Origin of the sequence: Aquimarina brevivitae, from assembly GCF_004216895.1 — a bacterium.
GTDB classification, from domain to species: Bacteria; Bacteroidota; Bacteroidia; order Flavobacteriales; family Flavobacteriaceae; genus Aquimarina; species Aquimarina brevivitae.
The window spans coordinates 1,271,222-1,328,892 of record NZ_SGXE01000001.1; the positions used below are offsets into that span (position 1 = coordinate 1,271,222).

Genomic DNA, 57,671 nt, shown 5'->3' on the forward strand with positions numbered 1-57,671 from the left:
CAGAAGATAATACAGGACCTCAAATTCAACTGTTTATGAATGATGAAAGCTTTATTTCTGGAGGCGTTACTAGTAATGCACCTGTATTAATTGCTAAACTACAAGATGCTAATGGAATTAACACTGCTAGTGGTATAGGACATGATATAATAGCAATATTAGATGATGACCAAGCCAATCCAATTGTATTAAATGATTTTTACGAGACCGAATTGGACGATTATACGCGTGGAACCGTTAACTATAATTTCAAAGACTTAGATCCAGGCCTACACACGATCAGTTTTAAAAGCTGGGATGTGTATAATAACTCTTCTACCCAAGAGATTCAGTTTATGGTTGCCGAGGATGGAGGCTTTAGCTTGAGTAATGTGTTGAATTATCCAAATCCATTTGTAAGTCATACTGAATTTTGGTTTGAGCATAGTAGCTCTCCTTCTGACATACTGGAGGTGCAGGTTCAGGTATTTACCGTATCCGGAAAAGTAATATGGACGCGTAATCAAACCTTGACTGGTAGAACCAGCTATCGCGAAGATATCCAATGGAATGGACGCGATGATTTTGGAGATAAATTAGGAAAAGGCGTATATGTGTATAAGATTTCTGTAAAATCTACGTTAACTAATGAGCGAGTAGAAAAATTTGAGAAGCTTGTTATCCTTTAATTACTAAATAACTATATATTTGTCAAAATTCAATTTTCACATTATGAAAAAAACGATTATCCTTGGGATAGTTTTATCGGTTTTTTTTAATCTTAAAACTTTCGCCCAAGAAAATAGACCTATTACTACTGCTACGCCCTTTCTATTAATTGCTGCAGATGCAAGAGCAGCAGGTTTAGCAGATCAAGGGGTTGCCACATCAGCAGATGCATTTAACCAACAGTGGAACCCAGCAAAATCAGTTTTTCTTAGACAATCTCAAAATGTAGGAGTAAACTATACACCTTATTTGAGCAGTTTAGTAAATGATATATTCTTAGGTAATATAAACTATTCTTATCGTATAAATGAGCGAAGTGCAATGTCTGCCAGTTTCAGATATTTTAGCTTAGGTGATATTGAATTTAGACAAAATGCGGATGACCCTGGTTTGTCTCAAAAGCCTAATGAATTCACTTTTGATCTTTCTTATTCTTTGAAATTAAGCGAAACATTTTCTATGGCTGTAGCGGGTAGGTATTTAAGATCAGACTTAAGGCTTCAAACGGAAGATGCAGCTGACGCAACAGCAGCAGGTAGTTTTGGAGTTGATATTGCTGGTTTTTATCAAAGTGATGAAATTGCGTATGATTCTTTTAACGGTAGATGGAGAGCAGGTTTTAATATTTCCAATATCGGACCTAAAATCAAGTATGATGATGCCGGTCAGGAAAACTTCATCCCAACTAACTTTAAGGTAGGTGCGGCTTTTGATTTTATCTTTGATGAATACAACAAAATAACGCCTTCCATAGAATTTAATAAACTATTGGTTCCAACACCTCAAGATTTTGATGGAGATGGAGATATTGACGCTGAAGATGCACAAGAATATCAGGATATAAGTTCGTTCGGAGCCATTTTTTCTTCTTGGGGTGATGCGCCTGATGGATTTAGTGAAGAGTTAAAAGAGATTACCTGGTCTCTAGGCGCAGAATATATGTATAGAGACGTTTTTGCCTTTAGAGCAGGATATTTTAATGAAAGTGAGGAAAAAGGAGCACGTAAATTTGTATCTATGGGTGCAGGTTTTAAGTACTCTTCTATCGGTATTGATATATCTTATTTGTTTTCCACATCCTCAGTAAGAAGTCCATTAGAAAACACTTTGCGTTTTGGTCTTACCTTTAACTTTGGAGACGAGTATTACGACTAAATAGTATAGTTCCTAAAAGATATAAAAAGTATCAAGTCTATTAGATTTGATACTTTTTTTGTTTCTTGTACAATAGTAAGGATAACATATTGGATGAAAAAAATTAGAATTGAGGCCATCTTAGAAGTGTTCGAGTCATTGCAGGAGGTAGAATTGGAAGTGCAACAATTGATGAAACAAGCTATGGAAGCCAGAGACAAAGCCTATGCCCCCTATTCAGAATTTTTAGTGGGTGCTGCAATTTTATTAGCTAATGGAGAGGTAGTCACCGGGAATAATCAAGAAAATGCTTCTTATCCGTCGGGTCTTTGCGCTGAGCGAACTGCAATATATTATGCAGGGGCAAACTTTCCGAAGGTGCCTATTCAAAAAATGGCGCTCACCGCACGATCTTTAAAATATCAATTAGTAAAACCCGTTCCTCCTTGTGGAGCTTGCAGACAGGCAATAGCAGAATATGAACAACATCAACAAGAAGCTATTGAAATTTATTTTATGGGAGAAGCTGGTAAAGTAGTTAAAGCCAGTTCGCTGGCAGACCTTTTACCCTTGTCATTTGATAGCTCTTACCTCTAACGTTTTCGTGGATTTTTATACGTAAACTACTTTTGCCTTAATTTCTAATATGTTATTTTTGTGTTTCGATTATTCCTTTATTACGGGCATATTCGTTAAATTACTAATAATGTTGACAAAATGTCAACTAAGTAAATGATATAATAGAACATTTTCTATGAAAGAAATAACCAAAGAAGTATACCTGAACTGGTATGAAGAAATGCTATTTTGGCGTAAATTTGAAGACAAACTAGCTCAAGTATATATTCAACAAAAGGTAAGAGGTTTTCTTCATTTGTACAATGGGCAAGAGGCTATCCTGGCAGGAGCTTTACACGCTATGGACCTTACTAAAGACCGAATGATCACAGCGTATAGAAATCATGTGCAGCCTATAGGCATGGGAGAGGATCCTAAAAGAGTAATGGCTGAATTATATGGAAAAGGAACTGGTACTTCTCAGGGGCTTGGGGGTTCTATGCACATTTTTTCTAAAGAACATCGCTTTTATGGCGGACACGGTATTGTTGGAGGTCAAATTCCACTGGGAGCTGGTTTAGCTTTCGCAGACAAATACCATAAGAGAGATTCCGTAACCTTGACTTTTATGGGAGATGGGGCAACACGACAAGGCTCTCTACACGAAACATTTAACCTAGCGATGCTTTGGAACTTGCCAGTTGTTTTTTGTGTTGAAAATAATGGGTATGCTATGGGTACTTCTGTGGCAAGAACATCCAATCATACTGACATCTGGAAACTAGGTTTAGGTTATGAAATGCCGTGTAGTCCGGTAGATGCGATGAATCCTGTTAAAGTAGCTGAAGCCTTAGATGAAGCTATCGAAAGAGCACGATCCGGTGGAGGACCAACCTTTTTGGAATTAAAAACTTATCGTTATCGTGGTCATTCTATGAGTGATGCCCAGAAGTATCGTACTAAAGATGAAGTTGCAGAATACCAAAAAATAGATCCAATAACTCAGGTGTTGGAAGTGATTAAAGAAAAAGAATATGCAACTGAGGAGGAGATCAAAACTATTGATGAAAGAGTAAAAGATAGAGTAAAAGAATGCGAAAAATTTGCTGAAGAATCACCATTCCCAGATAAGAATGTGATGTATGATGTAGTTTATGAGCAGGAAGATTATCCATTTTTACCACACAAATTATAGATATTTATGGCTGAAGTAATAAAAATGCCCAGACTAAGTGATACCATGGAAGAAGGAACTGTGGCCAAGTGGTTAGTTCAAAAGGGTGACAAGATAAGTGAAGGAGATATCTTAGCGGAAATAGAAACCGATAAAGCAACTATGGAATTTGAGTCCTTTTATGAAGGAACTTTATTACATATCGGCGTCGAAGAGGGTGATACCGCTCCTGTAGACCAATTATTGGCCATTATAGGAGAAGAAGGAGAGGATATTTCTGCATTGATTGATGGAAGTAGTGATTCCAAAGAGAGCAATGACGACGATTCAAAAGAGGAAACAGATGCCAAGGCAGAAGAATCTTCGGTTACTAGTGAAGGTAATGATGATATTCCTGAAGGAGTAGAGGTGATTACTATGCCACGCCTAAGTGATACGATGGAAGAAGGTACCGTAGCAAGTTGGCTTAAATCCGTAGGTGATAAAGTTGAAGAAGGAGATATTTTAGCTGAAATAGAAACCGATAAGGCTACCATGGAGTTTGAGTCTTTTTATAGCGGTACGTTGTTGCACATAGGTATTGAAGAAGGACAAACAGCTCCGGTAGATGCCTTATTAGCTATTATAGGACCTGAAGGTACTGATGTATCTGGAATTAAAGATGGAAAAAGTTCAGGAGACAAAACTAAAGCCAAAGATAGCTCGGATTCAAAAGAGGAGAAGAGCACTTCAAAAGAAAAAACTACAAATAAGGAACAAACTTCTACTAATAAAGAAGGAGGAAGGATATTTGCCTCTCCTTTAGCTAAAAAAATAGCAGAAGATCGAGGGATAGACCTGGCTGATGTTAAAGGAACTGGAGAAAATGGTCGTATCGTTAAAAAAGATATTGAATCATATACCCCTACAAAAGAAAAAACACAATCGGCTTCAGCCTCGACAGAAAAAACTTCTGCTGCTCCTGCTCAGCCCTTTACACCTGCTGGAGAGGTAAGCTTTGAAGAAGTGAAAAATTCACAGATGCGTAAGGTGATTGCCAAACGATTGTCTGAGTCTAAATTTAGTGCTCCTCATTATTATTTGACCATTGAAGTAGATATGGAAAATGCAATATCTTCTCGTAAAATAATAAATGAGTTACCAGATACTAAAGTATCTTTTAATGATATGGTTGTAAAAGCCTGTGCAATGGCACTAAAACGTCATCCACAAGTTAATACCACTTGGAAAGATGATGTTACCGTTTACAACAAACATATTAGTATAGGAGTGGCGGTAGCTGTACCTGAAGGATTGGTAGTACCTGTTCTACCTTTTACAGATAAGATGAATATCAATGATATTGATATTAAGGTTAGAGACTTAGCAACAAGAGCTAGAGATAAAAAATTAGCGCCGAATGAGATGGAGGGTAGTACGTTTACCGTTTCTAATCTAGGTATGTTTGGGATACAAGAATTCACTTCTATAATTAATCAGCCCAATTCAGCTATTTTATCCGTAGGAGCTATAGTAGAAAAACCGGTGGTAAAGAATGGTCAAATCGTTGTAGGAAACACGATGAAGGTTACCTTGGCTTGCGACCATAGAACTGTAGATGGCGCAACTGGTGCACAGTTCTTACAAACTTTAAAACAATATTTGGAGAATCCGGTAACGATGTTAGCATAATTCGATTCTCAAGTTTATAATACAAATCCCGTATTCCTTACGGGATTTTTTATCTTTATAAAAAATATGTTATGACAGCAATCAAACAATTACAATACGCATTAGTAGTAACATTCGCTTTTGTTACAATAGTGCCGGCAAAGGCGCAACAAGCCATGGAATCTACGGATAAGATTTATGTTTCAGAAACCATGACGTTTTTAACAGCTGATGAACTACAAGGGCGTAAATCAGGTACCGAAGGGTATCAAAAAGCAGTGGATTATACTGCCAATGAGCTGAAATCTATGGGGATAACTCCATTTTTTGATGCTTACACTGATGAGTTTGAAGCTCAAGGTAAAACAACTTATAATGTCGTGGGTTACCTCGAAGGTACAGATAAAGACTTAGCCAAAGAATTTGTAATCATTGGAGCACATTTAGATCACATAGGTAGTGCAAAGCCCAGTGGTGGTGATACAATAGCTAACGGGGCAAATGATAATGCTTCAGGTAGTACTGCAGTATTAACCCTTGCCAAACATTTTGCAGCTCAAAAAGCCAACAAGAGAAGTATTCTTTTTGTATTATTTGGAGCAGAGGAGATGGGACTTTTGGGATCTGCTCATTTAGCCAAAAAATTAAAAGAAAAAAATGTAGATGTCTATACGATGATTAATTTTGAAATGATCGGTGTTCCATTAAATGAAAAATCCTATATGGCTTACCTCACTGGATTTGAGTTGACGAATATGGCGGAGAAAATTAATGCATACGCAGAAGAAGAAATCATTGGCTATTTACCCAAAGCAAAAGAATATCAATTGTTTAAACGTAGTGATAACTATCCTTTTTATAAGGAATATAAAATTCCTGCTCAGACGATTTCTACTTTTGATTTTACCAATTATGACTATTATCATCACGCAGACGATGAAGCCGAGTATATGAATTATGAGTTTATGGCAAAATTGATTGATAAAATGAAGACTCCATTGCTCAGCATTATCAATACGGATAAGAAAGAAATTGTAATGAAAGAGAACCAATAGAGGGCGAATAAACATGAAGAATATTGTTATTACAGGGACAAGTCGCGGTATAGGTTTAGAGTTAGTTAAGCTTTTTGCTGCACAAGGGCATAGAGTGTTAGCGTTATCTCGAAATGAAGAACCAGTTCAAAATTTAGCCTTAACTAACGTGCGTGCCTTTTCTTTTGATGTAAGTAAGGAGGATGATTTGCAACAAATGGAAGCATATGTTAAGGCAAATTGGGATGGTAAAGTTGATGTGTTAATTAATAATGCTGGTAAATTGCTAAACAAACCTTTTGCAGAAACTTCCATCGAAGATTTTAAAGCGGTGTATGAGGTTAATGTGTTTGGTGTAGCTGCGATTACAAAAAAAGTATTACCCTTTATGAATGCTTCAGCTCATGTAGTAACAATTAGTAGTATGGGAGGAATACAGGGTAGTATGAAGTTTCCTGGACTTGCTGCTTACAGCTCTAGTAAAGGAGCGGTAATTACTTTAATGGAATTGTTAGCAGAAGAATATAAGGAAAAAGGAATAGCTTTTAATACCTTAGCACTAGGTGCTGTGCAAACGGAAATGCTACAAGAGGCTTTCCCAGGGTACAAAGCACCACTCTCGGCCTTGGAGATGGCTAACTATATCCAAGATTTTGCACTCACTGGTAACACTTTTTATAATGGTAAAGTCTTACAGGTGTCAAGCAGTACTCCTTAAATAAGGTAATCTAAACTATGGGTGGCGTTGGCTAAAGTGCTATTATGCACCATGGACACTTCTTATTTCTTATCTTCAATTTCTTGTTTTAAGCCTTCCCTGATTTTTCGAAGCTCCTGTAGCTGTTTTTCTCTTTCTTTTAGCTGAGCTTTTTGAGTAGAATCCCTCGTGTTTTCTTTTACTTTAGCAATACTATCTTCCTGCTTTTTGCGATAGTCTTCACGGGCTTGTACAAGCTCGCTATTCACTTTATTTTGGTTTATGATGGACTGTTTTCTATTATAACGTTTAAACAAAATTATACCAGTCAGCACAATGATCAATAGTACAGAGCCTATGATTTTCCCTGCCTTTTTCATAATTACAACATTTTAAGAATTTAAATATAATGATTTTTACCCAGTGGCACTGGTATCTAGTAGCAGCAGAATATTTCAATTTAAACTTGATAAGTCTCAAAGTTAAGGAGTATCTTAATCAAAAAGTAAGATAAAACCTACAAAATATTGATATATGAACTATTTAATATGTTAAAATACATAAATAACAAGATAAAATACATTTTTTATTTGGAGGTTTCGGTTTTTGTTGTATCTTTACAAAGTGAAAATGAGTTAGTGCTTTCATTATCCCCAAGATGAAAGTTTTTTTAAAAGTGAGTTTTAATTTTAGAGTAAGCCCCTAAAAAATTAAGATGATTTGTGTGAAGAAAAAGAGTGTTGGAAACAGTGCTCTTTTTTCATTTAACTACATTCCGATAAAGATCCATATGCTCATATTAAATAGATAAAGTTGCTAGATTAGGCGAGTAGGAGTTATTTCAGATTGTAAACACCTTAGTACAGTAATATGTAGTAAAATACCTACAAATAAATATAATTAAAAGCATATTATGTGTTAAAATACACGTATAATAAGATAAAATACATTTTTTATTTGGAAGTTTCGGTTTTTGTTGTATCTTTACAGTGTGAAAATGAGTTAGTGCTTTCATTATCCCCAATATGAAAGTTTTTTAAAAGTGAGTTTTAATTTTAGAGTAAGTCCTAAAAAATTAAGATGATTTGTGTGAAGGAAAAGAGCGTTGGAAACAATGCTCTTTTTTGTTATAACCTGTATTACTATAGTTTCCTATTAGGTGAATTGGCTGAAAGAAGTTTAAAGTAATCAACACCGCAAATAACAAAAGAATATCAATACGTACGAAAAAACCTACAATAATTAGTATATAAGCTTGCTTATTATGTTAAAATACACGTATAATAAGACAAAATACATTTTTTATTTGGAAGTTTCGGTTTTTGTTGTATCTTTACAGTGTGAAAATGAGTTAGTGCTTTCATTATCCCCAAGATGAAAGTTTTTTAAAAGTGAGTTTTAATTTTAGAGTAAGCCCTAAAAAATTAAGATGATTTGTGTGAAGGAAAAGAGCGTTGGAAACAACGCTCTTTTTTTGTTTTAGTTAATTGTATTATAGATAGTTACTTTATTCTTTGTCTATAAGAACAATACATATTATTGTCGATTGGGCCACGAATTGATATAATCATAAAATTGTTGGGGCGTCATATACTTTTTAAATTCTTCATTTTGAAAGTAAATGATATTGCTTAATTGAATGGACTTTTCTTGCTTAGAAACAGGTGATTGAATTACTTTATTAGCTTGTACAGAATACTTATATATAGCTTTTTCAATCATATGGCTTACATAATTGCTGAGGTTTAATTCATTTTGCAATTCAATAGCACGTTGGTTTGCCATTTTTTTAAGTAATTGTTTTTCCTCTTTTTCTGCCGCTATTTCTTGTTCTGCCGTAAGTTGTGTGGTATCTGCAACCGTACTTTTTTTTGTGGCGGTACTATCCTGAGAAGTGTTTTTTTTCGGAATATCATCCCCTAGAAGATCCAATTCTTTTTCAATAAGATTATCTTTATTTTCTTCTTTGGTCTGCGCTTCTATAGTGAAGGTACTAAGTACTACTATAATAAACAATACTATTCTCATGGGTTGTGTATCTAAGTTAAATAACGCTAAAACTAACTTTTACGTATATGTTTGAAAGCGTAACATCAATTTTTCCGGTTACAAAAATAATAATTATTGATTAACAACGAATTAAAACCTCAAATAGGCTTTAAAAAACAACAAAATAAAAATACTAGCTTTGTGTCCAAGAATAAATTCAAATTTTTATTTTGCCGAGGTGAAAGATATCTTACAGAAATATATACCAGAGCGCTCAGTAGATATGGCTTTTCAATTAATCGTAAATTGTGAGGTATATTTAAAAATTGTCAATGAAAGAAAAACAAGACACGGCGATTATCGAATAATGCCCGATGGACGACATCAAATTACGGTAAATGCTTCCTTGAATAAATATCGGTTTTTAATTACACTGGTACACGAAATTGCGCATTTGGTCGCTTTTCAAAAATATGGTAGGTATATCAAACCCCACGGAATTGAGTGGAAGAGAACTTTTCAACAATTAATGCTTCCTTTTATTAACCCAGAGGTGTTTCCGGTAAAAATATTACCCACAATTGCCAATCATTTTAAAAATCCTAGAGCCAGTAGTGATACTGATGAAAAATTATCTTTGGCGTTGAAACAATTTGATCCGGAGAATGATAAAAATTATATCTTTGAACTACCTTTAGGAAGTACCTTTAGATTGTATAATGGGAAGATTTTTAAAAAGGGAAATAAAAAAATTAAACGCTATGAATGTGTGGAGTTGAGTACAGGGCGAATATACCTGTTTAATCCCAATGCAGAAGTAGAGCTATTACATTAAATATGAATAAAAATAATTATGCCATAGTTATGGCCGGGGGTATTGGTTCGCGGTTTTGGCCGGTAAGTACGACGGACTTTCCTAAACAATTTCATGATATGCTAGGTACTGGGGATACCTTGTTACAAAGAACCTTTAAAAGACTGTCAAAAAGTGTTCCTGAAGAAAACATTTTTATTCTTACTAATGAGCGCTACAATGACCTAGTACTTGAACAGTTGCCAGGCATTACGCAGCGACAGGTGGTCACAGAGCCAGCAATGCGAAATACAGCGCCTTGCATATTGTATGCAGCGATGAAAATACAAAAAGAAAATCCACAGGCGGTTATGGTCGTTGCTCCTAGTGATCACTGGATTGAAGATGAAGCTGCTTTTACTGCAGATTTAAAAAAATGCTTTGCTGCATGTAGCAATGAGGACATGTTAATGACCTTAGGAATTAAGCCCACATTTGCGAACACTGGATATGGTTATATCAAATATGAACAAGAAGCTACGGATATTAAGAGGGTAGCAAAATTTACAGAGAAACCTGATTATGAGACGGCAAAAACATTTGTAGCCGCAGGTAATTATCTGTGGAATGCAGGTATATTTATTTGGAGTGTTAAAAGTATCCTTAAAGCTTTTGCACTGTATCAAGATGAGATGACTTCCTTATTCGAAAAAGGAGCTCCGGTTTATAATACTGCCAAAGAGCAAGAATTCATTACATTGAATTATCAGTCTGCAGAAAATGTATCTATCGACTATGCTATTTTAGAAAAAGCGGATAATGTATATGTATTACCAGCGTCCTTTGACTGGAATGATCTGGGAACCTGGGGTTCTTTATACGATAAGTTAGATAAAAATCAAGATGATAATGCAGTGGTGAATGCTCAGGTTCTTAGCCAGGATGCTAGGGGTAATATGATTCGCACTAGCGATAAAAAGGTAGTAGTAGTAGATGGACTTGAGGATTATATTATTATAGATAAAAGAGAAGTATTGATGATTTATCCAAAGGCTAAAGAGCAAGATATTAAGCAAGTGTTGGCCGCGGTGAAGAAAAATTTTGGAGAACAATACGGTTAATTAAATTATGGAAGAAAATCAAAATCAGCCGCCCAAATCTCCGGATGAAATGGCAGAGTCGGTAAAAAGAGATGCTCAGGGACTCTTTGCCAGTATTAGCGCGTTTTTAAGTGAGTTGTTAGATATACGATCACAAACAGATAGAGATCGTACAGTAGAGGATGTAAAATCAGATATTCCATTTAAAGGACATACTGCTTGGATTCTTGTATTTTCAATATTTGTAGCTTCAATAGGATTAAACGTAAGTAGTACAGCGGTAGTCATTGGAGCGATGCTTATTTCTCCATTAATGGGTCCGATTGTTGGAATCGGTTTGTCTATTGCTATTAATGATATTGATACCTTAAAACGGTCGTTAGTTAACTTAGGGGTTATGGTAGGTTTAAGTGTATTTGCAGCTACTTTTTACTTTTTAATTTCTCCGCTAACAGAATTAACACCAGAGCTTGAAGCTCGTACCGTGCCAACCGTTTTAGACGTTTTGGTTGCTATTTTTGGAGGGTTAGCATTAATAGTAGCTAAGTCCAAAAAGGGAACTATGCCAAATGCTATTGCTGGAGTAGCTATTGCTACTGCACTTATGCCTCCTTTATGTACGGTAGGTTATGGTATAGCAGTTTGGGAACCCAGTTTTTTTCTGGGCGCGTTGTATTTATTTAGTATCAATGCTATCTTCATAGCGCTATCTACATTTATCGTAGCCAAACTACTTCGATTTCCTATGATTCGATACGCAAATTCGGCAAAAAGAAGACGGATCGCCAGATTAGCAACTTTTTTAGCAGTTATAGTTGTTATTCCAGCTATTTATACCTTTTATATTACGCTAAATGAAAGTAATGCCAATAGAGATTGGAAAGCTTTTAAAATCAATGCTATTGACAATAATGAAAGTTTAGACCTTAGAAAACCATTTTATAACTACGACAATAAAACAATTAGGCTATACTTTAATGGCGAGGTGCCTGAGGCTGTGGTGACTTACCTAAAAAATGAAATGAAACGCTATGAGCACATTAAAGATTTTGAATTAAGTATAAGTGGAAATAAAGCCAATAGTGTTGAACAATTATCTAAAATCAACGATAGATATTTAGAGGAGTTGAATCGTATCGAAAATGAAAATGACCGCCTATTAGATGAAGTAGAAGACCTTAATATCCAAATAGCAGGTTTGCAAACTGAATTAAACGAGGTCAGAAAAGAAGGTACTGCGATAAATTATGCAAGCATCGCCAAAGATGCTAAAATTCGATTTCCGGATTTGGCTCAATTGGGATATGCAGAGATTCTTCAGTCTAATTTTCTTAAAGTAGATACAGTTAAAACTATTTTTCCGCAATGGAAATTCAAAGTAGCAGATAGCCTTAATCAAGTTAGAAATGATCGACTGAGAAAATGGATTACTAGAGAAATGAAAGTAGATACCCTAGCAGTTCAGTAAATAAAATAATAAAACTAAAATCAAAAGTGTATATACGAGAGGCGCTTTACAAACCTTTGAGTTGTGCCTCTCTTACTTTTTTAAATAAGTTTGAAGAGTATACAAATTCAGTAACAGCTTCGTTATCTGTTTTAAAAATTTGGGTTTTATCTCCTTCCCATTCCAGGTATCCGTTTTTAAGAAATACGATCTTTTCTCCGATCTCCATCACGGAATTCATATCGTGCGTGTTGATCACGGTAGTTATATTATAATCTTCTGTAATTTCTTTAATAAGATTATCAATAATCATTGCTGTTTTTGGGTCCAGACCTGAGTTGGGTTCATCACAAAACAAATATTTTGGACGCGTAACAATGGCGCGTGCTATGGCAACACGTTTTTGCATTCCTCCGCTAATTTCTGAAGGCAATTTTTTATTGGCATTCTCAAGATTTACTCTAGATATTGCTTCATTCGCTTTTTCAAGCATTTCTTCTTTACCTTGCCGAGTAAACATTCGTATCGGAAACATTACGTTTTCTTCTACCGTCATTGAATCAAAAAGTGCACTACCTTGAAAAACCATACCCATTTTTTCTCTAAGGCTACGCTGCTCCTCCTCTTCCATCTCAGAGTAAGCCTCACCGTCATAACAGATTCGTCCTTTTTCGGGCTTGAAAAGTCCAAGCATACATTTTAGGAATACTGTTTTACCACTACCACTGGTTCCTATAATAAGATTGGTTTTACCTCGTTCAAAATTAGTAGTAATCCCTTTTAGAATTTCTTCACCATTAAAACCTTTATGTAAATCAAAAACTTCTATCATTAGCTTAGCAGTAACTGGGTGATGATATAATTAGAAATAATAATAACTACGGTGGTCCATACAAAAGCTGTGGTACTTGCTTTTCCTACTTCGAGGGCTCCTCCTTTCATATAATACCCGTGGAATGAAGGTATTGTTGCCAATAGGAAAGCAAAGAAACAGGTTTTAATAAAAGCATATACTAAATGATAAGGAATAAATTCCTCACGCAATCCAGATAAAAACTCGGTACTCGATACAAATCCGCCATAAACACCAGCCACATAAGCACCTAATATACCCATAAACATTGCGATTGCAATCACAAATGGATAGGTTAGCATCGCAATGATTTTTGGAAAAACGAGGTAGTTTAACGAATTGATACCCATTACTTCTAAGGCGTCTATTTGCTCCGTAACCCGCATAGTACCTATACTTGAGGTGATAAATGAACCTACTTTACCTGCCATGATAACGGAAATAAATGTTGGAGCAAATTCTAAGATTACAGACTGTCTGGAAGCAAAAGCAATCAAATTTTTTGGTATAAGCGGACTGGTAAGATTCAAAGCAGTTTGAATCGCAACTACTGCCCCTATGAAAAAGGCCAAAAACACGGTAATCCCAAGAGAACCAATTATAAGATCATCAATTTCTTTAAAAATTAAATCTTTAAGAACCGATCGTTTAGTCATACGACTAAAAACGCCTCTAAGCATTAAAACATATTTTCCAATATCATCTAGATAGAACATAGAATACCGTTATTACGGCTAAAATAGAAAAAAAAATATCTTGAGCATTTAACCTTCTATTAAAGTTTTATTTTTGTAAAAGTTATATACTGGCTTTTATACTTAAATAATTACCATGAAATCTTTATTTTATTTTACTTTTTTACTTGCAACTTTGGTTTGCTTTGGGCAGCAAAAGAATAAAATCAATCAAAATCCAAAATTGGTAGTCGGCATAGTAGTAGATCAAATGCGATACGATTACCTCACTCGCTTTTATAATCATTATGGAGATGATGGTTTTAAACGATTAATCAATGAAGGTTTCAATTGTAAAAACAATCATTTTAATTATGTACCGACTTACACTGGTCCGGGTCACGCTTCCATATATACAGGAACCACACCATTGAATCACGGTATTATTTCTAATAATTGGTACGATAAGTTTAGTAAAAAAACGGTGTATTGCGCATACGACCCTAAAGGAAATCCTGTAGGGACAGACAATATGGGAGAAACCATGTCACCTCATCTTATGCTGACAACTACGGTAACCGACCAAAATAGATTACATACACAGTTTAGGGGAAAAACAATAGGAGTGTCTATTAAAGATAGAGGAGCTGTATTACCTGCCGGTCATACTGCGAATGCTGCGTATTGGTTTAGAGGCAAAAACGAAGGGAATTGGATTACCAGTGATTACTATGTTAACGAACTGCCACAGTGGGTGGTTGATTTTAATAAATCTCGAATTGTAGAAAATTATGTAACTGTCTGGAACACCTTGAAACCTGTTGAAACTTATATAGAAAGCGGTGCCGATGACACCAAATTTGAGGGTGGGTTTACTGGTAAAGAAACGCCTACATTTCCTTATGATTTAGAAGTGCTTAAGGAGGCTAATGGTGGATACGATATTATAAAGTCTTCTCCTTATGGAAATAGCTTAACTACAGATTTTGCTTTTGCTGCTATAGATGGTGAGTCTTTGGGAGCTGATGAGATAACTGATTTTTTGACGATCAGTTATTCAAGCACTGATTACATAGGTCATAATTTTGGAGTAAACTCCAAAGAGATTCAGGATACTTATATCCGTTTGGATAAGGAAATAGCTAGATTATTGGCTAAATTAGATAACACTGTAGGTAAGGGGGCGTATACAGTATTTTTAACGGCTGATCACGGAGCTGTTAATGTGCCAGCCTATTTAAAATCTGTAAAAATTCCAGCGGGGTATGTGTATAAAAACACCTTTCAAAAAAACATAAATGAGTTTTTACGGAATAAATTCAAATCAGATAGTATAATTGAAAATATTTCCAATAATCAGATATTTTTTAATTACAAGCAACTGGAAAAAAGGAAAATCAATGCTTCTGAATTACAAAAAGTACTAGCTGACTATTTGATAAATCAAGAACAAATTGACAAGGTATATACCCGTGATGATATGGAGTCAGTTAACTATACTCAGGGCATAGCCTCGCTAATACAAAAAGGATTTCATCAAAAACGAAGTGGGGATGTGTTTTTTGTGTTTGATCCAGCTAATATTTCGTATTCATTTACAGGTTCTACCCACGGTAGTGGAATGACCTATGATACCCATGCACCTCTTTTGTTTTTTGGTAATGGAATTAGACAAGGAAGTACGTTTAAAAAAACAAAAATTATAGATATAGCTCCTACGATCTCAGCTTTGCTTGGTATTGCTTTTCCTAATGGAGCTAGTGGAGAAGTATTGATGGACGTATTAGAATAGTTTTTGTTTGATCTTTTGCCAACGAAGTTTTCGAATAAATGCACCTTCTTCTTTGGTAACTAATACATCAATTCGATTACGTTTTGCTTTCATATAACCGATAAAGTAATCAAAAAAATAAGCTGGTTTCTTTTTTAAAAAGGCAAGCTTTAGGGATGCAATCAGTGCTAGCGTTGTACCGTATCTCAATCTATAAAAAGCTTCACCTTGCTTATACTTTGCCTGTTTGGCATAGGTTTTACCAGTTGGCTTTAGATGTTTTACGTGCAAAGTTTTATCCGTAATGATCTTCCAACCATGGTATTGAGCCAAAAGCTCATCTGCCGTATCCCAGCCCATAGCTGCTTTTAGCCCTCCAATGGCTTTAAAGCAATCCTTTCTATAGGCTTTTAATGCCCCCCGAATATGGTCTTTGTTGGTAAGATTTTCTAAAACCCAATTTTTTCCTTTTTGGATGTAACAAAATCCTCCAGCCATACCTGCTTTAGGGTCATTTTCAAAATGCTGATATAAAGTTGCCATATAATTTTCTGGGAAAATAAGATCAGCATCAAATTTGCAAATAATATCATATTGATCATCCAGTGCATTTAGGCCTGCATTAAACGCTTGGATAACCTTACTACCTGGAATATGCTCTTCGGATGAATTAATGGTGAGCATATCCAAAAAATCAAATTTGCTAGCACTAGCTTTTACTATTTTTTCTGTATCATCTGTAGAGTTGTCATTAACCACCAAGATTTTTTCGGGGGTTAACGATTGGTTACACAAGGAATCTAGGGTTTGCCCAATATATTTTTCTTCGTTATGCGCGGGTATGACAATGTATACTCTCATATTAACAATGCGTTACTTTTTCCTTTCGGCATACACAATATAGTAGCGTGGAGTAAAGAGTCTCAATAACGGTCTTAAACCAATTTTTTTTACTGGGTGTGTCCATTTATCTCTAGCCTTGATAGTCCATCCGGCTTTTTCTAATAACCAATCAAATTGCCAATCTTCAAACTCGTGAAAGTGTCGATCCCAAGGGTCTGTTTTGCTCCGATATGCCGGAGAAAACCATAGTCGCAACGGTATTGAGGCTACTAATTTATCCGCTTTGATGTCTTGTAAAACCGTAAAAGGTGATAATAGATGTTCAAAGATTTCAAAAGCAGTAACCACATCTGAATCTGTCGAAGTAATATTTTCAGTTTTTAGATCAAGATCTTCACCTTTGGTATTGGTTACTTGGTATCCAGATTTTTCCATATAGGGAACAAAAGGGTTCTGAACTCCAAGATCCAATATCGTAGCAGGAGGAGGTATATTTTTTAGTAAAAACTCGAGTGTTTTTTTATATCGCTTATGCGGAAATTTTCCTTCGTACATAGATGGTAATTGAGGAGGTAAAAATAACTTTTTTCGACTTTATGCCCTATTATGAAACGGATAATTTAATTTTCATAACCGTGGCAATGGACAGCGCCCTGGTTTTGATCATAGCTGCTTGCGTTCCTTGAAAGTTTTCATCAACAGTATTGTTAAAAATCATTAACCAATGATCGAAATCGGTAAGAGTGATATTTTTTAATGCATTAAGTTGTTGATGTACTTGTAGTACATTGGTTTTGTAATTTCCTGTATGAAATAGTTGTTGTTCCCAAAAATCAACAAGTATTGGCAGGTGGGTTGATAAATCGAGTGGGACAACTTCAGTAAAGAAAATACCTATCTTCTTATCTTGAAGCAATTTAGCATAAAACTTTTCCATCAAAAGCGCTAGGTCCATTCTTGACGTTATATCTCTCTTCATAGGTAAAAAAAAGAGGCAACAATCTGTTGCCTCTTTGTATATATAAATGAAACTATTAAGCTTCTGCTTCTTCCATATACTCCTCAATCGGAGCACAGGTACAGATTAGATTTCTGTCTCCATAAGCATCATCAACGCGTCTTACGGATGGCCAAAATTTATTGTCTGCTACATATGCAAGAGGATATGCTGCTTTTTGTCTACTATAAGGGAAATCCCATTGATCTGCAGTTAACATAGCTAAGGTATGCGGTGCATTTTTCATCACATTATTTGGGTCTTCTGCATTAACTTCATCTATTTCCTTTCTAATGGATAAAAGCGCGTCGCAGAATCGGTCTAATTCTGCTTTACTTTCACTCTCAGTAGGTTCAATCATAATAGTACCAGCTACTGGGAAAGATACTGTTGGGGCATGAAATCCATAATCCATCAGTCGCTTCGCAATATCAGTAACCTCAATACCATTAGCCTTAAAAGGTCTACAGTCGATAATCATTTCGTGTGCAGCTCTTCCACGTTCTCCAGTGTATAAAACATCATAACCACCTTTTAAACGTTCTTTAATATAATTAGCATTGAGAATTGCAAATTCAGTAGCTTCTCGCAAGCCTTTGGTGCCTAGCATTCTTACATATCCATAAGAAATTAAGCAAGCCAGTGAAGATCCCCAAGGAGCTGCAGAAATTGCTGTTATTGCTTGTTCTCCTCCTGTTTTTATGATTGGGTTACCCGGTAAGAAAGGAACAAGTTGCTTGGCAACGCAGATTGGACCTACTCCAGGGCCACCACCTCCGTGTGGTATAGCAAATGTTTTATGTAGATTTAAATGGCATACATCAGCTCCGATGGCTCCAGGATTTGTAATCCCTACTTGAGCATTCATATTAGCACCATCCATATATACCTGTCCACCATTATCGTGTACTATCGAAGTTACTTCTTTTATTGCTGATTCATACACACCATGAGTCGAAGGATAGGTAACCATTAGGGCAGCTAAATTATCTTTATGCTGCTCTGCTTTTTGACGTAAGTCTTCTACATCAATATTTCCTTCTTCTGTAGCTTTAGTTACTACTACTTTCATACCAGCCATAACTGCTGATGCTGGGTTTGTACCGTGGGCAGATGATGGTATTAAACAGATGTTTCTATGGTGATCACCCCGAGACTCGTGATAGGCTTTGATCACCATCAGTCCGGCATACTCTCCCTGAGCTCCAGAATTTGGTTGTAAAGAAGTACCAGAAAAACCAGTAATTTCAGTTAAATAATCTTCCAGGTTTTTTAATACTTTTTGATATCCTTGAGCTTGGTCTACTGGTACAAACGGATGGATATTACCCCACTGAGGATCGCTAAGCGGTAGCATTTCTGCTGCTGCGTTTAGTTTCATCGTACAAGAACCTAAGGCAATCATAGAGTGATTTAATGATAAATCCTTTCGTTCTAACTTTTTGATGTAACGCATCAATTCCGTTTCAGAATGATAGCTATTAAACACCTCATGTGTCATGTAATCAGAGCCTCTTTTTAGATTTTCTGGGATTGCAATAGCAGCGCTTAGGTTTTCAATTGTGTTTGCATTTGTCTTTTTAGCTTCCGCAAAAACAGAAACTATAGCGTTGAGATCAGCTAATGTTGCCGCTTCATTAAGCGAAATAGATACTGTATTCTCATCTGGATAGTAGAAGTTAATCTCTTTTTGTTCGGCTATTGTTTTAATCGTTGAAGCCTCCGCGGATATACGAATCGTATCAAAATAATGAGTATTTAGTTGAGTATACCCAAGTGCTGTAATTTTTTCTGCGATTGAAACTGTTGACTGGTGCACTTTCTTGGCAATGTATTTCAGTCCTTCAGGACCGTGGTACACTGCGTACATACCGGCCATAACCGCTAGTAGTACTTGTGCAGTACAGATATTTGAAGTTGCTTTATCTCGTTTAATGTGTTGTTCTCTGGTTTGTAAGGCCATACGTAAGGCTCTATTACCATCGATATCTTGGGTTACACCAATTATACGTCCAGGAATATTTCTTTTGTATTCTTCGCGTGTAGCAAAATAAGCCGCGTGTGGACCTCCATAACCTAGTGGAATCCCAAAGCGTTGTGTAGTACCCACTACAACATCCGCACCTAAACTCCCCGGTGATTTTAATAACACTAAACTAAGAATATCCGCAGCAACAGCCACTTTAATCTCTGCCTGATGCGCTTTGGTAATAAACTCACCGTAATCATAGATTTCGCCTGACTTACCAGGGTATTGTACAAGAGCTCCATAAAAGTCTTCACCAAAAGTAAATGTTCTATGGTCACCAATCACTAGCTCAATGTCTAGCGGCAAAGCTCTAGTTTCTAGTAAGGATAGTGTTTGTGGTAGCAATTCTTCAGAAACAAAGAACTTGTTAACGTTTGCCTTTTTCTGAGCTCTAGAGCGAACAGCAAACAACATTGTCATCGCCTCTGCAGCTGAGGTACTCTCATCGAGTAAAGAAGCATTAGCAAGTTCCATACCAGTAAGGTCGCTGATCATAGTTTGAAAATTCAGCAGTGCTTCTAAGCGTCCTTGTGCAATTTCTGCCTGGTAAGGCGTATAAGCAGTATACCATCCTGGATTTTCAAGAATATTTCGTTGTATCACTGCCGGCAAACAGGATTCATGATACCCCAATCCAATGTATGATTTAAACATCTTGTTGTCGGCTGAGAGTGCATGGATATGATTGGCATATTCTTGCTCACTCATCGCCGAAGGCAGATTTAATGGGTGTTTTAATAAAATATCGTCCGGAACCGTTTCAAAAATTAATTGTTCCATGGATTCGACATTTACGGTTTTTAGCATAAGTTCTAAATCCTTTTTTGAAGGACCTATATGTCTTAATTTAAAAGAATCTGTTTGCATAGCAATTACAAGTTGAAATTGAAAGCGCAAAAATACACATTATATCCCAAAATATCAGCAATTCTACCCAACAGTAAAAGGCAAGTTTTTAACTAATAGTATATCTTATCAACAATAAACTTATTTTTGCAGGGTGAAAGTTTTTGAAAGGTTTTTTAGGTTTTATATTAACAGTAGTATACACGTTGCTATAGCGATATGTGCACTGCTAATTTTGACTGCGCTTAAATATAATTTTCACCTGAATTATTACTATTTAGGGTTTCATTTTTTCGGTGCTATCGTAGGCTATAATTTTGTAAAGTATACTAAAGTTGCTCGTTTGTATCATCCTCAACTTACAAGGTCGATGAAGGTGATACGACTATTTACATTACTTGCTTTACTTGCTGCTCTTGGCTTGTTTTTTTTTCTAGATCCTATAATAGTGCTGTTCTTGGCGCCTTTTGCATTGCTAACCCTGCTCTATGTAGCTCCTGTTTTTCCAAAGACTACTAATCTTAGAAATTTAGCGGGTGTTAAAATTTTTATTATAGCTCTGGTATGGGCGGGAATCTCTGTGCTGGTTCCTGCTATGTATACCCTTTTAGATTTTACAGACGCCCTTTGGCTTGAATTTATTCAACGCTTTTTATTAGTGGTTGTTATTATGTTGCCTTTTGAGATTAGGGATTTGCCATACGACCCTAGGGAATTAAAAACGATTCCACAGCAGTTTGGGGTAAGAAAGACTAAAATAATAGGAAGTTTGCTTTTGTTGTTTTTTGTGGTATTAGATATCGTTAAAAACACTTCGGAATCTTTTGAAATTACATCTTCAATAGCAATTGCACTAGTAAGTGGTGCTTTTTTGTGGGGGGCTTCAACAACACAGCCTAGATATTATTGTGCTTTTTGGGTGGAAAGTATACCTGTCATGTGGTTGACGTTGTATACACTTTTTGATCTTATAAAAAACTAATCTTTTTCGGCAAGTTTTTCTTGCACTCGCTGTTGTAGTGCTTTTTTAGTACCTGGATCCATAGTATGCACTTCGGAGTTCGATATGAGTTTGGAAAGGCGGTTGTTTTTAGAAGAGTATTTTCTACATGCTTTACAATATAGGAGATGAATGTTTAACTTAACTTTCTCCCATAAAGAAGCTTCTCTGTATTGGTTCTTATCACAGAAATGGTTTGCTTCTCCACATTTAACGATTATGTTATTCTTTTGTTCACTCATCTTTAGTTAAACCAATTTTTTTCCAAACAATCAGCCATTGCTGTACGTGCTCTGTGGATTATAACCCAAAGGTTAGACGCAGTAATATCAAATTCATTACAAATAGCTTCTGTATCAAAACCTTCGATTGTTTTTCGCTTAAATATAAGGGCTTGTTTCTCCGGTAATTTTTCGATACAGTTAAGAATTGCTAAACCTAACTCTGTATTTTCAATTTTGGATTCTGCATTGAGATCATCTATGTCGGCTACTTGTTCTTCTAACCAATCTCCTTCTGATTCATCGGAGTTGTAATTCATTCTTACTTCAGCCTTGCCTTTTTTGCTATTGATTTTTCTATAGTAATCAATAATTTTTCGCTTTAAAATAGCAATTAACCAGGTTCTTTCGCTTGCCTCTCCTTTAAAGTTTTTAAGTGATTTGAGACCTGCAAAAAAAGTTTCTTGTACTAAATCTTCTGCTATTTCCTTATCGTTAACTCTTACGATGGTATAATTATACAGGTAATCACTGTATTTATCTACCCAAGTATTAGGATTTAATTTGTGGTTAGCCATTTAGCTCGAAGATTGAATAGGTTCAAAAATAGGAGAAAAAATCAATTAATTTGATACTTCAACTATAAAACTATAGTTTAGGTATCAGTCATAGCTCTTTCTTTTAGCAATGTGTTTCTATGCAGTAAGAATTGAGTAAGGTGTTTTTTTATCCATAAAAAATCTATCAGCGAACCAATTTTGCCATAGGGTACTTGATAAGAAAGTATATCAGTCATATAAGTATAGGTGTGATCGGTATCAAATAGATGTTGGTGTTTAAAGTAATTGAAGTGACCGCTAACCATTTCATCCGTAAAAGATTTGGGAAAGTCGTATTGGGTTATTAAACTTTGATGAGTTAAATATAAAACAAAGTGTTTTCCCTTCCAGGTAACTGTTTCTCCCAGTTCGATTAACCCAGTGGATCTGCCAGCGATTACTTTTTCGTTGGTTTTGCTTGCAGTTTTTATATGAAAATCAATACTTCTAGATAAATTAAACACCTTTTCAATGGGTGCTTTTATTGTGGTAGTAAGTTTTATTACTGTCATAGCTTATAAATTTTCTAATGCGGAAGCTACATCTGGATATTCAAATTTAAATCCGTGATTTAAAAGTATTTCTGGATAAACAAAACGGCTTTTAAGGATTAATTCTGTTTCAGTATTGATCAATCGTGCACCGAGTTCAAGTACGGTTTTTGGCAAAGCCATTCCAAAGGGTAAGTTTAAAGAATTCCTCAGTTGTCTCATAAAATCAGTGTTCTTTATAACTTGTGGAGCAACAATATTGATTGCTCCTTTGAGGCTATTATGGTTAATAATGTAGTCGATACTTCTGCAGAAATCCAACTCGTGGATCCAACTAATCATTTGTTTACCACTTCCTTGTTTTCCACCCAATCCAATTTGGGCAAGTTTTTTGATTGGTACGAAGGCTCCTCCTGTTTTGCCGAATACAATAGAAGTTCTTAATGCCACTTTTCGAGTCTGTGGAGTACCACAGTTAAAAAAACTGTTTTCCCATTGTTTGGCTACATTTTCAGAAAAGGTAGCCCCTAGAACACCCTTAGATTCAGTCATGGGCATTTGTTCGGAATGTTGATAAATGGTTGCTGTAGACGAATTCAACCAAATTTTTGGAGGTACTTTACAAGCTCTTACTGCTTCACCAAGTAGGGTTGTAGGCTGAATTCTTGATTGTAAAATGAGTTCCTTATTTTTGTCCGTATACCTACAATCCACAGATTTACCACATAAATTAATTAGTGCGTCACAATTTTCAAGCGTAGTAGTCCAATCCCCTAAGGTTGTAGCATCCCAAAGGCAATAGTTGATAGTATTACTTTTTAATGTTTTATTGCGGGTAAGTATGGTCACTTGGTAGTTTTGGTTTACAAAATAGTCGCTTAATACCTGACCTAAAAATCCTGAACCTCCTGCAATTACAATTTTTTTCATCGTTTAATAATTTATTTGGTAGCTGTAATAATGTAATATCCAAAATCTGTGAAGTGCAATCCTGAGAGCAATGCGAATAGTGATCCTTTCAGGTTGTTCCAGCTTTGTGATCTTATGGTTTCCCTTTTGACTATCTTTTTTAACAGAAAACCGATAATCGCGAAAGGAACATGTAAAACGGATGGAGCTACCTGCCAAGAAATGTTTTCTAGGGTAACTTTACGAAAACCTATGTTGTATAGCGATTGCTTTACCTCTTGTATAGAACGCAGCCCCTGAAGACTCCAGCCCATACACAATTGCTCGTAGCAGTAGTTGCTTATACTGCATAGCTCTTGAGGTTCTTTTCTTAAGAATGCATCGGCAATGACAACTGAAGCACCTGGTTTGAGTACTCTATAGACTTCAATGAAGGCTTCGTCTGAATGTCCTGCATGGCAAAAACTTTCAATGGCAAATGCTCCGTCAGCGGTATTGTTGGCTATGGGTAGGTTTCTAAAGTCAGCATTAATAATTAACCCGTTCTTGTTTGCTATTTTTTGGTTTCCTAATTCAACTTGTTTGTTGGAAATTGTAGTACCTAGTGCATTTATATAAGGATATTGCAGCAATAGCTGATGCATTGTACCTCCAATACCACATCCTAAATCCAAGACTAAGCTTTCTTTTTTAGGAAAGGATAACCTTTTAAGTACCTGATGATTCATTTCATTTAACATAGAATCTCTTTTCAAAAACGTATTTTTAAAAGGGATGTAATAGCCAAAGTGCATGTTATGATCTTTACTCCAATGCAAATAATCTTCCGTGGCTTCATCATAAAAATCAATGATTTTTTCTTTAGTAGCTGCTTGTTTAAGTTTTTGTATTAGGGTGGAGGTATCCATATTTTTAAATGTTAAGAGAATAAGTAATAAGAATTATGTAGGGCTAATAGGATGAAAACGATAGCAAAAAGTAAAAACAACGCATTCATACCATAGCTTCCTACAGTAAACAAAGTAACTTTTGGGATATCATACATAGGATAGTAGGCAATTTGCGTAGCGACTTTTCCTACCCAGTACACTGCAATAAGGCTTGTTATAGCGAAAGCTAAAGCACTAGGGGTTCTGAGCTCTTCTGTTAACGTTATTGCCATCAAACCAAAGAAAAAATTAAGTCCTTGAATGTACCATCCATAGGTTTTGGCAATTTCTTGATTAAGCGGTTTTAGCTTTTCAATATCCTTATACCAGTCAAAAATCCGATGGCGGATGTAAGGATAAATCAGTGCTGTAAAAATTTGGCCAACACCGCCAATTATAATTAGCCAATTAGGAATGCTTATATTCATTTTTATTTTGTTTTAAAGTTTCAGAAAATATTGAAATATATTAATAAATAAAAAACTGACTTATTTCATCAGTTTTAATAAGGTTTTCGTCATCCAGTTTTGTTCTCTGTTAACTATGGTGTTCATAAAGGTATCCAGATTACTAGCTAAATCGTGTAATGCCTTGGTTTGTGTAATGAGTTCCTTGGATTTCTTGCTGCCGTCTGTTTTGATGCTAGAGACTTCTTTCAACACTTTTATGGTAGGTTGAAGTTCTCTACGACTTCTTTCTTTTGCAATTTGTCTGGCTAACTCTTGTACGTCTTTCTCGCTGGTAAAGTATTCTTTTCGTTCTCCTATTTTGTTTTCTTTAAATACGATTCCCCAATCGATTAGCTGTCTTAAATTCATACTGGTGTTACCACGAGAAATATGAAGCTCTTCCATAATATCCTCCATAGATAGGGGGTCTGGTGAAATCAAGAGTAAAGCATGTATCTGTGCCATGGCCTTATTGATCCCCCATAAACTACCGAGAGAACCCCAGGTGGTGATAAACTTATGTTTCGCTTCTTCAAATTCCATAAAACAAAAGTAATTAATAAATTCTAAACTTTCAAAAAAAATTGAAATTTAATATTTAATATGCTCTTGTAACGATCTTTACAGTTGTTATATTGTGGTTTTTCCGTTTTTGTTATCCGCTGATTTTGTGTAAGTTACATATACTAACACAAACTCACTTAATTATGAAAAATTTTAAATTGCAAACAGCAATGGTTTTGCTGTTCTTTCTTTTTCATGGGCTTTACGCCCAGAAATCACCCACTCACTTTTATGGTACCATGCAAACTGAAGACGCCATAGATCTAAGAAGTAATCACCCTAAGGATATTCAAATTATTGAATCGATGAATGGATATAGTGCGGTGCTACTTAGTGAAAAAGCTGCGGAGGAGTTGCATCATAAGGTTTTGGTACATGGCCCCGGCTTTTTGTATGAAGACTCTAAAGAAAAAGCAATAGCTGCTATAAAAAAGATAAATACAGCTCAAACAAAAGCAGCTCGGATATCTTATGCGATAACCCAGCAGGATTTGGTAAGACAAAGTTTGGATTTGGTAAACAATCAAAATATAGCGAATCAAATACAGCAATTAGAGGCCTATGGTACACGATATCATACAACTAATAGCGCACGTCAATCGGTATTAGATCTCAAAACTATTTGGGAAGGTTTAGCAGGTAATCGAACAGATGTTAATGTACGACTTGTCAATCACTCCAGTACCAATATGCCTTCACTGGTAATGACGGTAACCGGTACGGAAAATCCGGATGAATTTGTAATTCTTGGTGGTCACATCGATTCTACTGCAGGGGGTTCAAATTCTGTTGCTCCTGGTGCAGATGATAATGCTTCTGGTATTGCTACCATAACAGAAGTTGCCCGGGTTCTTTTTGATATGAATTTTAAACCTAAACGCACAATTGAGTTTATGGCTTTTGCCGCAGAAGAAGTTGGTCTAAGAGGCTCCAAAGAAATTGCGGAGTCTTACCGAAATAACAATGTCAATGTGGTTAGCTATATGCAATTGGATATGACGAATTATAAGGGATCGGTCTATGATGCCTATATTTCTACCGATAGTTATAACGATGATGATTTGAATAACTTTATGATTGCGCTTTTAAATTTTTATAATGCATCAGGAACCCATCAGATAACTTACGGAACCTCGCGCTGTAACTATGGATGCTCTGATCATTATAGTTGGGCGCAGCAAGGCTATAATGTTACTTTTCCATTTGAGGCTAAGTTTGGGGAGCATAATCCTAATATACATACCACCAGAGATACCTTTGATCGCTCTCCAACTCCAAATGCTACCCACGCCGCCAAATTTGCCAAGCTAGGGTTAGAGTATATGATAGAAATTGCCAATGGAGTAGAGACAGATCCTGGTGGAGAGGAGTGCGCCACAACCATCAGTTCTTATCCATATCTTCAAAGTTTTGAAAATACCATTGGGCAATGGACCCAGGTCGCTAATGATGATCTCGATTGGTCGGTGGATGCTAATGGAACTCCCTCTAGCGGAACCGGACCCTCTTCTGCAGCGAATGGGAATTATTATATCTATGTAGAGGCTTCAGGAAACGGCACTGGTTATCCTAATAAAAAAGCCGAGCTGTTATCACCTTGTTTTGAACTTAGCAACTTGACCAATGCTGAATTGAGTTTTAGTTATCATATGCAAGGTAGTTCGGTTGGTACACTGAACATGGATCTTAGTGAAGATGAAGGAGCAACTTGGAGCTCTGTATTTACGATATCCGGATCTCAAGGGAGTAGTTGGCAAACAGCAACAATTGACCTTAGTGCATATACCGGAAGTGTTCAACTTCGCCTAGGTGCATTAACCGCCACCAGTTGGCAAGGTGACATCACGGTAGACCAAATTACAATAGCTGAGGCAAGTGGCGATCCAGACCCAGATCCAGATCTATGCGAGGCTTTAAATTTTAATGAGTTTAGTATGGTCTCGTTTTCTAACCAGGATTCCGATGGGACCTATACCATAGCTTCAGACGGATCAGCGCTAAGCTTAACCAACAATACCTGGAAATACATTGCGTATCCTTATACAGTTACTGCTTCAACCGTTGTTGAGGTAACATTATCCAGTACCTCTGAAGGTGAAATTCATGGATTTGGTTTTGAAAATGATAATAGTTTGACCTCTAGCAGATATTTCAAATTGCACGGTACACAGAACTACGGAATCACCAATTATGATAATTATTCTGGTGGATCTAAAACCTACGTCATCCCGGTTGGAGATTTTTATACGGGAGCTATGGATCGACTTGTTTTTATCAATGATCATGATTCAGGAAGTGGTAATACTTCAACCTTTTCTAATGTAAAGATATATGAAGGTTCTTGCGCTAGGACGAGTAGTATAGTACAGTTTGGAACTACTGTTCCTGTCTATGGTAATGAAGAAGAGGTGACAAAAGGTGTATTGATTTATCCAAATCCTGCACAAAACACTTTTGAAATCCTGGTGGCTAAAAACTCAGGTATTGATCAAGCAACAATTTATAGTCTATCCGGTCAGCGTATTGCAAGTTTTTCGCTTACATCAGGAAGAAATCAATTTGCTATAGCACAACTTAAGCTTTCCGCAGGCATGTATCTCGTAAAAACTACAGGGCCCGGTGGAGAGGAAATTGTCCACAAACTAAGTGTAGAATAAAGTTTCAATGAATTGGAATTAAAAAGCGAGGGAGTGTGACTCCCTCGCTTTATTTTGTTCTTTGTTAGTTATTGGATCAAACCAGCTCTTCGCAGTAATGCGTCAGGTTTGGGTTCTTGACCTCTAAACCTTTTATACAATTCCATAGGGTTTTCTGTACCTCCTTTAGAAAGTATATGTTCTTTAAAAGCGGTAGCGATTTTGGAGTTAAAGATTCCATTTTCTTTGAAAAATTCAAATGCGTCTGCGTCTAAAACTTCCGCCCACTTATAGGAATAATACCCGGCAGCATAACCCCCTTGGAATATATGAGAAAATGCTGTGCTCATGCAGGTTTCTTCAGTCTCTGGGTATAATGCGGTATTTTTGAAGGCTTCTTTTTCATTGGTTTTTACATCAGTAATGTGGCTTGGGTCGTCAGTGTGCCAAGACAAATCTAAAAACCCAAAACTCAACTGCCTCACCGTAGCTAGACCTTCCATAAATGTCGATGATTCTTTGATTTTATGAACCAGTTCCATTGGAATCACCTCTCCGGTTTCATAGTGCTTGGCAAATAGTTCCAGAGCCTCTTGTTCATAACACCAATTTTCTAAAACCTGACTTGGTAATTCTACAAAATCCCAGTATACACTTGTTCCTGAGAGTCCGGGATAGGTCGTGTTAGCCAGCATGCCATGTAGTGCGTGACCAAACTCGTGAAATAAGGTAGTAACTTCGTTAAAAGTTAATAAAGAGGGTTTGCTGGATGTTGGTTTGGTAAAATTACAAACGATAGAAATATGAGGTCTGATATTTTTTCCACCTTTTACCATTTGAGGTTTATAGGATGTCATCCATGCGCCATTTCGTTTACCAGGTCTGGGATGAAAATCAGCATATAAAACAGCAATGAAGTTGCCCTCTTGGTCTGTGACATTGTAGGTTTTTACATCCGGGTGGTAGGTATCTATGGTTTCAGTTTTGTCAAAAGTTAATCCAAACAGTCGATGGGAAATTTCAAAAACACCTTCGATAACATTATCTAATTTGAAATAGGGTTTTAGTTTTTCGTCATCAAGATCAAAAAGTTTTTGCTTCAACTTTTCGGTATAATAAGTGCCATCCCATTTTTGAAGCTGCTTAATTCCGTCTTTTTCTTTTGCAAAGTTTTCAAGTTGCTTAAATTCTCTTTCTGCTGCAGGCTTTGCTTTGACCAGCATATCATTTAAAAAATCGTACACATTTTCTGGAGTTTCAGCCATTCGCTCTTCTAACACAAAATGAGCGTGAGATTTAAAACCAAGAAGCTGTGCTCTTTGATGTCTTAATTTAGCTATTTGTAATACGATTTTTTGATTGTCCAACTCATCGTTATGGAAACCTTTAGACCCAAAAGCAAGGGAAAGTTTTTTGCGCAGTTCTCTGTTATCAGCATACGTCATAAAGGGAATATAACTAGGATAATCCAAGGTAATGAGCCAACCCTTCAAATCCTTTGCTTCTGCCAATGCTTTCGCAGCTTCTTTGGCTCCGTCAGGTAAACCAGAAAGATCAGATTCGTTGGTGATATGTAGTTCAAATTTATTGGTTTCGGCAAGTACATTCTCTCCAAAATTGAGACTCAACTTAGATAATTGCTTATCAATTTCGCGAAGCTTACTTTTCTTGTCCTCATTAAGATTAGCACCGTTTCTTGAAAAAGACTTGTATTTTTTGTCCAAAAGCATTTGTTGCTCCTTAGTAAGTGATAAGGATTCGCGCTGATCATAAATACGCTTTACACGTTCAAATAGCGACTTGTTTAATCTTATATCATTACTAAACTCAGATAGTAATGGAGAGATTTCTTGAGCAGTTTTTTGTATGTGTTCATTGGTCTCCGCACTATTAAGATTAAAAAACACGCTGGTTACTCTGTCCAGGAGTTCTCCGCTATAATCTAAAGCTGCAATCGTATTATCAAAGGTTGCTGGTTCGGGATTATTCGTTATTTGATCAATTTCTTCTTTAGCTTTTTCAATTCCATTTTTTATTGCAGGCAAAAAATGCGCTGGTTCAATTTTGGAAAATGGTGCCAGATCAAAAGTATGTAGTAATGGATTACTCATTTTTAATTATTTAAGGTTTACATCTAAACGTAAAATCTAATCAGATTTTAGTAGTAGCATCACAGAAGATCAAAGATATTGAATGAGATACACTTTTAATACCACTTTTGTTTTTGATTTTTCTTCAATTTTAGCTTAGAAAAGGTGATTTTCTTGTTTGAATGTGTGTTTTTTCAAACAAATGGATAATGTATTCAGTCAAAAAAGTCGGATTTAGCTATAAATTTGTGTATTTCGTCGAAAATATTGTTAAAATTTATGTTACTTGTATGGTGTAATGAAAGTAAGGTTTTACCTTTGTTATAGGTTTTAAGAGTAATGGTCTTACGATAAATTTTTTTGTGTAATATATTTAAGTTGGTTAATAAATATTGTTATATTCATTGTAAGACCTGATATTAAAAGAGTCACCATTGGTGACTCTTTTTTTAGTATCTATATTTGAAGCTTGCTTTAGCTTTTATTGATTTGCTTGGCTCCTTCGATTACCTTTTGTTTAAGTCCTTCTTTGTAAACTAAAATTTTATCCAAAATACATTTGTCAGATGCACCTAAGATTTGAGCAGCCAAGATACCTGCATTTTGTGCACCATCTAGCGCTACTGTAGCAACAGGAACTCCACCAGGCATTTGTAATATTGACAAAACCGAATCCCATCCGTCGATGGAGTTTCTTGATTTTACCGGTACGCCTATGACCGGAAGAGGAGATAAAGAGGCTACCATACCGGGTAAGTGCGCAGCTCCACCGGCACCTGCGATGATTACTTTTATACCTTTAGTGTGTGCGTTTTTGGCATAGTCGAATAATTTTTCGGGTGTGCGATGCGCTGATACGATATCAACGTCAACTTCGATATCAAAACCTTTAAGGATTTCGATAGCTTTTTCCATAACGGGCATATCACTAGTACTGCCCATAATTACACCTACTTTACTCATGCTATTAAATTTTAATACGTTTTTTTTCGCTTACAACCGCTATGGTGTTTTTAACTTCTTCGGCTATTTTTCGTGCTTCAGCGATATCTTTATTTACGATGGTTACGTGCCCCATTTTTCTAAACGGTCGGGTTTGCTTTTTGCCATAAATATGGGGAGTAACCCCATCCATACTCATAATTTGAGCGATGTTTTGGTAAATGACATCGCCTTCATATCCTTCTGCTCCTACTAAATTGACCATAATACCAGCTACCTTACTTTCTGTAGCACCTAATGGAAGGTCAAGAACGGCTCTAATATGTTGTTCAAATTGATTGGTATAACTAGCTTCAATGCTGTAATGTCCACTATTATGAGGTCTAGGAGCCACTTCGTTAACCAAAATTTCGTCATCTTGGGTTTGAAACATCTCGACCGCCAATAACCCAACATGTTGATAAGCTTCTGAAACCTGCAAAGCCACGGCAATTGCTTTTTTAGCTACTTGATCATCAATCCTTGCCGGACAGATGACGTATTCAACCTGATTTGCTTCAGGATGAAATTCCATTTCTACTACCGGATAAGTTTTTACCTCTCCCTTTGGGCTACGAGCAACAATTACGGCCAATTCATTTTTAAAATCAATCATCTCCTCAGCGATACATTCCGTATCCGCAAGTTGAGCTACATCTTTACCTGATTTTATAACCGAGACTCCTTTACCATCGTATCCTCCTTCTGTACTTTTCCAAACAAAAGGTAGTTTAACCCTATTATTGGTAATGCCTTCAGCTAGATGCGCTTTGTTAGCAAACTTTATAAATGGTGCCGTAGGGATCTTATTTTGTTGGTAAAATTCCTTTTGCTTTCCTTTGTTCCGAATTGTTTGTAGAGTACTTGCCGACGGGTATACAGTTATGCCCTCTTGTTCTAACTTATCAAGCGCATCCACATTTACATTTTCTATTTCAATGGTAAGTACATCTACCTTTTTGCCAAAATGGTATACCGTATCAAAGTCCAGTAAATCTCCGGTTTCAAAATGGTTGCACGCTAGGCGACAAGGAGCATCAAAACTAGGGTCCAAGACATAGGTGGTAATATCGTATTTACGGGTTTCATAAAGCATCATTTTGCCTAATTGCCCTCCACCTAAGATTCCTAATTTAAAATTCGAAGAAAAATAATTTGTCATTTTTTAGAATTAGATTGTCTTTGGGCAACAAAAATAGTCGTTTTCGATAGGAAATACCATTTAATTCTTAGGGAATTGCATTGGATAAACTTTTAATACCTAGTTTGGAATGATTATCTTTGCACTTTTAATTTTTGAAACAAGTTAAAAGCTTAGTTCACTGACGATGATAAAATTGCAGGATTTAGCATTTGAACCCTTTATTGACCAGCAACAAATTGAGCAATCGATAACTAAGCTGTCAGCTGATCTATCTATTCACTTTGCGGATAAGACACCTTTATTTTTAGCGGTATTAAATGGAGCTTTTATGTTTGCTTCAGAAGTAGCAAAGCGATTTGAAGGTGCGGCAGAGTTCAGTTTCATTAAAGTAGCCTCCTACTCAGGTACGGAATCGACAGAAGAGGTCAAAGAACTCATAGGATTACAGACAAAGGTTACCGATAGGAGTGTCGTAATACTAGAGGATATCGTAGACACCGGAAATACGGTTGAGTTTGTAAACCGTTACTTACGTCAGCTAGGATGCAAGAATATTAAGATTGCTACCTTATTTTTTAAACCTGAAGCTTACAAAAAAGAAATAACAATTGATTATATAGGAATAACTATTCCTAACAGATTTATAGTTGGGTATGGCCTTGATTATAACGGTCTCGGAAGAAACCTAACAGACGTTTATCAACTAAAAACAAACAACATGACAAATTTGGTGTTATTTGGACCTCCAGGTGCAGGTAAAGGAACACAGGCAGAAGTTTTAAAAGAAACCTATGATTTAGTACATATTTCGACCGGAGATGTATTTCGATTTAATATTAAAAACGAAACAGCATTAGGAATGCTGGCTAAGTCTTATATAGATAAAGGACAGCTAGTGCCAGATGAGGTAACGATCAAAATGTTGAATGCTGAGGTAGATAAAAATCCTGAAGCTAAAGGTTTTATATTTGATGGTTTTCCTAGAACAGAGGCTCAAGCAGATGCGTTAGCTGAACTATTGGCATCCAAAGGAACTGAAGTAAGTGCCATGGTTGCTTTAGAGGTAGATGATGAAATTTTGGTACAGCGACTTTTAGAAAGAGGAAAAACGTCAGGCAGGGCAGATGATGCAGATGAAAAAGTGATCAGAAACCGAATAAAGGTGTATTATGATGAGACTGCTATCTTAAAAGAGTATTATCAAAAGCAAGATAAGTATCATGGGGTTGACGGTGTGGGTAGTATTGAGGAGATAACTGCTCGATTAAGTGCTGTGATCAATAGGTTATAAGCGTATATATTGTAAATAAATAACGTTTGGAGTATTCTCCAAATAATTAGTAGAGTATGACAGAGGGAAATTTTGTGGATTACGTAAAATTGCACATTGCTTCTGGTAAGGGGGGTAGAGGTTCTGCTCACCTGCACAGAGAAAAGTATATTGCAAAAGGAGGACCAGATGGAGGAGATGGCGGACGTGGAGGACACGTAATTATCAAAGCTAACCCTAATATGTGGACTCTTTATCATTTAAAGTTTAAAAGACATTTTAGAGCGGGTCATGGAGAAAATGGAGGATCTAGCCGAAGTACCGGTGCCGATGGAGAGGATGTTTATATTCAAGTACCTCTTGGTACTGTGATTCGTGAAACCGAAACACAAAAAATAATCAAAGAGATTACCGAGCCTGGACAAGAATATGTTGTGGCAGAAGGAGGAATGGGCGGTAGAGGTAACTGGCATTTTAAAAGTTCCACTAATCAAACACCACGATATGCACAACCTGGTATTGAAGGGGAAGAGGCGGATATCACCTTGGAGCTTAAAATATTGGCTGATGTCGGACTCGTTGGTTTTCCTAATGCGGGAAAATCCACCTTATTGTCGGTGGTAACTGCTGCAAAACCCAAAATTGCAGACTACGAGTTTACTACTTTAAAACCAAATCTCGGTATTGTAGAATACAGAGATTTTCAAACCTTTGTAATGGCAGACATTCCAGGAATTATTGAGGGTGCTGCCGAAGGTAAGGGGATAGGTCACCGTTTTCTTAGACACATAGAACGCAACTCTACCTTGTTGTTCTTAATCCCAGCGGATGCCCCAGATATTACAAAACAATACGAAATTTTGTTAGATGAATTGAGGAGGTATAATCCAGAGCTATTGGATAAAGAGCGTATAATCGCTATTTCCAAGAGTGATATGCTGGATGACGAGCTGCGATCCGAAATGAAAAAAGAGTTGGATGCAAAACTACCGATACCATATCTCTTTATATCTTCGGTCGCTCAACAAGGATTACAAGAGCTAAAGGATAAATTGTGGCAGATGCTAACGGATTAAATGTTATAACCTTCTTTAAGAATATCTTTTCCCAACTCTGGATGTTTCTTTATGTATGCAGCTACAAAAGGGCATAGGGGCACCAGGCGGTAACCTTGTTCTTTTATGTAGGCTAAGCTTTTTTTGACCAATGCGCTGCCAACTCCATTTCCTTCTAAAGCATCGGGGACTTCAGTATGTGTTAAGTAAATTACATTGTCCTTAGTTAAGATATATTCAATGAATGCGGTTTGCTCTTCTATTTTTAATTCAAATCTCTTTTTTGGACGATCAACGTTATTTTCAAACGTTGCATTCGATAGATTAAGTTTTGCCATTTCTAGTTTTTTCTAAAAATAAAGGTTGTGAGCTTTATTAACTTTTAAAATTGGGTTAAACTTTTGGTTTCAATTCCAATATTTTGAAAACCATAAGCACTAAAAGACGAATAGTAGAAAATTTGCAACGAATACTCATTTACTAATTGCTGTGTACAACATTTAAAATATTTTTAACTAGATGTATATACGATTTGACCAATTGTAAAGTTCATCATATTAAACACACAAATCACACAATCTATGTCTATTAAAAAACCTTTTTTGGGGTTATTGTTCAGTATCCCATTACTCTTAATTTCCTGCAATTCTGAAAAAAAGCCTAAAGATGCTAAAGTACAAGATAATCGAATAGCACAACATTCAGAACCTACTAACACAAATCATAGTGTTGCAAAAGTGATTGCTGTTGATAAAGGTTTTAGTACCTTTTCTAAATGGTTAAGTGCTTCTGGCTATGATAAGAAACTGGCAGCAAAGGGTCCTTATACTGTTTTTGCACCTACCAATTATGCTTTTGAAAACTTGTATCCTGGTACTACTGAAAAATTGATGCTTCCGGAACATAGAGAGAAATTGACAGCAATTTTGGAGTATCATATTATACCCGGTTTAATTAATGAAAATGATATTTTTAAAGCTATTGATGATTATGGAGGTAGTGTAAAGCTAAAAACCTTAGGGGGTAAAAAATTAATAGCCTCACGTAAACATGGTAATGTATATTTAATCGATGAAAAAGGAAATGGAGGCAAGCTCATTACTACTAATATAGAAGCGGATAACGGTATTATGCATACGATAGATGACATTATGCAGCCTAAACAAAAATAAAGAGAATACTAGTAACCACCGTTAAATCATCAACCGGAAATCCATATGTCGATTTTCGGTTTTTTTATTGGTGTAAATACAATAACCCAAAATCGAAAGGTGTCCATAAAGAGGCCTTAATTTCACTTTCTTTAAAGCCGCGATTAACCCAAGAATTACAGGTGTTAAAACAGGTATAGCTGCCCTTGGCAGTATAAAAGTTATCTTGTTTCCAATAACCGGGTTGTGGTTTTAGCATAAGGCTGCTGGTGCTGTCTATGACAAAACTGTCTTGGATAAATTGATTTAATGATTGAAGTTGATCTTTCGATACCTTAATAGAAACCCAATGGGCTTTAAACTTTTGATACCTGCTAACGTGAATCAGGGTAGGTGTGTTTAAAAACAAGGCTTTTAACCCCACTGCTGGTGTAATATCTTTCCACGTAGGCGTGTTAGCATAAAAGTTTTTGTCGCCCCAGCCAAAAGATATATACCTTTCTTTTTCGCGGTGTTTTAAATTGTTTAGTAAAAAGGGGGATAAGTTTTTTTTAGGCATAACAATTTCTAAATGAATCCCATTTGTGCTTAAATAGATATCATAGTTGGCATTAGTTGCTGTCTCGGTATTTACAGGAATATAACTACAGATAATAGCTATGATCAAGTATAATAAAGGAAAGCAAAGGCAGTACGCAATAATTCTTAGAATTTTTCTAATCATTTTCATAAAAAAAACCTGTAATCCATAAAAGAGATCACAGGTTTTAAAAATATAAAAAATGTTTATTCTACAGAAATTCTTACCCCTTCAGAATGGCTACTAAATTCTGGAGCATACATGCTTTGTATGGTTGAGATTCCGTTAGAAAATTGTCCCTTGTTGTTAACTCTAAGGTCATATTCAAATACGAAGACTCCTTTAGGTAAATAGTCAAAAAAGAAATTGGTAGCCGCATCTCTGGTGCTTTCATAGTATCCCAGTCCATCTTGCCATTTGTATTGAGATATAACATTTATAGGTTCTAATCCAGATGATCTCATATCTTTCATATGTACAAATTCCATTGCTCTGTCTGTTCGTAGTTCAATACGGACAGTGATTAGATCGCCAACATTAAGAGTACTATTAGTTGTAATCTCAGTTAGTTGCTTACCAGTGGAAGAATTTTCTTTAAGAAAAAGTTTCTTTTTAAGTTGAAGCGGAGTTTTAGCTCCAGTAATTTTATCTAGATCTTCAAAATATTGCCAATACAACGCACCCCAGGCTATTCCTTTACCTTTTTTAGTCATAGTAACAGTAGCCATCTCTTGATTAATTTCTTTGCCACTCCAAGAAGTTTTAAAGTAGCCCGTGCCTGCCTCCACTTTTACATCTTCAAGCGTTGCTGGATTTATAGTTTGATTGCCAACGGTCACCTCTAACATATCCGTTACTGCCAACCAGTCACTACTCTGCAATAACAAAGCATAAACCGCCTTTGCTGTGGCTTTAGTGGTTTTCCAGCTATTGGTTTGCTTGTTTTTGAGCAACCAGACTTTTAGGTTGTCTATATTTTTTGTTCTTTGAGGTTCTGGTTGAATTTCAGAGAAGGCTTCGATCATTAACGCTTGGGTTTCTATCGGAGCTTGGTACCAATACCAACTTGCGGTATTGGATTTCCAATACATACCTAATTCTTCGTTAGTGATACTTCGTTCTTCTAAGGAGTTCATGATTTGCATGGCTACACCGGCTTTTTGGTTACGATGTAATAGGATTGCTAGCATTCCTTCAGCGTATAATCCCTTACCTAACCAATATTTTTTAGCTTGATTCATATAGTAAGTATATGCCTCTTCAGTGTTTTTAGGTCTTTGTATTTCCTCAAAAAAACTACGCATATAGAGATAATGAATCTGGGTATAGCTGAGATGATCTTTGGTGAGATCCAATTTATTGCGTTCAGCATTTCGTTTTAAGTCTTCATATTCTATGACAAACTCTTTATCCAAATAGCTAATAGCCCTTTTTAGCATTTGCTTAGTATCGCTATCCAAATCAGTAACCCCAAGTCTTTGTAAATGACCGAATCCGGTAACAATATACTGTGTGATATATCGATTTTCGTATCCTCCTTTAAACCAAGGAAATCCCCCGGATCCGTATTGTAACTGTTTTAATTTCTGTATTGCAGCCTCCAATTCATTATTCATTTTGTTAAGATCGAAAAGCAAAGCAATTCTTTTCTTTTGCTCGGTTTCACTCTGCGCATCTCTTAACCACGGAGTTTCTTGAATGATCAAGGATTTTAATTCTTCATTTTTTTCTAGATTACTTACTAATGCATCTGTGTTCTTCCATTGGTTAAACACCTGTTCAATTCTTGGGTTAGTATTTGCTATATGACTTGCCAAACTGTTGGCGTAATATCTTGAAAAGGTTTGCTCAGCACACTCGTATGGATATTCCATAAGATAGGGTAATGCCTGGACCGCGTACCAAGCTGGATTGGAGGTGACTTCCAGGCTAAGTTGGTGATGCTTTAGGGTTTTAGATTTGTTAGTCTTTAGTTTACCTAACGTAAATGCTTTGGTCTGCGCAGAACTCACCCACATTGGTAAGGTTTCGGTAACTAGCATTCTATTGGTTAAAACCGGCAATACATTTTGCTCTCCGTCGCTGTAGTTTTCAGCCCTGGCAATAACGGTATATTGAACGGCAGAAATATTATCTGGAATAATCAGCTGCCAGGTAGCATCGGTATTACCATTTGGTTCAATAGTAAATGATTGTTTTGCGGCAGTGTTACCAAGTTTAGTATCAATCCTTGTATTGTTTAATGGATTTATGAGCTGTAATTCAACCGTTCCTGATAATTTTTTATTTGCAAGACTTGCAATTTTAGTACTCAAAGCTATGGTGTCTCCCTGTCGTAAAAAACGTGGTGGGTTAGGCAGTACCATTAGCTCCTTTTGGGTTACAGTTTCTAAAGTGGTCGTTGCAGCATTTAATGTTTTGGTGTGCGCAAGTAGCTGTAATTTCCATTTAGTCAATGCCTCGGGGGTAGTAAATGAAAAGTTGATATTACCCTGGTTATCTGTGGTAAGCTTCGGTAAAAAGAAGGCAGTTTCTTGGAGGTTAGTTCGTACTTGTACTTGCTCCGCTTTTTTGGTTTCCTTAGAAGGAGTTTTAGCGGGTACGCTATCATTAGGAGTATTAGTGTCGACGCTGTCATTTTCAGCAGCTTGAGCAGCGGCTATTTTGCTTTCATAAGCAACATCAGTTCGTCGTTCTGCACTTTCACGTTCTGCTTTAGCCATTTCCATACGTCTTGCTTCCTCAGGAGGTGCACTCATCATGGCTACCCCACTGGCTTTTGCTCTTAATCGTCTATAGGTATTGCCAAATTCTAATCCAAACAAGTTGAGTTCATCATAACCCTGATAGGGGTATCCGTATTGATAATTGGGTTGATTATAGGCTCTTAGCTTATTATTTTCGAAACTATACGTAGCACTGCGTCTACCACTAACATAATAAATTGGTTTATAGATGGGGTTAAAGCGCCAGTTGTGTTCTTTAAACTGATCTAAAGACATATCATACATACTAGCCAGTAATTCTGCAGCTACTTGTTCTCCTTTGGGGCCTTTGATGGTAAAACTCCAGGTTTCTTCGCCTCCAGGTTTTAATTTGTCTCTAAAGGTGTTAGTTTCGATATTTAACTCAGTACTGTCATATGGTACCGAAATAAGTAATGAACTGCTATTATGACTATTATAAATGACATAACTATAGGTGATTGCAAATCCGCCAATATCTTCTTTAGTTACGGGTATTTTAATTTCTTTGCATTCGTTGGAAAGGTTAATGATTTTGGTGTCTATTAACTGATGATTTTTTTCGATATCCAAGGTTACAGTCATATTTTTCGCGGCTGTACCTAGCGTCAATATTACTTCATCACCAGTAGCATAAGTAGTTTTATCGGTATAAATCTCAAATAATTGATTGTCGCTGATTTGATTATCTCTGGAATTATATATTTCGAAATATTGGGCAGTTTTCACGTTTTGTCCAAACTTGTCTTGGGTTGTAAATTCAACAATATATTTACCCAATTCCCACTTTTTAATGGAAGCAAATTCCACCTCTTTAATTGCGGTTGGAGCATCAGATTCACCGTGTGTATTTATTTCGGTATTAAGTACACTTTTACCTTTGTCCCAGCTGCGATAATCATCTTCATTACCATATGCATCGTGCGGAAAGAGTTCCTTAAATTTTTCTTTGGGTATTTGTTGGTAGAAAGGTGCTTTCCAGGGTCTGCTTCTCAAAGGTTCAGAAGGCGCTTTTAATTTTGAAATCTTAATAGTTCCAGTTACTTCAACAGCTTCCCCGTTGAGGTTCGTTGTGTTGATAATTAGTTTGTTGTCTTTTTTGCTTTTATCGATCTTACCATTGATTTCAATAGTAGCGGTTATGGTATGATAACCTACATTTACTATAGTGGTAGCTGTTCTTGTTTCACCATTTATGTCGGTTATATCTGCAGTTATGTTATACCTAAAGATCGGTTGGTTATCTTTGGCTACAGAATTATCAGGTATTGCTTTAAAGTTAATATTAAACGCTCCTTGATCATCTGTAGTGGTTTCTCCATGAACTATCTCTTGTGGTGAATCTCCATAGCTAGGAAACCACCAACACCAAATAGGGTATTGAACTTCTCTATATACTCTATAAACTACTTTGGCATTCGTGATATTGGTACCGGCATATGCTTTGGCAATTCCTTTTACAGTTACGGAATCATTTACCCTAAATGTCTCTTTGATGGGTTTAAAGCTAGCTTCAAACTTAGGTCGTTTGTATTCTTCGACAGCTATTGAGGTGTTATAATAAAAGTTCGTCTGTATGGTATAGTTTCCTGTTAGGCCAGTTGAGGGTACTATAAATTCACCACTGAAGGAACCATACTCATTTGTAGTAAAATCCAGTTGTTTTATTTCCTGCCCGTTTACATCAATAAGTTTGGCAAATGCTTTTTCGTTTGCCAATACTTTGTGGTCTTCATTGTTCGTTGAAGTCATCAAAATACCTTTAAAATAAATCGTTTGACCAGGTCTATAAATACTTCTATCTGTAAAAAGAAATGCCTTTTGCTTGGTATTGCCTTCCGGATTCGTATAATTTCTACTTTTATTTAGGTAAAGATTATCAAATGTGGCTACATCATTTTGATAAGAAACCGTAGCGGTAACACTATAATAGTAAGAATTTAACTTTAGAGACGCCTGTCCTTTATTATCTGTTGTTAGGACTTCATTAAATTGGTTGCGATAGCCTCTTCCTGCATTAGTTTTTAGCTGAATTTTAGCATTTGGTATAGGAGTTCCATCTTTTCTATTTAAAACCTGAAAAGTAAGCTCACCATTATTTTTATTTTCGACTAGGGCAAGGTTAGTGGATTGCAAATATCCATAGGAGAAAAAAGAGTTTATAGTTAATTCTTTTTCCTTCGATGCCAAAATCAGATAAGAGCCCTGTGGTAAAGCAGGTATTAGTACTTCTGTGTCGTGTTGTTGATAATCCTTTTCATCAGGAAGACTAGCTTTCCAGGAAGTAATTTCTTTGAGTTGTTTGAAAAAAGTAACTTTTTCCTCGGATTTGTACATTCCTTTTAATTTGTCTTGTTGAGCAGCATTTATTGACAAAACTTTAAAATGAAGCTGGGCGATATTTTTATACTCAATTAACATTCTACTTGCTTGTTCAACCGGGATGTAATTCTCTGTGATTATAGAAACTCTAGGAAAGAGTATTTGTTCTTTTAAAACCTTACATTTTTTTGCTCCAATTGAGTTTGGAAACGATTCAATAGTCTGATTACATAATGCTAAGGATTCTTGAATTTTCCAACGGACATCTTCCTTGATTTTAGGAGTGTATCTGCCACCTATTTGGTTATAGAGATTCGCAATTTCATAATTATATAGGGCAACTTCTTCTTGATCCCTAATAAGTTCTTTCTCATTGAGAAGTGTTGTTAAATATTGATCTTCTACAGCTGTAAAAACTGCCTCTTCTTTTACAAACTGCAATCGCTTAATATTGACATCTGTTAGCGCTTGGATGTTATTTTTAGTTGTATGAAATTGAATGAGGTCTTGATAAATTTTTAATGCTTGAAACTGCAAGGATAAAGTGTCTTTTGTTTCAATTGGTAGTGAGATAAAGGATCGATGATCTGTTAATAATTTTGGATCATCAATCTCGAAGGCATAAGCGGGTTTGTTAATGTTGGTTTCTGATGACCGATAAAACTTCAAGGCATTATGAGCTAAAAAATCAAATAGCGTTGGTCTATAGTTTTCGGAACCCTCTTCTTTAATCAGTAGAGGGCTAATGGTAGAAATTGTCGTTTGCTTTGCCTGTTTTTCGTTTTCTAAACTTTTTTGATAATAAAAATGAACTTCTTTAAAAAGCGTTTCTAAATCCCAGGTTCTAAAATCTTCGGTATCTACTTTACTTACAGTGGCGGTTCTATCATAGAATTTCCACCGATTTTGTTGAAAATATTCCCAATATAAATTCGCCACCACATTTTGAAGTATATTCTTTTTAGGAAATTTACTTTTTTTAATTTCGGATTTAAAATCGTTGATAATCGTTAATTGGGCGTCTTCTTCGAGGGTTAAAAGGTATTTGGACTTAAAAAGCAATGCCTTAATAGATTGATTGATATTGTTATTACGAGTTGCTTGTTGATAGATATGCTCAACCTCTTTTAAGGCAGATTTTGGTAATCCTTTTTCTTCAAGAATTGCCACTTGTTTCCATTCTGATTCAAAAGAATCTTGACCCATAATGTAGTGTATGTTAATAATGATTAGTACGCAAAGTGAAAAATAGGTTTTCATCATGGTGAAATTTGTTTAGGTTCTTTAAATATACAATCCTTATACCAAAATAAGAGTCAAAAGCTTTTTTGTTATTAGTAAAGTAAGGCATTAATCCTTAGAGGATAGAGCGTAAATGAGTTAAATCAATGACTGAGTACGTAAACTGTACATATGAAGTAGTATCAATTCGTAGCTTTATTTTTTTAAAAGATCCTCATAGTTGTATCTTTATCAAAATAATTATTTAGTAATGCGAATACATTTTATAGCTATAGGGGGTAGCGCTATGCATAATCTTGCCATAGCACTTCATAATAAAGGATATCAAGTTACGGGTAGTGATGATGTTATCTTTGATCCATCAAAGTCGCGATTAGCAGAACGAGGGTTGTTGCCAGAGCAGTTTGGTTGGTTTACGGATAAAATTACAGCAGACATCGATGCGATACTACTAGGTATGCATGCTAAACAAGATAATCCTGAATTGTTAAAAGCGCAGGAATTAGGATTGAAAATATATTCGTATCCTGAATTTTTATATGAGCAGTCTGCAAATAAAACCAGAGTGGTTATTGGTGGCTCCCACGGTAAAACCACCATAACTTCTATGATTTTACACGTGCTAAAGTACAACGAAAAGGAAGTAGATTATATGGTAGGAGCACAGCTTGAAGGTTTTGACACCATGGTACATCTCACAGAGGAAAATGATTTTATTGTGCTAGAAGGGGATGAGTATTTATCCTCGCCAATTGATCCTAGGCCTAAATTTCATCTGTATCAACCAAATATAGCGCTGCTTAGTGGTATAGCCTGGGATCACATTAATGTGTTTCCTACTTATGAGAATTACGTGGAGCAGTTTAAAATATTTGTCGATAGTATTGTAACTGGCGGGAGTATTAATTACAATGCAGAAGATCCCGAGGTGGTAAAGGTAGTTGAAGGTTCTGAAAATCAAATCAGAAAAATTCCATATACCACTCCTGAGTATAGGGTAGAAGATGGCGAAACACTACTGCATACCCCAGATGGTGAGATGCCTATTGAGATTTTTGGGGCACATAATCTAAATAATCTTGCAGGAGCGAAATGGATTTGCCAGCATATGGGTATCGATGAAGATGAGTTCTATGAAGCTATAGCCACTTTTACGGGAGCTTCTAAGCGTTTGGAAAAAATCGCGGAGAATACTAAAACAGTAGTTTATAAGGATTTTGCTCATAGCCCATCAAAAGTAGCAGCTACCACCAATGCTGTGAAGGAGCAGTATAGCGATAGAAAATTAATAGCTTGTTTGGAGCTGCATACCTATAGTAGTTTAAATGCAGATTTTTTAAAGTTATATGAAGGTGCTTTGGATCAAGCTGATGAGGCTGTTGTTTTTTATTCGCCAGATGCGGTTAAAATTAAACAACTAGAAGCAATAACTGCAGATCAAATCTTGGCTGCTTTTAATCGCAAGGATCTGGTGGTGTATACCAACCCTAAGGAATTTCAGGATTATCTGAAGAAAAAGGATTTTGATAGTAGTACATTACTATTAATGAGTAGTGGTAACTATGGAGGTTTGGATTTTGATGCTATTAAAAAATGGATAGATTAAGTTTTTACCTTTAATGGCTAAAATGTGCTGCGAATAGCGAATCGATAAAATCTTTTATTGATGCCTGGTTGCTTTTAATCAATTGCTGCTTAGCATTATCAATATCTTGTATAGATTTGTCTTGACTGATTTTAAACTTGCCTTCCCATCGTTGTATGTTAAGTTCAAAGCAATGGATGTAGGGAACTAAACGATCCATCCGCGGGTCTTCAAGATCTAAAACAAATTTTGGAGTAGTGCCTTCCATATATTCGGTCATTGTTACCAAAGACTTTTTAATGGCTAAAGGATCAGTGATTGCAGTCACCAAACCATATCCATGAGCAATCAGATAATTCCAGGTTGGTAGTTGTTTTGTAGTATATACAGATGGTGAGATATAGGATTGTGGTCCATTAAAAATAGCTACTGCTTTGTTATTGTTTTTAAGCAATGATACGTGCGGATTTGAAGCATCAATATGACCGATTAGTTTGTTGTTTTCTAATATTAGTGGTGCGTGAGTAATATAGGGTTCATCACTATTAGCTGAAACTAAGGTAGCAAAAGGATACTGCAATGCGACTTGTTGGATGAGTTCAGAATTGTATTCCTGATGGTGCTTGGGTGGATAGCTATTAGACATTAAACTGTTTTAAGTGATGGTCCAAATGCTTGTATTGCATTTGTCCCCATTGTTGAGCTGTAAATTTACCAAAAACAGGATGAGGTTGCCATTCAGTGACATCCTTTTTTATAAGAAATTCGTCTATAAGGTGTATTAGATTATCTTTTTCTTCTTCAAAATTTTTCTCCTCACTAACTCTAAATGAAGGAACCGTTGGTAGGTTTTTGCTCCAGGGTCTGTCATTATACATCGCTTTTTTAAAGAGCAATTTTGCTAAGAAATTCGGTTTTACTGGTGGATGCTCCTTTTGAAGCGCTATTTGTAGCGGAAACTTACAATGATGTAGCATTTGTGCTACGGTCATCTTACCCCATTGTGGAGAATCATCTTTGGTTAGTTTTTCAATTCGATCTTTTACTATTTTTGCAACTTCATCATTTAATAGGGATTCCATACCTAATATATTTAATGACCTACAAGATACTTAAAAGAACTGCACATAATAAAAAATGCCTGGTCAAATATGATCAGGCATCCTAATTTAAATTAAAATTCTTCAAGTTTTAACCTACCTCGTCAAAGAATAATTTTAAGAACATGTCTAAATCATCTTTTGATTTAATATCTTCAGGTGTTCCTAAATTAATCATTAGAGGCTGGTCCTTAATTTTTCCTTTGAGGAAAAATTGATATGTTGATCCTATTTTAAATTTATAACCTGTTAGCTCAGCGCCAAAAGATTTAAAGGTAATAGGTGTTTTAGATCCGTTACTTTCTTCAAATGTGGATATAGTGGCATCAAAAACTGCTGAAAGCATGTCGTCACTATAGTAATCCCATTTAATTGAAGTTCCATTGCAAGCTTGCAATTCGTACTCTGATTTAGCTTCACAGCCCTTTGGGACTTGTATGTGGTTTCCTACTAAATCTAAAAAGGTTACTTTACTGCTCTGACCATAAAAACTAAATGCAGACAGTACAAAAACTAGGGTAAAAATTTTCTTCATAAATAGGTTAATTTGAAGTTTTTAATTCAACGATTTTGGGCATATTGGCGGTAAATATAGTAAAAGTTTCATTTTCAAACAAATATATTCTTTTAAAAGCTTGCTATTTTGATAATTTTTGGCAGCTTTTTTTTAGTTTTTTTTAAGAATAATAGGCTGTAATATAGATAAATAGTTTATACTTATAATTGAAGTAATTTTTTATAAATTTTGAAAAAATAGTACTCATGAAAGATTCTTTTGTGTCGTTTTCTATTAAGAAATGGAGCGAGGATGATCGCCCAAGAGAAAAATTAATCGCCAAAGGGAAAAGTGCTCTTACTGATGCAGAGTTGGCAGCTATTTTAATTGGATCTGGCAATAGAGAAGAGAGTGCGGTGGATTTAAGCAAAAGAATTCTTGCCAGTGTAAATCACGATTTAAACAATCTAGGTAAATTATCGCTCAAGGAATTGATGACATTCAAAGGTATAGGAGAGGCGAAAGCAATAGCCATTATGGCAGCATTAGAGTTGGGTAGAAGAAGAAAGGATAGTGAGCAACCTATATTGCCAAAAATTAGCTGCAGTAGTGATGTATTTCAGTTGATGCGCCCCATAATTGGAGATCTTGAGCAAGAGGCATTTTGGGTATTATATCTTAATAATGCCAATCATGTAATCAGTAAGAAACAAATAAGTTTAGGTGGTAAAACCAGCACTTTAGTGGATACTCGAATTGTTTTTAAACATGCAATAGATTTAGGTGCCGTTGCTGTTATTTTAGCACACAATCACCCCAGTGGTACAATTAAACCCAGTACCGCAGATAAACGCCTTACGGAAAAGATAAAAAATGGTGGAGAAATCTTAGAAGTGAAATTACTCGATCACCTCATTATCACCGAAAATAAGTATTTTAGCTTTGCAGACGAATCTTTGCTATAAGAAAGAGATTATATGATTTTGATATATGTACCCAAGACCAGCTCTAGAGTTGTGTATACGTTTAGACATATTTGCAAGAGGATTTTGGGCTTGGAGGTGGATTTTACTTCAAAAATAGAAAGTTTTATAGCCCACGAGGGCCCTAAGTTTTCTTACGGTAAACAACAATTAGGTAAAGAACTTTATTTTCAAAGTGTTGAGCTTTTGTTTGAACAAGGGTTAAATGACGTTGTGCCAACGGTACAAGAATGGGATGATACTAAAGGGTTTTTTGCAGTAAAAAATGAAGCATCGGCTTTACCTTTTGATATTTTTGCAGCTTCCTTTTTCTTGTTAAGTCGGTATGAAGAATATTTACCACACGTTAAAGATGATAAGGGAAGGTATGTTGCGTCAGAAAGTTTGGCTTATAAGAATAAGTTTTTGCAAGATCCAGTCGTCGATATATGGGCGCTTAAGTTTTTAAAAATCATTAAAGATAAATTTCCTGAAGTTAAAACAACATCTAAAAACTTTTCCATCGCTCCCGTGGTGGTGGTATCCCAAACATTTGCGTATAATCAAAAAGGTATTATACGCTCCTTAGGAGGTGTTTTTAGAGATTTATGGTTTTTTAACCTCAAAGAGGTTTCAGACCGGATTAAGGTAATTCTTAACCTTAGGAAGGACCCATATAACACCTTCGACTATTTGATCGATTTGCAAAGAAAAAAGAAAAGAGATTTGCGTGTTATGATTGGTCTTGGTGATTATACCACTTATGAAAAAAATATCAGTTATAATAATCCAGTACATCAAAGACTTATTAAGCATATCGCTGATTATATCAAGGTAGGCTTAAAATTATCCTATGATGCGATAGCAGATATGACAAAGTTGAAAAAAGAAAAAGCGCGGATAGAATTGATTTTAAACCGGCAATTGCAGTATTCTTTTTGCTCCTTTAACAAAATAAAATTACCGGTCGCGTACCGCAATTTAATTGAGCTAGAGGTTAAGGAAGACTACTCCCTTGGCTATGCAGATTTTGCAGGTTTCAGGGCAGGAACCTGTCACCCGTTTCTTTTTTATGATTTAGATTATGAGGTGCAAACTCCATTAATGGTGCATCCAATAAGTATATCATACCAGAGCTTCGTTACAGGAGTTGATTTAGAGACTGTAAAAAATAGAATGCTGTCTATTATTGATAAAGTGAAGTCAGTTAATGGAATTTTCATTCCTATTTTTAGTAATGGTTTGTTTAGTGAGTTGAGCGATCAACAAAAGTGGAAGGAAGTTTTTGAATTAATATGGAATTTTGATGAAGGATAGAATAGCACATATTTTTTTTGATTTGGATCACACCTTGTGGGATTTTGATAGAAATTCCATGTTGGCATTTGAAAAGATTTTCAAGAAGTTTAAAATCAACGTTACAGTTGAAGACTTTTTAAAAGTTTATCAGCCCGTTAACCTGAAGTATTGGAAATTGTATAGAGAAGATCAGGTAAGCAAAAAAGAAATGAGAAGAAGAAGGCTTCAAGAAACTTTCGAACCCATGAAGATAAAGCTCTCCTTGGCCAGTATTGATGAGATAGCAGAAGATTACATAACATTTTTACCGGATAATAATTATTTAATCGAAGGAACCGAAGAAGTATTAGCCTTTTTAAATCCATCGTATCAAATGCATATTATCACTAACGGTTTTAAAGAAGTGCAATATCAAAAACTAGAGAGATCTGGGATCCGGAAATATTTTAAAACAATAACCAATAGTGAGGAGGCTGGATTTAAAAAGCCTCATCCTATAATTTTTGAAACCGCTATTGAAGAATCCGGTGCAGATCCTGCAGAAAGTCTAATGATAGGGGATAACTATGAAGCTGATATCCTTGGTGCAGACCAAATGGGGTGGCACACAATCTGCTTTAATTATCATAACGAGAAAATACCTGCAAACTACTTGCAAATCAATAAGCTCGTAGAATTAAAAAAATATCTATAGACCTATCGTTATTTTGGTTTCAATAGATTGAGACTATATTGCTTCGTAAGCAGATTTTGAAAATGAATTCAGTTATTTGATATTTAACCACTGGGTCTTTCCAAATAATAATTTAGAATAAGCATAACAAGGAGGCGCAACTATATTCTCATTCCTCGCTTTGAATAGTAGCTAATTTGTTAGCATTAAAAATACTGAGTTAGGTAATCTTGCTTCATTGATAAAATAAATTTCTATATTTCGGACAATTATTTAGTTGACTATTCAAATAGAGGTAAGGCCTTAGTGCTTTAGTAACATTTGAATCCAATATTATACCAATAGTTTTATGACCCGATTCATCTTAGTATTCGTTTTAGTATTCTGTTTCTTCCCTTTGTCAGCACAAAAGAAGGTAAATGATTACAAATATATTTTAGTACCGGAGCAGTATGGATTTCTTAACGAAGCTAATCAGTATCAGCTTAATGCTTTAACAAAGTTTTTGTTTAAAAAGTATGGGTTTACCGCCTATATCGAAGGAGAGGAAGTTCCAAAGGACTTACAAGATAATGGTTGTTTGGCATTGCAAGCAGATTTGATGCGAGATTCAGGATTGTTTTTGACAAAGTTAAAAGTAGTGCTCAAAAATTGTAGTGGATCTGTTGTTTATACTTCTATGGAAGGTACAAGTAAAGAAAAAGAATATAAAAGAGCGTATCAGGAAGCACTCAGAGAGGCTTTTAAAAGCATGGAACAATTGAACTATAATTATCAACCTGGAAATGAAAGTAGCCCTAACACTGGTATAACAAAAAAAGAAACTAGCACCACTAAAAAAAATGATGCTCCAGAAGAGGTTGTTGTACAAGCGGTCCCCTCTATCCCAACGAATGAAGCTTTGTTAAAGGAGTATAGCTTTAATGGTGATACATTTAAGATTGTTCCAAAACCGTTTGGTTATAGTATGGTAATCTTAAAAGAAAAAAATACAAATGAAATTGCAAAACTTTATCAAACCTCTCGAGAAAATGACTTTTTAGTGATAGGAGAGGAGTATACGGGTAGTGGCTTTTTTGATACCTATGGAAATTTTATTCTTCATCGTATAAATCCTGTCACACAAAAACTCATTACGGATACTTTTGGCAGACAATAAAAGAAAAGTTAATAGTTATATTTAGAGCCCCATAGTTTTTTCAAAAACACCCTTAAACTATTTTCTCTTTGATTGTTTTTTGGTTCGTATAGTTTGGTGTTTTGTATTTCATCTGGCATAAACTCTTGGTGGATAAATCCACCCTCATAATCGTGTGCATATTTATAATCTTGTCCATATCCCAATTCTTTCATAAGCGTCGTAGGAGCATTGCGTAAGTATAAAGGAATTGATAAGTCTCCAGTTTGTTTGACAAGTTGTTGAGCTTTATTGATGGCTAAGTAAGAAGCATTGCTTTTTGGTGAAGTGGCTAAGTAAATAACACACTGACTTAAAATAATGCGGGCTTCAGGATAACCAATCGTTGTAACCGCCTGAAACGTATTATTGGCTATTACCAAAGCTGTTGGATTTGCATTTCCGATATCTTCTGAAGCTAGAATTATTAATCTCCGGGCGATAAACTTAACATCTTCGCCTCCTTCTATCATTCTAGCAAGCCAATATACTGCAGCATTAGGATCACTTCCTCTAATGGATTTGATAAAAGCCGAGATGATATCATAATGTTGTTCCCCTGTTTTGTCATACCGAACGACATTTTGCTGTACCAAGCCGGTCACTAAATCATTGGTAATGGTTATAGTTGATTGCGATTCTTGATTATTGACTACAAGCTCAAATATATTCAAAAGTTTCCTGGCGTCCCCTCCGCTAAGTTGAAGTAAAGCTTCGGTTTCTTTTAATTCAATTGATCTCTTTTGGAGTTGCTGATCCGTTTCTAGTGCTCTTATTAGTAGTTGGTTGAGTTCTTTTTTGCCAAAGGGGTTTAAAACATAGACTTGACACCTCGATAATAGTGCTGGTATGACTTCAAAGCTGGGGTTTTCCGTTGTTGCGCCTACCAAAGTGACCCAGCCCTTTTCTACAGCTCCTAGCAGGGAATCTTGCTGAGATTTGCTAAAACGATGAATTTCATCAATAAACAAAATTGGGTTCTTTGTAGTGAAAAGACCACCACTATTTTTTGCTTTTTCAATGACCTCTCTAACATCTTTAACTCCGCTACTGATAGCACTAAGTGTGTAAAATGGGCGATTGGATTCGTTGGCAATAATAGTAGCTAAGGTGGTTTTACCCACCCCTGGTGGGCCCCATAATATTAGGGAGGGAATTATACCTTTTTTAATTTGACGTGTTAATGATCCTTTGTCACCCACAAGATGATCTTGACTTAGGTACTCTTCTAAGTTTTTTGGTCGTATGCGTTCTGCTAATGGTTCACTCATATTGGCAAAAGTAAGATTTAATAATTATACCTCCCTATCAACTGTTAATTACTCAAATTTAATGACTCCTGACAATATTACTGAATTAAATTTTTGGTAACCTTTTTGATTATTTTTGATTATGGGAAAAAATACAGATTTTCAATTCAAAACTGGGGTTATAGGTTTTCCTATACTATTTGTATTAATCATATGGGTTGTTTTTTGGTTTGAAATTAGGTTTAATGTTGATTTAAATACTTTTGGTATCAGACCAAGAGATATTGTAGGGCTAAGGGGGATATTATTTTCTCCGTTTATACATTCAGATATTACCCATTTATGGCATAATACCTTGCCGCTTTTTATACTTTCATCCGCACTCTTCTTTTTTTACTGGCAACGCGCATGGAATATATTGGTTTTTGGACTTTTATGTACTGGGATTTTAACTTGGATAATGGGTAGAAACGCTTATCACATAGGTGCTAGTGGTCTAATCTATATGTTATTTGGATTTTTGTTTCTTAAAGGTATATTAGCCAAGCATATTAGGTTAATTGCTTTGTCTTTTGCTACCGTATTTGTTTATGGTAGTATGGTATGGTACATTTTACCTGTGGATCCTCAAATTTCTTGGGAAGGACATCTTTCGGGGCTGCTTGTAGGTATTTTATTAGCCATTGTATTTAGAAAAAAAATTGCAAAGCCTAAGCTGTATGATTGGCAGCGACCCGATTATAATCCTGAGGAAGATGAGTTTTTGCAGCATTTTGATGAAGACGGTAATTTTATTGAAAATATACCTGAAGATGAGGATCAACAAGATATTCAAGTTATATACGAGTATAAGGAACATAATGGCAATAAGAAAACCGACGATTAGTTTAATTATAAGCGTTGTCTCGTTATTTCGTATAAAAAAGCACCACAGGCAACAGAAACGTTTAGAGAGCCAATCTCTCCTTTCATAGGTATCTTAGCTAAGTGGTCAACAGTTTTTAGTACCGAAGGAGAAACACCTTTTCCTTCGCTACCCATAACAATCGCTGTGGGTACTGATAAATCAATGTCATACAATAGCTCAGAGGCTTTTTCGGTTGCCGCCACCACTTGTACTCCTGACCCTTGAAGATAGAATATAGCGTCCTTGATATGATCCACCTTGCATATTGGGATATTGTATACCGCACCAGCAGATGTTTTTATGGTATCGGCGTTAACCGGAGCACCACCCTTTTTTTGTATTATAATACCATCGACTCCTGTACATTCGGCAGTTCTGATAATAGCTCCAAAATTTCTTACATCAGATAATTGATCCAAAATTAAAAATAGAGGGTTCTTGCCGGATTCAATGGTTTGAATCACAAGATTTTCGAAATCTGCAAATGTTATTGGCGAAATTAAAGCAACAACTCCTTGATGATTCTTTGAAGAAAATCGATTCAGTCGTTCTACAGGTACATAAGCTACAGTGTTATTATTTTTTTTGGCTAATGCAATAAGCTCTTTAGCCAAGCTGCCTTGTAAATCTTTTTGAATAAAAATCTTATCAATTTCTTTTCCAGATTTAATGGCTTCAATAACCGATCGTATCCCAAATATTTCAGTTTCTTTCTTCATATCGTGCAAAAATAAACAACCCTCGATAAAAATCGAGGGTTGTTGTTATAAATATAATAAATGTTGTGTGTTTATTATAAGGCACCTACATTGATGTAAGATACTACTCCAGTATCTACGTTAGTCGATTTTTCAAACGTAGCAACTGGGATTCTAACTCCAACCGGAGTGCTTTCTGGCAGTGTTCCGTTCACAGCAACTAATCTTCCGTCAGGAAGTGTAAAAAGTACATTGTAATCGGTACCTCCAGCAGCTACTGGCGTAAATGCGATAACATATACATCATAGATTCCATCTGCTCTTCCTGTGTTTTCGAAAAGATCTTCTTCAAAACGATCTCCAGAAGCAGCATTTTCAAAAATAGCGGTAAAACCTCTATCAATTACCTGCATATCTATGTCGATACCAGGAGCGCCATTCCAATCTAAAAGAATGTTGATACCTCCTGCAGCAGATAAAGTTTTAGGATAAATTCCTAAACTTAATTCATTAGAAGAAATAGTATAGGTAGTACCTGGTACTAACTCATCTAATAAAATTGCAGTTAATTCAATAGTTAAAGCATCTGAAGCCCCTTCTATAGTTTCTCCATCGATTACGCTATCGTCTGGAGATATAGTCACGGTTCCTGCTCCAGTTGTAGCTCCAGCTGCGATTTCTGCAGTACCTGTAGTTACACCGCCATTATCCATTCTTGCAGTTGCAGTAACTGTTACATCCGTAGAGAATGCTTGCGGAAGTGTTACAGTAAAATCAACTACATTTCCTTCTCCAGTAACAGTGACGTCACTAGCTATAGTAGCATCAATGTTAATAATTTCTTTATCTAGGGGATCACCAATACCAGCAGTCACTGGGTTGTCATCCTCGCAAGACGTCAGGATTAGTCCAAATAATCCAACAAATGCGATATATTTTAATCTATATATGTTTTTCATAATTTTCTAGAATTTTAAAGTTTCTGCGCTTGAAAGATTAATGGACCAAATGTAAATCTAGCTCCATCTGAGAGTCTTTCTAAAGTTGTATCCATTGTAGTGGTTACAACACCAACACAAGAGAAAAAGAATCCAACTTCGGTTGAAACTGATGTCGGGCTAAATCCAGGACAACAAGCATCACCAGTGTCAAAAGCTTCTTGATTAGCGATAGTAATCTCTCCACTATTTGGATCTACCTGTATAGTAACTTCAAAATCTTCTCCTGTGTCAGGATCATCAGAGTTATAAGGGTCTATCATTACAATAGTGTTAGGCTCTTCTCCTGCTACCATTTCAAATGTATGACCGTTACAAAGACTTCCTAAATCACATTCAACCACTTGATACGTACCTATAGCCTCCTCTATAGAGAAAGGGCATGATACAAACGTTTGTAGTCTATAGGCTTGTCTTTGACCAACCTCACCCAGTAAATCAGCATTTAGGTTGCTTTCATACACTACAGATCCATCAGTTCCAGTAGTTTTACCAACAAAATCAAATCGATCTCCAGGTAGAATTTCTGAAACATCTATACCTAAAGCGGTAGCGATATCTCCGGCTCCAATTTGGAAATCAGCCGGGAAAGTAGTTGTAGAATAAATAGGTACAAACTCAGAAGCTATACCGCCACTTACACGACGTACTTCAAATTCATGACTTGCCACATTATCTACGGGAGCTCTTAGCGTTCCACCATAGGTAGAAGTCGTAATCGCAGTTACATCGATAACTGGGCTCTCTATATCGATCAATACGTAGGCTCCATTAACCTGCTCGGCTAGGGGAGACTTTTCATTGTCTTCACAGTTTGTTAAGCTTATCGCTAGAAAACAAACAAAAAGTGTTTTAAATATATTTTTCATTTATTCTTTTTTTTTAGTTAATAAACCCGTCATCAGGATTCTTATCCCAGAAGATTTTCTCTGTACGTTCTTTCTGAGTTGCATTACTATTATTATTAATATAGTTAGCAGGATATAACGCACTTCTGTAGTAGTCACCAGGATTCGGATCTAATGTAGGTTGGAAGTTGCTAGGTAGCCCAGTTCTTCTATAACCATTATAGGTCTCTAATCCATTACCAAAAGAAGCAATAAAGTATTCTTTCATTACGATATCTAAACGATCATTTGGACCTGCAGCATCGTATGCATCTAAGACAACTGTAACATAAGCGTTAACATTTGTAGCTGTAGCTGCAAATGGGCTAGAAGCCGTGGCTGGATCAAAATTTAGCACTTTGTCCATTGATGCTCTTATACCTGCCTCCAAGGAAGCTCTTGCATCACCAGTTGCTCCAGCAGTTAATTGAGCCTCGGCTTTAAGGAAGTGAACGTAAGAACTTAAAATGATTGGAGTGATACCAGCTCCTAAACCGCCGTCTTCTCCTTCATTTTGAATACTACCGGCATCATCAATATCAAATGATCCTCCTACTGGATAAACGCCATATACTGTTCTTTTTTCATCGTCTGGTGGGATACCACCATTATCTCCGTGGTCTCTACCCCAGTATCCTCTACCAGCATCAGCTACACAGAAAGGCATTCCAATAGAGTTGTCATAAATTGAACTTTCATTACCGTAATGACCTGGTGCAGATTGAACAATACATCCTAACGTAAAGATATCTTCGTTGTTGGCATTGCTATCCTGGCGATAAAAGTAATAACGTAATCTTGGATCGTCACCAGCGCCTTTCTCATCAATCATAGCCCACATTAAGTAATTAGACATATATCCTGTAGCAGCTGCTTCATAATATCTGTTATAACCTGGGTGTCTTGAGTTAGGGTTAACGCGGTTAGTACCATAATTGAATTGCCAATCCTCAGATGGCGTGTCAATTAAATCATTTTCAGCTAAAAGTGAATTGATTTCAGCAGTGATATTTACTCCTAATTCAGTTCCTGCATCTTTAGCTTGTGTATATATACGTAACTTTAGCGTTTTTGCTGCAGTAATCCAATTGTCTTGTAATTCAACTTCAACGCTTCCTCCATTGTTCAATGCAAAGTATAAATCATCACTTGGTAATGAGGTAGACTCTACACCTAAAATTGAAATAGCTTCATCTAATTCATCAAGAGCCGCCTGATAGATGGATACCTGATCATCTGCACCTGGGTTAAGATTACCATTTCCTTGTAATGCTTCAGAATATGGAACATCTCCGAATAGATCAACTAAAGTAACTAATACATAAGCTCTCATTACCTTAGAAGCTCCTAACTGATACGTTAATCCTTGCTCTTCGGCTACCGGTTCTAAAGTCTGAATATCATTTAAAACTCCAGCATAAGCAGCGGACCAAATACCGTTAAAACTGATAGGTGCAAAAGCATTTGCATATTGGTTACCACCAGTCATAGCAAAGGATCTGGTTACCTGAGCAGAAAACGAAGCATCTCCTGCAGTGGCTTGAACGAATCCGTTAAAACCTAATTGAATGTTATTAAACAACTGATCAGGATCTAACTGATCAATAGTCACGTCCGTAGGATCTTGTAATTGATCAAGATCAGTAGTTTCACAGGCGGTAAAGCCTATTCCTACTAATAAGGACAGTATAATTAATTTTATATGTTTGTTTTTCATAATCTATCTTTTTTTTAGAATGTTAGATTTAAGCTAAATCCATATCTCTTTGCTGTTGGACCAGTTAAGTAATCAAACCCTTGTCCATTACCAACTCCTAAACTTGTAACCTCAGGATCAAAATTTAATCCTTCTGGGAAGTTAATGGCTTTGTACCACATGTTCTGTCCTATAAGTCTAATAGATACAGCACCAAAAGGAGTTTTGTCTAAAAATCTTTTTGGGAAATCATAAGATAATGAAATTTCACGTAATCTAATTGTTGTTGCATCATATACCGCTTGCTCATCGATAAAGAAACCAGAGTTTACAAAACCTAAGTCTGTAGCTGCGATTTGAATATCATTTGGAGAACCATCCGCTTTAACACCTGGTAAAATGAACGTTTGTGTTCTATCGTAAGCTGTGTCAGTCGTTAAACCTCTTGATAATAATGCAGAAGCTGTAGTAGAGTAGATATCACCTCCGTGAGTGTACTCAATCTGAGCAGCTAAAGAGAAGTTTTTATAAGAGAACTCATTGATTATAGTTGTTCTCCAATCAGCATTAGGATCACCAATTACTTTAAGGTCGTTATCTACTAGGTAGTTACCATCTGAACCAACGATGAAATTTCCGTTAGCATCTCTTGCTATAGAAGAACCTACAATCACACCATATGCTTCTCCAGTGATAGCAGCGTTACCTTGGTTACCAAATCCAGCAAATAAAGTAATACTTCCTGGAGCATCTCCGTTATCTTCTACAATGTTTTCATTGATCGTATATTGACCAGATACGTCCCATCTAAATCCTTCTGGATCTTTTGGACGGATTGGGTTGATGTTAAATCCAATTTCAAGACCTTCGTTAGATACCTCTCCTAAGTTATCAGCAGTAAGTGTGTAACCTGTTGAAGGATCTAACTGTTTCGCTTGAAGAATTAAGTCTTCAGAAACCTTACGGTAAACGGATAAATCAAACCCAACTCTATTGTCAAATAATCTTGTTTCAACACCAGCTTCAATTTCTGTAATTAATTCTGGTTTTAGGTTTGGATTACCAAGTGTGTTAGAAATACCAAGTATGTTAGTAGTTCCAGCAGTTGGACTTTGGAATACATTAGTACCACTTGCTAAACCTACAACAGTAGAATATGCCTGTGGGAAACCTGCAGATGATCCATAACCTAAACGTAATTTTAAGTAGTTGATCGCTTTACTTGCTTTTAAGCTTTCAATCGCTGCTGTTGGAATAAATGATAATGAT

General features: G+C 36.0%; 52 protein-coding genes (2 of these 52 running past the window's edge). 22 read left to right on the forward strand and 30 right to left on the reverse strand.

Features of this window, described 5'->3' with window-relative positions:
- The 7 genes from porU to EV197_RS05430 all read left to right on the forward strand — a co-directional run.
- Window positions 1–668, forward strand: partial view of a type IX secretion system sortase PorU gene (porU, locus tag EV197_RS05400; RefSeq protein ID WP_130285706.1) — the final stretch only. Its footprint begins 3,157 nt before the window's first position; the window shows 668 of its 3,825 coding nt (coding positions 3,158–3,825); the start codon falls outside the window, past its left edge; it ends in the stop codon at window positions 666–668.
- 43 nt (window positions 669–711) lie between these two features.
- On the forward strand, window positions 712–1,863 hold the full coding sequence (porV, locus tag EV197_RS05405; protein WP_130285707.1) for a type IX secretion system outer membrane channel protein PorV: 1,152 nt from the start codon (window positions 712–714) through the stop codon (window positions 1,861–1,863).
- 93 nt (window positions 1,864–1,956) lie between these two features.
- Window positions 1,957–2,439: a cytidine deaminase gene (gene cdd / locus EV197_RS05410; protein ID WP_130285708.1), complete on the forward strand. Its 483-nt coding sequence runs from the start codon at window positions 1,957–1,959 to the stop codon at window positions 2,437–2,439.
- Window positions 2,440–2,596: 157 nt separating this feature from the next.
- The gene (gene pdhA / locus EV197_RS05415; protein WP_130285709.1) at window positions 2,597–3,595 is read left to right on the forward strand and encodes a pyruvate dehydrogenase (acetyl-transferring) E1 component subunit alpha; all 999 of its coding nucleotides are present in this window, start codon (window positions 2,597–2,599) and stop codon (window positions 3,593–3,595) included.
- A gap of 6 nt (window positions 3,596–3,601) precedes the next feature.
- Window positions 3,602–5,245 carry a pyruvate dehydrogenase complex dihydrolipoamide acetyltransferase gene (locus EV197_RS05420; RefSeq protein WP_130285710.1) on the forward strand — a complete coding sequence of 548 codons (1,644 nt, stop codon included), beginning with the start codon at window positions 3,602–3,604 and terminating at the stop codon, window positions 5,243–5,245.
- Window positions 5,246–5,316: 71 nt separating this feature from the next.
- Complete coding sequence (locus EV197_RS05425) at window positions 5,317–6,279, forward strand: M28 family metallopeptidase (RefSeq protein WP_130285711.1); 963 nt, start codon at window positions 5,317–5,319, stop codon at window positions 6,277–6,279.
- Between the two features lie 13 nt (window positions 6,280–6,292).
- Entirely contained in the window at window positions 6,293–6,976 is a 684-nt protein-coding gene (locus tag EV197_RS05430; protein ID WP_130285712.1) for an SDR family NAD(P)-dependent oxidoreductase, read from the forward strand.
- A gap of 62 nt (window positions 6,977–7,038) precedes the next feature.
- On the opposite strand, the gene EV197_RS05435 is transcribed toward EV197_RS05430, so the two are convergent.
- Both EV197_RS05435 and EV197_RS05440 read right to left on the reverse strand, forming a co-directional pair.
- Window positions 7,039–7,335, reverse strand: a complete 297-nt coding sequence (locus EV197_RS05435; RefSeq protein ID WP_130285713.1) for a hypothetical protein — start codon at window positions 7,333–7,335, stop codon at window positions 7,039–7,041.
- 1,156 nt (window positions 7,336–8,491) lie between these two features.
- Window positions 8,492–8,983, reverse strand: a complete 492-nt coding sequence (locus EV197_RS05440; RefSeq protein WP_130285714.1) for a hypothetical protein — start codon at window positions 8,981–8,983, stop codon at window positions 8,492–8,494.
- A gap of 199 nt (window positions 8,984–9,182) precedes the next feature.
- On the opposite strand from EV197_RS05440, the gene EV197_RS05445 reads away from it, so the two are divergent.
- Genes EV197_RS05445 through EV197_RS05455 form a run of 3 tightly spaced genes read left to right on the forward strand, consistent with a single transcriptional unit; the run spans window position 9,183 to window position 12,305 of the window.
- The gene (locus tag EV197_RS05445; RefSeq protein WP_130286194.1) at window positions 9,183–9,779 is read left to right on the forward strand and encodes a SprT-like domain-containing protein; all 597 of its coding nucleotides are present in this window, start codon (window positions 9,183–9,185) and stop codon (window positions 9,777–9,779) included.
- Window positions 9,780–9,781: 2 nt separating this feature from the next.
- On the forward strand, window positions 9,782–10,858 hold the full coding sequence (locus EV197_RS05450; RefSeq protein WP_130285715.1) for a mannose-1-phosphate guanylyltransferase: 1,077 nt from the start codon (window positions 9,782–9,784) through the stop codon (window positions 10,856–10,858).
- Window positions 10,859–10,865: 7 nt separating this feature from the next.
- Window positions 10,866–12,305: a DUF389 domain-containing protein gene (locus tag EV197_RS05455; RefSeq protein ID WP_130285716.1), complete on the forward strand. Its 1,440-nt coding sequence runs from the start codon at window positions 10,866–10,868 to the stop codon at window positions 12,303–12,305.
- Window positions 12,306–12,351: 46 nt separating this feature from the next.
- Here the strand turns inward: EV197_RS05455 and EV197_RS05460 are convergent, their stop codons facing one another.
- Window positions 12,352–13,116, reverse strand: a complete 765-nt coding sequence (locus EV197_RS05460; protein ID WP_130285717.1) for an ABC transporter ATP-binding protein — start codon at window positions 13,114–13,116, stop codon at window positions 12,352–12,354.
- Window positions 13,116–13,853: an MlaE family ABC transporter permease gene (locus EV197_RS05465; RefSeq protein ID WP_130285718.1), complete on the reverse strand. Its 738-nt coding sequence runs from the start codon at window positions 13,851–13,853 to the stop codon at window positions 13,116–13,118. The genes EV197_RS05460 and EV197_RS05465 overlap by 1 nt, the downstream gene beginning before the upstream one ends.
- Window positions 13,854–13,968: 115 nt before the next feature.
- On the opposite strand from EV197_RS05465, the gene pafA reads away from it, so the two are divergent.
- Window positions 13,969–15,603 carry an alkaline phosphatase PafA gene (pafA, locus tag EV197_RS05470; protein WP_130285719.1) on the forward strand — a complete coding sequence of 545 codons (1,635 nt, stop codon included), beginning with the start codon at window positions 13,969–13,971 and terminating at the stop codon, window positions 15,601–15,603.
- On the opposite strand, the gene EV197_RS05475 is transcribed toward pafA, so the two are convergent.
- Genes EV197_RS05475 through gcvP form a run of 4 tightly spaced genes read right to left on the reverse strand, consistent with a single transcriptional unit; the run spans window position 15,595 to window position 20,318 of the window.
- On the reverse strand, window positions 15,595–16,443 hold the full coding sequence (locus tag EV197_RS05475) for a glycosyltransferase family 2 protein (RefSeq protein ID WP_130285720.1): 849 nt from the start codon (window positions 16,441–16,443) through the stop codon (window positions 15,595–15,597). The two genes, pafA and EV197_RS05475, sit on opposite strands and share 9 nt — an antisense overlap.
- A 12-nt stretch (window positions 16,444–16,455) precedes the next feature.
- On the reverse strand, window positions 16,456–16,980 hold the full coding sequence (locus tag EV197_RS05480) for a class I SAM-dependent methyltransferase (RefSeq protein WP_130285721.1): 525 nt from the start codon (window positions 16,978–16,980) through the stop codon (window positions 16,456–16,458).
- Between the two features lie 49 nt (window positions 16,981–17,029).
- The gene (locus tag EV197_RS05485; RefSeq protein WP_130285722.1) at window positions 17,030–17,404 is read right to left on the reverse strand and encodes a group III truncated hemoglobin; all 375 of its coding nucleotides are present in this window, start codon (window positions 17,402–17,404) and stop codon (window positions 17,030–17,032) included.
- Window positions 17,405–17,459: 55 nt separating this feature from the next.
- Window positions 17,460–20,318: an aminomethyl-transferring glycine dehydrogenase gene (gcvP, locus tag EV197_RS05490; protein WP_130285723.1), complete on the reverse strand. Its 2,859-nt coding sequence runs from the start codon at window positions 20,316–20,318 to the stop codon at window positions 17,460–17,462.
- Window positions 20,319–20,667: 349 nt separating this feature from the next.
- On the opposite strand from gcvP, the gene EV197_RS05495 reads away from it, so the two are divergent.
- Window positions 20,668–21,279 carry a UbiA prenyltransferase family protein gene (locus tag EV197_RS05495; protein ID WP_130285724.1) on the forward strand — a complete coding sequence of 204 codons (612 nt, stop codon included), beginning with the start codon at window positions 20,668–20,670 and terminating at the stop codon, window positions 21,277–21,279.
- Here the strand turns inward: EV197_RS05495 and EV197_RS05500 are convergent.
- The 7 genes from EV197_RS05500 to EV197_RS05530 form a co-directional block, all read right to left on the reverse strand.
- Window positions 21,276–21,539 carry a hypothetical protein gene (locus EV197_RS05500; protein ID WP_130285725.1) on the reverse strand — a complete coding sequence of 88 codons (264 nt, stop codon included), beginning with the start codon at window positions 21,537–21,539 and terminating at the stop codon, window positions 21,276–21,278. The two genes, EV197_RS05495 and EV197_RS05500, sit on opposite strands and share 4 nt — an antisense overlap.
- A gap of 2 nt (window positions 21,540–21,541) precedes the next feature.
- The gene (locus EV197_RS05505; RefSeq protein WP_130285726.1) at window positions 21,542–22,096 is read right to left on the reverse strand and encodes a sigma-70 family RNA polymerase sigma factor; all 555 of its coding nucleotides are present in this window, start codon (window positions 22,094–22,096) and stop codon (window positions 21,542–21,544) included.
- Window positions 22,097–22,173: 77 nt separating this feature from the next.
- A complete protein-coding gene (locus EV197_RS05510) occupies window positions 22,174–22,629 on the reverse strand; it encodes an SRPBCC family protein (RefSeq protein ID WP_130285727.1) in 456 nt (151 codons plus the stop codon).
- Between the two features lie 3 nt (window positions 22,630–22,632).
- A complete protein-coding gene (locus EV197_RS05515) occupies window positions 22,633–23,538 on the reverse strand; it encodes a TIGR01777 family oxidoreductase (RefSeq protein ID WP_130285728.1) in 906 nt (301 codons plus the stop codon).
- An 11-nt stretch (window positions 23,539–23,549) separates the two neighbouring features.
- Entirely contained in the window at window positions 23,550–24,425 is an 876-nt protein-coding gene (locus tag EV197_RS05520; RefSeq protein ID WP_130285729.1) for an SAM-dependent methyltransferase, read from the reverse strand.
- Between the two features lie 11 nt (window positions 24,426–24,436).
- On the reverse strand, window positions 24,437–24,874 hold the full coding sequence (locus tag EV197_RS05525) for a hypothetical protein (protein WP_130285730.1): 438 nt from the start codon (window positions 24,872–24,874) through the stop codon (window positions 24,437–24,439).
- Window positions 24,875–24,934: 60 nt separating this feature from the next.
- Entirely contained in the window at window positions 24,935–25,438 is a 504-nt protein-coding gene (locus EV197_RS05530) for a GbsR/MarR family transcriptional regulator (RefSeq protein ID WP_130285731.1), read from the reverse strand.
- Window positions 25,439–25,602: 164 nt separating this feature from the next.
- Between EV197_RS05530 and EV197_RS05535 the strand changes: the two genes are divergently transcribed.
- The gene (locus EV197_RS05535) at window positions 25,603–28,116 is read left to right on the forward strand and encodes a M20/M25/M40 family metallo-hydrolase (protein ID WP_130285732.1); all 2,514 of its coding nucleotides are present in this window, start codon (window positions 25,603–25,605) and stop codon (window positions 28,114–28,116) included.
- A 68-nt stretch (window positions 28,117–28,184) separates the two neighbouring features.
- Here EV197_RS05535 and EV197_RS05540 read toward each other — a convergent pair whose 3' ends face one another.
- The 3 genes from EV197_RS05540 to EV197_RS05550 all read right to left on the reverse strand — a co-directional run bounded on the left by EV197_RS05540 (window position 28,185) and on the right by EV197_RS05550 (window position 32,328).
- Window positions 28,185–30,206 (reverse strand): M3 family metallopeptidase, encoded by a 2,022-nt coding sequence (locus EV197_RS05540; RefSeq protein ID WP_130285733.1) that lies wholly within the window; start codon window positions 30,204–30,206, stop codon window positions 28,185–28,187.
- A gap of 453 nt (window positions 30,207–30,659) precedes the next feature.
- Window positions 30,660–31,148, reverse strand: a complete 489-nt coding sequence (gene purE / locus EV197_RS05545) for a 5-(carboxyamino)imidazole ribonucleotide mutase (RefSeq protein WP_130285734.1) — start codon at window positions 31,146–31,148, stop codon at window positions 30,660–30,662.
- A 4-nt stretch (window positions 31,149–31,152) separates the two neighbouring features.
- The gene (locus tag EV197_RS05550) at window positions 31,153–32,328 is read right to left on the reverse strand and encodes a 5-(carboxyamino)imidazole ribonucleotide synthase (protein ID WP_130285735.1); all 1,176 of its coding nucleotides are present in this window, start codon (window positions 32,326–32,328) and stop codon (window positions 31,153–31,155) included.
- A 166-nt stretch (window positions 32,329–32,494) separates the two neighbouring features.
- Here EV197_RS05550 and EV197_RS05555 point away from each other — a divergent pair, with 166 nt between their 5' ends.
- Window positions 32,495–33,601 (forward strand): adenylate kinase, encoded by a 1,107-nt coding sequence (locus EV197_RS05555; RefSeq protein ID WP_130285736.1) that lies wholly within the window; start codon window positions 32,495–32,497, stop codon window positions 33,599–33,601.
- 56 nt (window positions 33,602–33,657) lie between these two features.
- On the forward strand, window positions 33,658–34,656 hold the full coding sequence (obgE, locus tag EV197_RS05560) for a GTPase ObgE (protein WP_130285737.1): 999 nt from the start codon (window positions 33,658–33,660) through the stop codon (window positions 34,654–34,656).
- On the opposite strand, the gene EV197_RS05565 is transcribed toward obgE, so the two are convergent.
- The gene (locus EV197_RS05565) at window positions 34,653–34,973 is read right to left on the reverse strand and encodes a GNAT family N-acetyltransferase (protein WP_130285738.1); all 321 of its coding nucleotides are present in this window, start codon (window positions 34,971–34,973) and stop codon (window positions 34,653–34,655) included. The two genes, obgE and EV197_RS05565, sit on opposite strands and share 4 nt — an antisense overlap.
- Before the next feature lie 243 nt (window positions 34,974–35,216).
- Here EV197_RS05565 and EV197_RS05570 point away from each other — a divergent pair, with 243 nt between their 5' ends.
- A complete protein-coding gene (locus tag EV197_RS05570) occupies window positions 35,217–35,807 on the forward strand; it encodes a fasciclin domain-containing protein (protein ID WP_130285739.1) in 591 nt (196 codons plus the stop codon).
- A 64-nt stretch (window positions 35,808–35,871) separates the two neighbouring features.
- Here the strand turns inward: EV197_RS05570 and EV197_RS05575 are convergent, their stop codons facing one another.
- Both EV197_RS05575 and EV197_RS05580 read right to left on the reverse strand, forming a co-directional pair.
- The gene (locus EV197_RS05575) at window positions 35,872–36,516 is read right to left on the reverse strand and encodes a TIGR02117 family protein (protein ID WP_130285740.1); all 645 of its coding nucleotides are present in this window, start codon (window positions 36,514–36,516) and stop codon (window positions 35,872–35,874) included.
- Between the two features lie 56 nt (window positions 36,517–36,572).
- Window positions 36,573–42,692, reverse strand: a complete 6,120-nt coding sequence (locus EV197_RS05580; protein WP_130286195.1) for an alpha-2-macroglobulin family protein — start codon at window positions 42,690–42,692, stop codon at window positions 36,573–36,575.
- Between the two features lie 232 nt (window positions 42,693–42,924).
- Between EV197_RS05580 and EV197_RS05585 the strand changes: the two genes are divergently transcribed.
- Window positions 42,925–44,280 (forward strand): UDP-N-acetylmuramate--L-alanine ligase, encoded by a 1,356-nt coding sequence (locus tag EV197_RS05585; RefSeq protein ID WP_130285741.1) that lies wholly within the window; start codon window positions 42,925–42,927, stop codon window positions 44,278–44,280.
- 10 nt (window positions 44,281–44,290) lie between these two features.
- On the opposite strand, the gene EV197_RS05590 is transcribed toward EV197_RS05585, so the two are convergent.
- From EV197_RS05590 to EV197_RS05600, 3 genes are all read right to left on the reverse strand, one after another.
- Window positions 44,291–44,905 carry an FMN-binding negative transcriptional regulator gene (locus EV197_RS05590; protein WP_130285742.1) on the reverse strand — a complete coding sequence of 205 codons (615 nt, stop codon included), beginning with the start codon at window positions 44,903–44,905 and terminating at the stop codon, window positions 44,291–44,293.
- On the reverse strand, window positions 44,898–45,341 hold the full coding sequence (locus EV197_RS05595) for a DUF1569 domain-containing protein (RefSeq protein ID WP_130285743.1): 444 nt from the start codon (window positions 45,339–45,341) through the stop codon (window positions 44,898–44,900). Before EV197_RS05595 ends, EV197_RS05590 begins: the two co-directional genes overlap by 8 nt.
- 109 nt (window positions 45,342–45,450) lie before the next feature.
- Window positions 45,451–45,894, reverse strand: a complete 444-nt coding sequence (locus EV197_RS05600) for a hypothetical protein (RefSeq protein ID WP_130285744.1) — start codon at window positions 45,892–45,894, stop codon at window positions 45,451–45,453.
- A 227-nt stretch (window positions 45,895–46,121) separates the two neighbouring features.
- Here EV197_RS05600 and radC point away from each other — a divergent pair, with 227 nt between their 5' ends.
- The 4 genes from radC to EV197_RS05620 all read left to right on the forward strand — a co-directional run bounded on the left by radC (window position 46,122) and on the right by EV197_RS05620 (window position 49,948).
- Entirely contained in the window at window positions 46,122–46,820 is a 699-nt protein-coding gene (gene radC, locus EV197_RS05605) for a RadC family protein (RefSeq protein WP_130285745.1), read from the forward strand.
- Between the two features lie 12 nt (window positions 46,821–46,832).
- Complete coding sequence (locus tag EV197_RS05610) at window positions 46,833–48,134, forward strand: polysaccharide deacetylase family protein (RefSeq protein WP_130285746.1); 1,302 nt, start codon at window positions 46,833–46,835, stop codon at window positions 48,132–48,134.
- On the forward strand, window positions 48,124–48,810 hold the full coding sequence (locus tag EV197_RS05615) for a YjjG family noncanonical pyrimidine nucleotidase (RefSeq protein ID WP_130285747.1): 687 nt from the start codon (window positions 48,124–48,126) through the stop codon (window positions 48,808–48,810). The genes EV197_RS05610 and EV197_RS05615 overlap by 11 nt, the downstream gene beginning before the upstream one ends.
- Before the next feature lie 328 nt (window positions 48,811–49,138).
- Window positions 49,139–49,948 (forward strand): hypothetical protein, encoded by an 810-nt coding sequence (locus EV197_RS05620; protein WP_130285748.1) that lies wholly within the window; start codon window positions 49,139–49,141, stop codon window positions 49,946–49,948.
- Between the two features lie 8 nt (window positions 49,949–49,956).
- Here EV197_RS05620 and EV197_RS05625 read toward each other — a convergent pair whose 3' ends face one another.
- Complete coding sequence (locus EV197_RS05625) at window positions 49,957–51,237, reverse strand: replication-associated recombination protein A (protein ID WP_130285749.1); 1,281 nt, start codon at window positions 51,235–51,237, stop codon at window positions 49,957–49,959.
- Window positions 51,238–51,358: 121 nt separating this feature from the next.
- Here EV197_RS05625 and EV197_RS05630 point away from each other — a divergent pair, with 121 nt between their 5' ends.
- The gene (locus EV197_RS05630) at window positions 51,359–52,102 is read left to right on the forward strand and encodes a rhomboid family intramembrane serine protease (protein WP_130285750.1); all 744 of its coding nucleotides are present in this window, start codon (window positions 51,359–51,361) and stop codon (window positions 52,100–52,102) included.
- A gap of 5 nt (window positions 52,103–52,107) precedes the next feature.
- Here the strand turns inward: EV197_RS05630 and rlmB are convergent, their stop codons facing one another.
- The 5 genes from rlmB to EV197_RS05655 form a co-directional block, all read right to left on the reverse strand.
- Window positions 52,108–52,842, reverse strand: a complete 735-nt coding sequence (gene rlmB / locus EV197_RS05635) for a 23S rRNA (guanosine(2251)-2'-O)-methyltransferase RlmB (RefSeq protein WP_130285751.1) — start codon at window positions 52,840–52,842, stop codon at window positions 52,108–52,110.
- 74 nt (window positions 52,843–52,916) lie between these two features.
- Entirely contained in the window at window positions 52,917–53,780 is an 864-nt protein-coding gene (locus EV197_RS05640) for a hypothetical protein (protein WP_130285752.1), read from the reverse strand.
- A gap of 14 nt (window positions 53,781–53,794) precedes the next feature.
- On the reverse strand, window positions 53,795–54,688 hold the full coding sequence (locus EV197_RS05645) for a hypothetical protein (RefSeq protein WP_130285753.1): 894 nt from the start codon (window positions 54,686–54,688) through the stop codon (window positions 53,795–53,797).
- 13 nt (window positions 54,689–54,701) lie between these two features.
- A complete protein-coding gene (locus EV197_RS05650; protein WP_130285754.1) occupies window positions 54,702–56,423 on the reverse strand; it encodes a SusD/RagB family nutrient-binding outer membrane lipoprotein in 1,722 nt (573 codons plus the stop codon).
- A 14-nt stretch (window positions 56,424–56,437) separates the two neighbouring features.
- Window positions 56,438–57,671, reverse strand: partial view of a SusC/RagA family TonB-linked outer membrane protein gene (locus tag EV197_RS05655; RefSeq protein ID WP_130285755.1) — the 3' end only. The gene runs 1,946 nt beyond the window's last position; 1,234 of the gene's 3,180 nt are visible here — the last part of the coding sequence; the start codon falls outside the window, past its right edge; the stop codon is at window positions 56,438–56,440.

Coding starts and splice junctions, on each gene's coding strand:
- EV197_RS05555 (WP_130285736.1), top strand. CDS start 32,495: ATGATAAAATTGCAGGATTTAGCATTTGAACCCTTTATTGACCAGCAA.
- EV197_RS05455 (WP_130285716.1), top strand. CDS start 10,866: ATGGAAGAAAATCAAAATCAGCCGCCCAAATCTCCGGATGAAATGGCA.
- EV197_RS05535 (WP_130285732.1), top strand. CDS start 25,603: ATGAAAAATTTTAAATTGCAAACAGCAATGGTTTTGCTGTTCTTTCTT.
- EV197_RS05620 (WP_130285748.1), top strand. CDS start 49,139: ATGACCCGATTCATCTTAGTATTCGTTTTAGTATTCTGTTTCTTCCCT.
- EV197_RS05500 (WP_130285725.1), bottom strand. CDS start 21,539: ATGAGTGAACAAAAGAATAACATAATCGTTAAATGTGGAGAAGCAAAC.
- pdhA (WP_130285709.1), top strand. CDS start 2,597: ATGAAAGAAATAACCAAAGAAGTATACCTGAACTGGTATGAAGAAATG.
- EV197_RS05505 (WP_130285726.1), bottom strand. CDS start 22,096: ATGGCTAACCACAAATTAAATCCTAATACTTGGGTAGATAAATACAGT.
- EV197_RS05570 (WP_130285739.1), top strand. CDS start 35,217: ATGTCTATTAAAAAACCTTTTTTGGGGTTATTGTTCAGTATCCCATTA.
- EV197_RS05540 (WP_130285733.1), bottom strand. CDS start 30,206: ATGAGTAATCCATTACTACATACTTTTGATCTGGCACCATTTTCCAAA.
- EV197_RS05565 (WP_130285738.1), bottom strand. CDS start 34,973: ATGGCAAAACTTAATCTATCGAATGCAACGTTTGAAAATAACGTTGAT.
- EV197_RS05640 (WP_130285752.1), bottom strand. CDS start 53,780: ATGAAAAACATATATAGATTAAAATATATCGCATTTGTTGGATTATTT.
- EV197_RS05525 (WP_130285730.1), bottom strand. CDS start 24,874: ATGAATATAAGCATTCCTAATTGGCTAATTATAATTGGCGGTGTTGGC.
- EV197_RS05580 (WP_130286195.1), bottom strand. CDS start 42,692: ATGAAAACCTATTTTTCACTTTGCGTACTAATCATTATTAACATACAC.
- EV197_RS05625 (WP_130285749.1), bottom strand. CDS start 51,237: ATGAGTGAACCATTAGCAGAACGCATACGACCAAAAAACTTAGAAGAG.
- EV197_RS05575 (WP_130285740.1), bottom strand. CDS start 36,516: ATGAAAATGATTAGAAAAATTCTAAGAATTATTGCGTACTGCCTTTGC.
- EV197_RS05630 (WP_130285750.1), top strand. CDS start 51,359: ATGGGAAAAAATACAGATTTTCAATTCAAAACTGGGGTTATAGGTTTT.
- purE (WP_130285734.1), bottom strand. CDS start 31,148: ATGAGTAAAGTAGGTGTAATTATGGGCAGTACTAGTGATATGCCCGTT.
- EV197_RS05600 (WP_130285744.1), bottom strand. CDS start 45,894: ATGAAGAAAATTTTTACCCTAGTTTTTGTACTGTCTGCATTTAGTTTT.
- EV197_RS05425 (WP_130285711.1), top strand. CDS start 5,317: ATGACAGCAATCAAACAATTACAATACGCATTAGTAGTAACATTCGCT.
- EV197_RS05420 (WP_130285710.1), top strand. CDS start 3,602: ATGGCTGAAGTAATAAAAATGCCCAGACTAAGTGATACCATGGAAGAA.
- EV197_RS05530 (WP_130285731.1), bottom strand. CDS start 25,438: ATGGAATTTGAAGAAGCGAAACATAAGTTTATCACCACCTGGGGTTCT.
- cdd (WP_130285708.1), top strand. CDS start 1,957: ATGAAAAAAATTAGAATTGAGGCCATCTTAGAAGTGTTCGAGTCATTG.
- EV197_RS05550 (WP_130285735.1), bottom strand. CDS start 32,328: ATGACAAATTATTTTTCTTCGAATTTTAAATTAGGAATCTTAGGTGGA.
- pafA (WP_130285719.1), top strand. CDS start 13,969: ATGAAATCTTTATTTTATTTTACTTTTTTACTTGCAACTTTGGTTTGC.
- rlmB (WP_130285751.1), bottom strand. CDS start 52,842: ATGAAGAAAGAAACTGAAATATTTGGGATACGATCGGTTATTGAAGCC.
- EV197_RS05440 (WP_130285714.1), bottom strand. CDS start 8,983: ATGAGAATAGTATTGTTTATTATAGTAGTACTTAGTACCTTCACTATA.
- EV197_RS05615 (WP_130285747.1), top strand. CDS start 48,124: ATGAAGGATAGAATAGCACATATTTTTTTTGATTTGGATCACACCTTG.
- EV197_RS05585 (WP_130285741.1), top strand. CDS start 42,925: ATGCGAATACATTTTATAGCTATAGGGGGTAGCGCTATGCATAATCTT.
- EV197_RS05495 (WP_130285724.1), top strand. CDS start 20,668: ATGAAGGTGATACGACTATTTACATTACTTGCTTTACTTGCTGCTCTT.
- EV197_RS05595 (WP_130285743.1), bottom strand. CDS start 45,341: ATGGAATCCCTATTAAATGATGAAGTTGCAAAAATAGTAAAAGATCGA.
- porV (WP_130285707.1), top strand. CDS start 712: ATGAAAAAAACGATTATCCTTGGGATAGTTTTATCGGTTTTTTTTAAT.
- EV197_RS05610 (WP_130285746.1), top strand. CDS start 46,833: ATGATTTTGATATATGTACCCAAGACCAGCTCTAGAGTTGTGTATACG.
- EV197_RS05590 (WP_130285742.1), bottom strand. CDS start 44,905: ATGTCTAATAGCTATCCACCCAAGCACCATCAGGAATACAATTCTGAA.
- EV197_RS05430 (WP_130285712.1), top strand. CDS start 6,293: ATGAAGAATATTGTTATTACAGGGACAAGTCGCGGTATAGGTTTAGAG.
- obgE (WP_130285737.1), top strand. CDS start 33,658: ATGACAGAGGGAAATTTTGTGGATTACGTAAAATTGCACATTGCTTCT.
- EV197_RS05485 (WP_130285722.1), bottom strand. CDS start 17,404: ATGAAGAGAGATATAACGTCAAGAATGGACCTAGCGCTTTTGATGGAA.
- gcvP (WP_130285723.1), bottom strand. CDS start 20,318: ATGCAAACAGATTCTTTTAAATTAAGACATATAGGTCCTTCAAAAAAG.
- EV197_RS05460 (WP_130285717.1), bottom strand. CDS start 13,116: ATGATAGAAGTTTTTGATTTACATAAAGGTTTTAATGGTGAAGAAATT.
- EV197_RS05645 (WP_130285753.1), bottom strand. CDS start 54,688: ATGAAAAATATATTTAAAACACTTTTTGTTTGTTTTCTAGCGATAAGC.
- radC (WP_130285745.1), top strand. CDS start 46,122: ATGAAAGATTCTTTTGTGTCGTTTTCTATTAAGAAATGGAGCGAGGAT.
- EV197_RS05520 (WP_130285729.1), bottom strand. CDS start 24,425: ATGGATACCTCCACCCTAATACAAAAACTTAAACAAGCAGCTACTAAA.
- EV197_RS05435 (WP_130285713.1), bottom strand. CDS start 7,335: ATGAAAAAGGCAGGGAAAATCATAGGCTCTGTACTATTGATCATTGTG.
- EV197_RS05650 (WP_130285754.1), bottom strand. CDS start 56,423: ATGAAAAACAAACATATAAAATTAATTATACTGTCCTTATTAGTAGGA.
- EV197_RS05450 (WP_130285715.1), top strand. CDS start 9,782: ATGAATAAAAATAATTATGCCATAGTTATGGCCGGGGGTATTGGTTCG.
- EV197_RS05465 (WP_130285718.1), bottom strand. CDS start 13,853: ATGTTCTATCTAGATGATATTGGAAAATATGTTTTAATGCTTAGAGGC.
- EV197_RS05480 (WP_130285721.1), bottom strand. CDS start 16,980: ATGTACGAAGGAAAATTTCCGCATAAGCGATATAAAAAAACACTCGAG.
- EV197_RS05510 (WP_130285727.1), bottom strand. CDS start 22,629: ATGACAGTAATAAAACTTACTACCACAATAAAAGCACCCATTGAAAAG.
- EV197_RS05475 (WP_130285720.1), bottom strand. CDS start 16,443: ATGAGAGTATACATTGTCATACCCGCGCATAACGAAGAAAAATATATT.
- EV197_RS05515 (WP_130285728.1), bottom strand. CDS start 23,538: ATGAAAAAAATTGTAATTGCAGGAGGTTCAGGATTTTTAGGTCAGGTA.